At 57.5% G+C, this 57,149-nt stretch carries 51 protein-coding genes and 1 riboswitch (1 of these 52 running past the window's edge); of the genes, 31 read left to right on the plus strand and 20 right to left on the minus strand.

Translation table 11 applies throughout. From position 1 onward, the window contains the following. Positions 1-235 precede the first annotated feature (235 nt). Positions 236-691: an acetyltransferase gene (locus ABLV76_RS05835; protein ID WP_004206832.1), complete on the minus strand. Its 456-nt coding sequence runs from the start codon at positions 689-691 to the stop codon at positions 236-238. A gap of 156 nt (positions 692-847) precedes the next feature. Between ABLV76_RS05835 and metA the strand changes: the two genes are divergently transcribed. The 4 genes from metA (at position 848) to aceK (ending at position 6,910) form a co-directional block, all read left to right on the plus strand. Then, the gene (gene metA / locus ABLV76_RS05840) at positions 848-1,777 is read left to right on the plus strand and encodes a homoserine O-succinyltransferase (protein ID WP_004206830.1); all 930 of its coding nucleotides are present in this window, start codon (positions 848-850) and stop codon (positions 1,775-1,777) included. A gap of 260 nt (positions 1,778-2,037) precedes the next feature. Continuing rightward, entirely contained in the window at positions 2,038-3,639 is a 1,602-nt protein-coding gene (gene aceB / locus ABLV76_RS05845) for a malate synthase A (RefSeq protein WP_032456808.1), read from the plus strand. A 79-nt stretch (positions 3,640-3,718) separates the two neighbouring features. Then, positions 3,719-5,023, plus strand: a complete 1,305-nt coding sequence (gene aceA, locus ABLV76_RS05850; protein ID WP_004206828.1) for an isocitrate lyase — start codon at positions 3,719-3,721, stop codon at positions 5,021-5,023. 102 nt (positions 5,024-5,125) lie between these two features. Continuing rightward, on the plus strand, positions 5,126-6,910 hold the full coding sequence (gene aceK / locus ABLV76_RS05855) for a bifunctional isocitrate dehydrogenase kinase/phosphatase (protein WP_004206827.1): 1,785 nt from the start codon (positions 5,126-5,128) through the stop codon (positions 6,908-6,910). Between the two features lie 50 nt (positions 6,911-6,960). Here aceK and iclR read toward each other — a convergent pair whose 3' ends face one another. Beyond that, positions 6,961-7,791 carry a glyoxylate bypass operon transcriptional repressor IclR gene (iclR, locus tag ABLV76_RS05860; protein ID WP_004206826.1) on the minus strand — a complete coding sequence of 277 codons (831 nt, stop codon included), beginning with the start codon at positions 7,789-7,791 and terminating at the stop codon, positions 6,961-6,963. Positions 7,792-7,985: 194 nt separating this feature from the next. Here iclR and metH point away from each other — a divergent pair, with 194 nt between their 5' ends. Both metH and ABLV76_RS05870 read left to right on the plus strand, forming a co-directional pair. After that, positions 7,986-11,669, plus strand: coding sequence for a methionine synthase (gene metH, locus ABLV76_RS05865; protein ID WP_348878226.1), 3,684 nt, complete (start codon positions 7,986-7,988; stop codon positions 11,667-11,669). A 129-nt stretch (positions 11,670-11,798) separates the two neighbouring features. Continuing rightward, on the plus strand, positions 11,799-13,430 hold the full coding sequence (locus ABLV76_RS05870) for a Na/Pi cotransporter family protein (RefSeq protein ID WP_004206824.1): 1,632 nt from the start codon (positions 11,799-11,801) through the stop codon (positions 13,428-13,430). 112 nt (positions 13,431-13,542) lie between these two features. Here the strand turns inward: ABLV76_RS05870 and pepE are convergent, their stop codons facing one another. Continuing rightward, the gene (gene pepE, locus ABLV76_RS05875) at positions 13,543-14,232 is read right to left on the minus strand and encodes a dipeptidase PepE (RefSeq protein WP_064187830.1); all 690 of its coding nucleotides are present in this window, start codon (positions 14,230-14,232) and stop codon (positions 13,543-13,545) included. Between the two features lie 198 nt (positions 14,233-14,430). Here pepE and rluF point away from each other — a divergent pair, with 198 nt between their 5' ends. Further along, complete coding sequence (gene rluF, locus ABLV76_RS05880; protein WP_325926727.1) at positions 14,431-15,306, plus strand: 23S rRNA pseudouridine(2604) synthase RluF; 876 nt, start codon at positions 14,431-14,433, stop codon at positions 15,304-15,306. Here rluF and ABLV76_RS05885 read toward each other — a convergent pair. Next, entirely contained in the window at positions 15,303-15,575 is a 273-nt protein-coding gene (locus tag ABLV76_RS05885; RefSeq protein ID WP_004177859.1) for a DUF3811 domain-containing protein, read from the minus strand. The two genes, rluF and ABLV76_RS05885, sit on opposite strands and share 4 nt — an antisense overlap. Positions 15,576-15,775: 200 nt before the next feature. On the opposite strand from ABLV76_RS05885, the gene ABLV76_RS05890 reads away from it, so the two are divergent. Both ABLV76_RS05890 and ABLV76_RS05895 read left to right on the plus strand, forming a co-directional pair. Next, positions 15,776-16,132: a type II toxin-antitoxin system RelE/ParE family toxin gene (locus tag ABLV76_RS05890; protein ID WP_004206820.1), complete on the plus strand. Its 357-nt coding sequence runs from the start codon at positions 15,776-15,778 to the stop codon at positions 16,130-16,132. Next, complete coding sequence (locus ABLV76_RS05895; RefSeq protein WP_004206819.1) at positions 16,129-16,467, plus strand: XRE family transcriptional regulator; 339 nt, start codon at positions 16,129-16,131, stop codon at positions 16,465-16,467. Before ABLV76_RS05890 ends, ABLV76_RS05895 begins: the two co-directional genes overlap by 4 nt. Positions 16,468-16,503: 36 nt before the next feature. Here the strand turns inward: ABLV76_RS05895 and panS are convergent, their stop codons facing one another. After that, entirely contained in the window at positions 16,504-17,433 is a 930-nt protein-coding gene (gene panS, locus ABLV76_RS05900) for a ketopantoate/pantoate/pantothenate transporter PanS (protein ID WP_017900130.1), read from the minus strand. Positions 17,434-17,571: 138 nt separating this feature from the next. After that, a complete protein-coding gene (lysC, locus tag ABLV76_RS05905; protein WP_017900129.1) occupies positions 17,572-18,921 on the minus strand; it encodes a lysine-sensitive aspartokinase 3 in 1,350 nt (449 codons plus the stop codon). A 179-nt stretch (positions 18,922-19,100) separates the two neighbouring features. Further along, a riboswitch (Lysine riboswitch) is annotated at positions 19,101-19,336 on the minus strand. A gap of 348 nt (positions 19,337-19,684) precedes the next feature. Here lysC and pgi point away from each other — a divergent pair. Further along, complete coding sequence (gene pgi / locus ABLV76_RS05910) at positions 19,685-21,334, plus strand: glucose-6-phosphate isomerase (RefSeq protein ID WP_004206271.1); 1,650 nt, start codon at positions 19,685-19,687, stop codon at positions 21,332-21,334. A gap of 48 nt (positions 21,335-21,382) precedes the next feature. On the opposite strand, the gene ABLV76_RS05915 is transcribed toward pgi, so the two are convergent. The 6 genes from ABLV76_RS05915 to ABLV76_RS05940 all read right to left on the minus strand — a co-directional run bounded on the left by ABLV76_RS05915 (position 21,383) and on the right by ABLV76_RS05940 (position 25,258). Further along, the gene (locus ABLV76_RS05915; RefSeq protein WP_032456809.1) at positions 21,383-21,838 is read right to left on the minus strand and encodes an acyltransferase; all 456 of its coding nucleotides are present in this window, start codon (positions 21,836-21,838) and stop codon (positions 21,383-21,385) included. Between the two features lie 8 nt (positions 21,839-21,846). Then, positions 21,847-22,356 carry a GNAT family N-acetyltransferase gene (locus ABLV76_RS05920; RefSeq protein WP_043519203.1) on the minus strand — a complete coding sequence of 170 codons (510 nt, stop codon included), beginning with the start codon at positions 22,354-22,356 and terminating at the stop codon, positions 21,847-21,849. Between the two features lie 108 nt (positions 22,357-22,464). Beyond that, positions 22,465-22,845 carry a RidA family protein gene (locus tag ABLV76_RS05925; RefSeq protein WP_043519204.1) on the minus strand — a complete coding sequence of 127 codons (381 nt, stop codon included), beginning with the start codon at positions 22,843-22,845 and terminating at the stop codon, positions 22,465-22,467. 19 nt (positions 22,846-22,864) lie between these two features. Then, positions 22,865-23,185: an AzlD domain-containing protein gene (locus ABLV76_RS05930; RefSeq protein ID WP_004206276.1), complete on the minus strand. Its 321-nt coding sequence runs from the start codon at positions 23,183-23,185 to the stop codon at positions 22,865-22,867. Then, positions 23,178-23,918 (minus strand): AzlC family ABC transporter permease, encoded by a 741-nt coding sequence (locus ABLV76_RS05935; RefSeq protein WP_004206277.1) that lies wholly within the window; start codon positions 23,916-23,918, stop codon positions 23,178-23,180. Before ABLV76_RS05935 ends, ABLV76_RS05930 begins: the two co-directional genes overlap by 8 nt. A gap of 62 nt (positions 23,919-23,980) precedes the next feature. After that, complete coding sequence (locus ABLV76_RS05940) at positions 23,981-25,258, minus strand: L-serine ammonia-lyase, iron-sulfur-dependent, subunit alpha (protein WP_049093095.1); 1,278 nt, start codon at positions 25,256-25,258, stop codon at positions 23,981-23,983. 370 nt (positions 25,259-25,628) lie between these two features. Here ABLV76_RS05940 and psiE point away from each other — a divergent pair, with 370 nt between their 5' ends. After that, positions 25,629-26,039 (plus strand): phosphate-starvation-inducible protein PsiE, encoded by a 411-nt coding sequence (gene psiE, locus ABLV76_RS05945; protein WP_004206282.1) that lies wholly within the window; start codon positions 25,629-25,631, stop codon positions 26,037-26,039. Between the two features lie 191 nt (positions 26,040-26,230). Here psiE and malG read toward each other — a convergent pair whose 3' ends face one another. From malG to malE, 3 genes are all read right to left on the minus strand, one after another. Continuing rightward, positions 26,231-27,121, minus strand: coding sequence for a maltose ABC transporter permease MalG (gene malG / locus ABLV76_RS05950; protein ID WP_002884725.1), 891 nt, complete (start codon positions 27,119-27,121; stop codon positions 26,231-26,233). Positions 27,122-27,277: 156 nt separating this feature from the next. Further along, a complete protein-coding gene (malF, locus tag ABLV76_RS05955) occupies positions 27,278-28,822 on the minus strand; it encodes a maltose ABC transporter permease MalF (RefSeq protein ID WP_017900124.1) in 1,545 nt (514 codons plus the stop codon). A gap of 117 nt (positions 28,823-28,939) precedes the next feature. Continuing rightward, on the minus strand, positions 28,940-30,130 hold the full coding sequence (gene malE, locus ABLV76_RS05960; protein WP_004206285.1) for a maltose/maltodextrin ABC transporter substrate-binding protein MalE: 1,191 nt from the start codon (positions 30,128-30,130) through the stop codon (positions 28,940-28,942). 370 nt (positions 30,131-30,500) lie between these two features. Here malE and malK point away from each other — a divergent pair, with 370 nt between their 5' ends. The 5 genes from malK (at position 30,501) to ubiA (ending at position 35,593) form a co-directional block, all read left to right on the plus strand. Further along, positions 30,501-31,610 (plus strand): maltose/maltodextrin ABC transporter ATP-binding protein MalK, encoded by a 1,110-nt coding sequence (gene malK, locus ABLV76_RS05965; protein WP_002884743.1) that lies wholly within the window; start codon positions 30,501-30,503, stop codon positions 31,608-31,610. An 85-nt stretch (positions 31,611-31,695) separates the two neighbouring features. Further along, on the plus strand, positions 31,696-32,985 hold the full coding sequence (locus tag ABLV76_RS05970; protein WP_002884747.1) for a maltoporin: 1,290 nt from the start codon (positions 31,696-31,698) through the stop codon (positions 32,983-32,985). 114 nt (positions 32,986-33,099) lie between these two features. Next, positions 33,100-34,029: a maltose operon protein MalM gene (gene malM, locus ABLV76_RS05975; protein WP_008807310.1), complete on the plus strand. Its 930-nt coding sequence runs from the start codon at positions 33,100-33,102 to the stop codon at positions 34,027-34,029. 187 nt (positions 34,030-34,216) lie between these two features. After that, positions 34,217-34,714: a chorismate lyase gene (ubiC, locus tag ABLV76_RS05980; RefSeq protein WP_017900123.1), complete on the plus strand. Its 498-nt coding sequence runs from the start codon at positions 34,217-34,219 to the stop codon at positions 34,712-34,714. 12 nt (positions 34,715-34,726) lie between these two features. Next, entirely contained in the window at positions 34,727-35,593 is an 867-nt protein-coding gene (gene ubiA, locus ABLV76_RS05985; protein WP_002884808.1) for a 4-hydroxybenzoate octaprenyltransferase, read from the plus strand. A 57-nt stretch (positions 35,594-35,650) separates the two neighbouring features. On the opposite strand, the gene plsB is transcribed toward ubiA, so the two are convergent. After that, positions 35,651-38,074: a glycerol-3-phosphate 1-O-acyltransferase PlsB gene (gene plsB, locus ABLV76_RS05990; RefSeq protein WP_004206289.1), complete on the minus strand. Its 2,424-nt coding sequence runs from the start codon at positions 38,072-38,074 to the stop codon at positions 35,651-35,653. Positions 38,075-38,203: 129 nt separating this feature from the next. Here plsB and ABLV76_RS05995 point away from each other — a divergent pair, with 129 nt between their 5' ends. The 4 genes from ABLV76_RS05995 (at position 38,204) to ABLV76_RS06010 (ending at position 41,134) form a co-directional block, all read left to right on the plus strand. Beyond that, positions 38,204-38,572, plus strand: a complete 369-nt coding sequence (locus tag ABLV76_RS05995; protein WP_004206290.1) for a diacylglycerol kinase — start codon at positions 38,204-38,206, stop codon at positions 38,570-38,572. 122 nt (positions 38,573-38,694) lie between these two features. Continuing rightward, positions 38,695-39,303 (plus strand): transcriptional repressor LexA, encoded by a 609-nt coding sequence (lexA, locus tag ABLV76_RS06000; protein WP_004206291.1) that lies wholly within the window; start codon positions 38,695-38,697, stop codon positions 39,301-39,303. Positions 39,304-39,372: 69 nt separating this feature from the next. Beyond that, on the plus strand, positions 39,373-40,689 hold the full coding sequence (gene dinF, locus ABLV76_RS06005) for an MATE family efflux transporter DinF (protein WP_348878227.1): 1,317 nt from the start codon (positions 39,373-39,375) through the stop codon (positions 40,687-40,689). A 235-nt stretch (positions 40,690-40,924) separates the two neighbouring features. Next, entirely contained in the window at positions 40,925-41,134 is a 210-nt protein-coding gene (locus ABLV76_RS06010) for a CsbD family protein (RefSeq protein WP_004206293.1), read from the plus strand. 95 nt (positions 41,135-41,229) lie between these two features. Here ABLV76_RS06010 and zur read toward each other — a convergent pair whose 3' ends face one another. After that, complete coding sequence (gene zur / locus ABLV76_RS06015) at positions 41,230-41,745, minus strand: zinc uptake transcriptional repressor Zur (protein WP_004206294.1); 516 nt, start codon at positions 41,743-41,745, stop codon at positions 41,230-41,232. Positions 41,746-41,993: 248 nt separating this feature from the next. On the opposite strand from zur, the gene ABLV76_RS06020 reads away from it, so the two are divergent. From ABLV76_RS06020 to pspG, 3 genes are all read left to right on the plus strand, one after another. Then, the gene (locus ABLV76_RS06020; protein WP_004206295.1) at positions 41,994-42,482 is read left to right on the plus strand and encodes a cupin domain-containing protein; all 489 of its coding nucleotides are present in this window, start codon (positions 41,994-41,996) and stop codon (positions 42,480-42,482) included. Positions 42,483-42,582: 100 nt separating this feature from the next. Further along, positions 42,583-43,581 carry a tRNA dihydrouridine(20/20a) synthase DusA gene (gene dusA, locus ABLV76_RS06025; RefSeq protein ID WP_017900120.1) on the plus strand — a complete coding sequence of 333 codons (999 nt, stop codon included), beginning with the start codon at positions 42,583-42,585 and terminating at the stop codon, positions 43,579-43,581. Positions 43,582-43,721: 140 nt separating this feature from the next. Beyond that, positions 43,722-43,964 (plus strand): envelope stress response protein PspG, encoded by a 243-nt coding sequence (gene pspG, locus ABLV76_RS06030; protein WP_004206297.1) that lies wholly within the window; start codon positions 43,722-43,724, stop codon positions 43,962-43,964. Between the two features lie 189 nt (positions 43,965-44,153). Here pspG and ABLV76_RS06035 read toward each other — a convergent pair whose 3' ends face one another. Then, positions 44,154-45,137: a quinone oxidoreductase gene (locus tag ABLV76_RS06035; protein WP_135716161.1), complete on the minus strand. Its 984-nt coding sequence runs from the start codon at positions 45,135-45,137 to the stop codon at positions 44,154-44,156. 169 nt (positions 45,138-45,306) lie between these two features. On the opposite strand from ABLV76_RS06035, the gene dnaB reads away from it, so the two are divergent. The 6 genes from dnaB to ABLV76_RS06065 all read left to right on the plus strand — a co-directional run bounded on the left by dnaB (position 45,307) and on the right by ABLV76_RS06065 (position 51,011). Next, positions 45,307-46,722: a replicative DNA helicase gene (gene dnaB / locus ABLV76_RS06040; protein ID WP_002884942.1), complete on the plus strand. Its 1,416-nt coding sequence runs from the start codon at positions 45,307-45,309 to the stop codon at positions 46,720-46,722. A 31-nt stretch (positions 46,723-46,753) separates the two neighbouring features. Further along, positions 46,754-47,833, plus strand: coding sequence for an alanine racemase (gene alr, locus ABLV76_RS06045; RefSeq protein ID WP_048294005.1), 1,080 nt, complete (start codon positions 46,754-46,756; stop codon positions 47,831-47,833). Positions 47,834-48,010: 177 nt separating this feature from the next. Further along, on the plus strand, positions 48,011-49,198 hold the full coding sequence (gene tyrB / locus ABLV76_RS06050) for an aromatic amino acid transaminase (RefSeq protein WP_348878228.1): 1,188 nt from the start codon (positions 48,011-48,013) through the stop codon (positions 49,196-49,198). 191 nt (positions 49,199-49,389) lie between these two features. After that, positions 49,390-50,103 (plus strand): acid phosphatase AphA, encoded by a 714-nt coding sequence (gene aphA / locus ABLV76_RS06055; RefSeq protein WP_004206302.1) that lies wholly within the window; start codon positions 49,390-49,392, stop codon positions 50,101-50,103. A 131-nt stretch (positions 50,104-50,234) separates the two neighbouring features. Beyond that, positions 50,235-50,651, plus strand: a complete 417-nt coding sequence (locus tag ABLV76_RS06060; RefSeq protein ID WP_004206303.1) for a secondary thiamine-phosphate synthase enzyme YjbQ — start codon at positions 50,235-50,237, stop codon at positions 50,649-50,651. A gap of 3 nt (positions 50,652-50,654) precedes the next feature. After that, positions 50,655-51,011, plus strand: coding sequence for an MmcQ/YjbR family DNA-binding protein (locus ABLV76_RS06065; RefSeq protein ID WP_004206305.1), 357 nt, complete (start codon positions 50,655-50,657; stop codon positions 51,009-51,011). On the opposite strand, the gene uvrA is transcribed toward ABLV76_RS06065, so the two are convergent. Next, on the minus strand, positions 51,012-53,837 hold the full coding sequence (gene uvrA / locus ABLV76_RS06070; protein WP_023291635.1) for an excinuclease ABC subunit UvrA: 2,826 nt from the start codon (positions 53,835-53,837) through the stop codon (positions 51,012-51,014). It abuts the gene before it with no gap. 251 nt (positions 53,838-54,088) lie between these two features. Between uvrA and ssb1 the strand changes: the two genes are divergently transcribed. Beyond that, positions 54,089-54,613 (plus strand): single-stranded DNA-binding protein SSB1, encoded by a 525-nt coding sequence (ssb1, locus tag ABLV76_RS06075; protein WP_004151744.1) that lies wholly within the window; start codon positions 54,089-54,091, stop codon positions 54,611-54,613. A 121-nt stretch (positions 54,614-54,734) separates the two neighbouring features. On the opposite strand, the gene ABLV76_RS06080 is transcribed toward ssb1, so the two are convergent. Beyond that, positions 54,735-56,315, minus strand: coding sequence for a lytic transglycosylase F (locus ABLV76_RS06080; RefSeq protein ID WP_023319488.1), 1,581 nt, complete (start codon positions 56,313-56,315; stop codon positions 54,735-54,737). 588 nt (positions 56,316-56,903) lie between these two features. Here ABLV76_RS06080 and ABLV76_RS06085 point away from each other — a divergent pair. Continuing rightward, positions 56,904-57,149: the beginning of a TonB-dependent siderophore receptor gene (locus ABLV76_RS06085; RefSeq protein WP_135683454.1), read on the plus strand. Its footprint extends 2,013 nt past the window's final position; only the first 246 of its 2,259 coding nucleotides appear in the window; the start codon lies at positions 56,904-56,906; its stop codon lies off the right edge, out of view.

Below are 57,149 nucleotides of genomic sequence, written 5' to 3' on the forward strand. Positions count from 1 at the left end.
TGGTAGTGTGGGGTCTCCCCATGTGAGAGTAGGGAACTGCCAGGCATCAAATAAAGCAGAAAGCCCAGTCGAAAGACTGGGCTTTTTTGCGTTTGTGTCATCCGGGGAGGGTGCCGGCATGCCTCCCCGGTGGCGCTGCGCTTACCGGGGCTACACGATCCGTAGCCCGGACAAGGTGCGCAGCACCGTCTCCGGAGAGGCTCCTGTCTAAGTGTTAGCAGTTGCGACGTCAATCTTAGTCTGCTTCAGCCTGCTGCTCATGTATCAAATTCAATAACGGATACGGTTGCCCCAGATCGTCCGTTTCAGACCGCCCTGTCACCCTAAAACCCATTCTCTGATAAAACCCGACCGCTTGTTCATTCTGCTCATTTACGTTGGTCGTCAGCTTCGGCGTTAACGACAGCGCATGCTCAATCAGCAATCTCCCCACGCCGCAGCCGCGGACATCTGGATCGACGAACAGCGCATCCATATGATCTCCGGTCAGTAGCATAAAGGCGATCGGCTGGTCCTCCGTGTTAACCGCCACCCACAGCGGAGCCTCCGGTAAAAATGCGCGTACCATCTCCTCCAGCTCCTTTCGATACGCTTTTGACAGAAAGTCGTGGGTGGCGTCGACCGACCGACACCAGATCGCAATCAGTTTATCCCCTTCATCAGGCCGGGAACGGCGGATGCTAATAACCATATTTTCTCCTTTTCTTCATTCTTATATTCTAACTCAATGCGCGCCGTGAAATTTTCTCACCGTGAACATGCAGACTCGACATTCACCCGATTCCTGGTTATCTTCAGCTATCTGGATGTCTAAACGTTTATACGTATGCTATGAGGTAATAGAGTTATGCCAATTCGGGTGCAGGACGAGCTACCAGCCGTCAATTTCTTGCGCAATGAAAACGTCTTTGTAATGACGACAACGCGTGCAACAACTCAGGAAATCCGCCCCCTGAAGGTGTTAATCCTCAACCTGATGCCGAAGAAAATCGAGACGGAGAATCAGTTCCTGCGTCTGCTGTCGAACTCTCCGCTGCAGGTGGACATCCAGTTATTACGCATCGATGCACGTGAGTCACGTAATACGCCGGCGGAGCATCTGAATAACTTTTACTGCAATTTCGATGAGATCTGCGATCAGAACTTTGACGGCTTGATCGTCACCGGCGCTCCTTTAGGCCTGGTTGAATTTAATGATGTCGCTTACTGGCCGCAGATCAAACAGGTGCTGGAGTGGGCCAAGGATCACGTCACTTCGACGCTGTTCGTCTGTTGGGCGGTGCAGGCCGCGCTGAATATTCTGTACGGCATTCCCAAGCAAACCCGTGCCGAAAAGATTTCTGGCGTCTATGAACACCATATTCTACACCCACACGCCTTACTGACCCGCGGTTTCGACGACTCTTTCCTCGCCCCACACTCACGCTATGCTGACTTTCCGGCAGGGCTTATCCGTGACTATACCGATCTCGAGATCCTCGCGGAGACAGAAGAGGGCGATGCGTATCTGTTCGCCAGTAAAGATAAGCGTATCGCCTTTGTCACCGGCCACCCCGAGTACGATGCCAATACCCTGGCAAGTGAATATTTCCGCGATGTGGAAGCCGGTTTGAACCCTGAGGTTCCCCACAACTATTTTCCGCAAAACGACCCGCAGAACAAACCGCGCGCTACCTGGCGCAGCCACGGTAATCTGCTGTTCGCTAACTGGCTGAACTATTACGTCTACCAAATTACACCATACGATCTGCGGCATATGAATCCAACGCTGGAGTAATACTCCGCACGAAACGATCCTAAAGCGTTTCAGCACTTTGCCTCTGGCGCCTTCGGGTGCCTTTTTTATTTCCGAAATTCACCTCACAGCTGATGATAACTTTAATTCCATTGTTATCAATATGTTAATGTCATTTTAAAATTAAAATGGAAATTGTTTTTGATTTTGAAAATTAATTGAGTAGTCTTAATTGTGCTGAGCGAAAACTGCACAACGATCTTTCGCTCGCTTCCAGCGGATCAACCAAGAGGAGCAGCACAATGACGCAGCAGGCGACAATCACCGATGAACTGGCCTTTAGTCAGCCCTATGGCGAGCAGGAGAAGCAAATCTTAACGCCTGAGGCGGTAGAATTTCTGACGGAACTGGTGAGCCGCTTTACGCCGGCGCGCAATAAACTGCTGGCCGCGCGTCTGCAGCAGCAGCAGGCTATTGACGATGGACAGCTGCCGGATTTTATTTCGGAAACTGCTTCCATTAGAAATAGCGACTGGACCATTCGTGGTATCCCGGCGGATTTGCAGGATCGCCGCGTTGAAATTACCGGCCCCGTCGAGCGCAAGATGGTCATTAACGCGTTGAACGCTAACGTAAAAGTCTTTATGGCGGACTTTGAGGATTCGCTGGCGCCTGACTGGCGTAAAGTCATTGATGGTCAGATCAACCTACGCGATGCCGTGAACGGGACCATCAGCTACACCAATGAGGCTGGCAAAATCTATCAACTGCAGCCCAATCCCGCTGTGCTGGTATGCCGTGTGCGCGGTCTGCACCTGCCGGAAAAGCATGTGACCTGGCGTAATGAGGCCATCCCCGGCAGTCTTTTCGATTTTGCGCTCTATTTCTTTCATAACTACCAGGCGCTGCTGGCGAAAGGAAGTGGTCCCTACTTCTATCTGCCAAAAACCCAGGCCTGGCAAGAGGCGGCATGGTGGAACGATGTCTTCAGCTTTACTGAAGATCGCTTTGATTTGCCGCGCGGCACTATCAAGGCCACGCTGCTGATTGAAACACTGCCGGCGGTGTTCCAGATGGATGAGATCCTGCATGCGCTTCGCGACCATATTGTCGGCCTGAATTGCGGCCGCTGGGACTATATCTTCAGCTATATCAAGACGCTGAAAAACCATCCGGACCGCGTACTGCCGGACCGCCAGGTGGTGACGATGGATAAACCCTTCCTTAGCGCCTACTCACGGTTGTTGATTAAGACCTGCCACAAACGCGGGGCGTTTGCGATGGGCGGGATGGCGGCCTTTATCCCGAGCAAAGATGTCGAGCGTAACCGTCAGGTGCTGAATAAAGTCACCGCCGACAAAGAGCTGGAGGCGAACAACGGTCACGATGGCACCTGGATCGCCCATCCTGGGCTGGCGGATACCGCCATGGCGGTGTTTAACCGCGTGCTCGGCGACAAGCCGAATCAGCTCTCGGTGACCCGTAGCGAGGACGCGCCCATTACCGCCGAACAGCTGCTGGCCCCCTGCGAGGGCGAGCGCACGGAAGCCGGGATGCGCGCCAACATTCGCGTGGCGGTGCAGTACATCGAAGCCTGGATCTCCGGCAACGGCTGCGTACCGATTTATGGCCTGATGGAAGACGCCGCGACAGCTGAGATCTCGCGCACCTCTATCTGGCAGTGGATCCATCATCAGAAAACCCTGAACGACGGCACGCCGGTCACAAAAGCGCTGTTCCGCCAGTGGCTGGCGGAAGAGCTGATGGTGATTCAGGAAGAGCTGGGAGAGCACCGCTTCAGCCATGGCCGCTTTGACGATGCGGCGCGGCTGATGGAGCAGATCACCACCTCTGATGAACTGATTGATTTTCTGACATTACCGGGCTACCGCCTGCTGGCCTAATCGCCAGATGGTGTGGTTCGCCATTTAGTCCTTCACCAATGCGCCTGGAGAGCCAGGAAATTATATGGAGCATCTGCACATGAAAACCCGTACCCAACAAATCGAAGAATTAAACAAAGAGTGGACGAACCCGCGCTGGGAAGGGATTACCCGCCCGTACAGCGCGGAAGAGGTGGTGAAATTACGCGGCTCGGTGAACCCGGAATGCACGCTGGCGCAGCTTGGCGCGGCGAAAATGTGGCGTCTGCTGCACGGTGAAGCAAAGAAAGGGTACATCAACAGCCTTGGCGCGCTGACCGGCGGCCAGGCCTTGCAGCAGGCGAAGGCCGGCATCGAAGCCATTTATCTCTCCGGCTGGCAGGTGGCGGCGGATGCTAACCTGGCGTCCAGCATGTATCCGGATCAATCGCTGTACCCGGCCAACTCGGTACCGGCGGTGGTGGATCGGATCAACAATACCTTCCGCCGCGCCGATCAGATCCAATGGTCAGCCGGGATCGAGCCGAACGATCCGCGCTTTATCGACTATTTCCTGCCGATCGTGGCGGATGCGGAAGCCGGTTTTGGCGGCGTCCTTAATGCCTTCGAGCTGATGAAATCGATGATTGAAGCCGGTGCAGCGGCTGTTCACTTCGAAGATCAGCTGGCGTCGGTGAAGAAGTGCGGTCATATGGGCGGTAAAGTGCTGGTCCCGACCCAGGAAGCGATACAGAAACTGGTGGCGGCGCGTCTGGCGGCTGACGTGATGGGGGTCCCGACGCTGGTGATCGCCCGTACCGATGCTGACGCTGCCGATTTAATTACCTCAGACTGCGATCCGTACGATCGTGAGTTTATTACCGGGGATCGCACCAGCGAAGGGTTCTTCCGCACCCATGCCGGGATCGAGCAGGCGATCAGCCGCGGGCTGGCCTATGCGCCGTATGCGGACCTGGTGTGGTGTGAAACGTCGAAACCGGATCTTGAGCAGGCGCGTCGCTTTGCTGAAGCCATTCATGCGCGTTTCCCGGGCAAACTGCTGGCCTATAACTGCTCGCCGTCGTTTAACTGGAAGAAAAATCTCGATGATAAAACCATCGCCAGCTTCCAGCAGCAGCTGTCGGACATGGGATACAAGTACCAGTTTATTACCCTCGCCGGGATCCACAGCATGTGGTTCAACATGTTCGACCTCGCCCATGCTTACGCTCAGGGTGAGGGGATGCGCCATTATGTTGAAAAAGTGCAGCAGCCGGAATTCGCCGCCGGGCCGGAAGGCTATACCTTCGTCTCGCATCAGCAGGAGGTGGGTACCGGCTACTTCGACAAGGTCACCACCATTATCCAGGGCGGTGCCTCGTCGGTGACGGCGCTGACCGGCTCGACCGAAGAAGATCAGTTTTGAGCCATGCCCGGTGGCACGACGCTAACCGGGCCTGTGAAGGGATCCAGGCCGGATAAGCGAGCGCGCCATCCGGCCTGACGTGGTGCCGGATGGGGGAGTTCGATGACGCGTGGTCTGGAATTACTGATTGCCCAAACGATATTGCAGGGATTTGACGCTCAGTATGGGCGTTTTCTCGAAGTGACTTCCGGCGCGCAGCAGCGCTTTGAACAGGCCGACTGGCATGCGGTGCAGCAGGCGATGAAACAGCGGATCCACCTCTATGACCACCATGTGGGTCTGGTGGTGGAGCAGCTGCGCTGCATCACGGAAGGAAAGAGCACGGATGCCGACTTTTTGCTGCGGGTGAAAGCCCACTACACCCGTTTGCTGCCGGATTACCCTCGTTTTGAAATTGCCGAGAGCTTTTTCAATTCGGTCTACTGCCGCCTGTTTGACCACCGCTCGCTGACCCCCGAGCGGCTCTTTATTTTCAGCTCGCAGCCCGAGCGTCCTTTTCGCACCCTTCCGCGACCGCTGGCGAAAGATTTTTTTGCCGATCGCGGCTGGCCGCACCTGCTGGGTAAAGTGCTGTCCGATCTGCCGCTGCGGCTGCCGTGGCAAAATAAAGCGCGGGATATCGGCTATATCATTGCCAGTCTGCAGGAGGCGCTGGGGGAGGAACTGCTCGCCACCTGTCATCTGCAGGTCGCCAATGAGCTGTTCTATCGTAATAAAGCCGCCTGGCTGGTGGGCAAACTGGTGATGCCGATGACCACGCTGCCCTTTTTGCTGCCGATCCATCGCAGCGACGAGGGCGAGCTGTTTGTCGATACCTGCCTGACCACCCATGCCGAAGCGAGTATCGTGTTTGGCTTCGCGCGTTCCTATTTTATGGTTTATGCGCCACTGCCCGGCGCCCTGGTGGAATGGCTGCGCGAGATCCTGCCGGGGAAAACCACGGCCGAGCTGTATATGGCGATTGGCTGCCAGAAGCACGCCAAAACCGAAAGCTATCGTGAATATCTGCACTACATCGCTCGCTGCGATGAGCAGTTTATTGAGGCGCCGGGCATTCGCGGGATGGTGATGCTGGTGTTTACCCTGCCGGGGTTTGACCGGGTGTTTAAGGTGATCAAAGACCGCTTCGCGCCGCAGAAAGAGATGACCGCCGCCCACGTGCGCGCCTGCTATCAGCTGGTAAAGGAGCATGACCGCGTCGGGCGGATGGCGGACACGCAGGAGTTTGAAAATTTCGTGCTGGAGAAACGACAAATCGCGCCGGCGCTGCTGGCGCTGCTGCAGGCGGAGGCGGGGAACAAACTGACCGACCTCGGCGACCGGATTGTCATCAGTCATCTGTATATTGAACGGCGAATGGTGCCGCTCAACCTGTGGCTGGAGCAGGTTAACGGCCAGGCGCTACGCGATGCGGTAGAAGAGTATGGGAATGCTATCCGCCAGCTGGCCGCCGCCAACATCTTTCCCGGTGATATGCTGTTTAAAAACTTCGGCGTCACCCGCCACGGCCGGGTGGTGTTCTACGACTATGACGAAATCTGCTATATGACGGAAGTGAATTTTCGCCAGATCCCACCGCCGCGCTATCCCGAGGATGAACTGGCCAGCGAGCCGTGGTACAGCGTCTCGCCGGGGGATGTGTTCCCGGAGGAGTTCCGCCACTGGCTGTGTGCCGACCCGCGCATTGGGCCGCTGTTTGAGGAGATGCATGCCGACCTGCTGCGCGCCGACTACTGGCGCGAACTGCAGACGCGGATTAAAAACGGCCATGTGGAAGATGTCTACGCCTACCGGCGCAAGCAGCGTTTTAGCGTGCGCTATGGCGCCGACAGTAGGCCGGATAAGGCGTTTACGCCGCCATCCGGCAAGGTGCGCCGATCTGCCTGATGGCGCTACGCTTATCAGGCCTACTTAAAATGCCCCGGTGGGGCATTTTTTTATTTAACCCCGCCGTATGCCAGCGTCACTTCCTTCGCCGCTTTGATCACCAGCGCGCCCAGCTCGGTCACCCGGTCATCGGTCATGCGTGAGATGGGGCCGGAGATGGAGATTGCCGCGAACGGTTCGCGGTGTTCATCATAAATGCAGGCGGCGACGCAGCGGAGGCCGAGCGCGTGCTCCTCGTCATCGAACGAGTAGCCCCGCTTGCGGGTCTGCGCTAAATCTTCCTTCAGATGCAGCGGCGAGACCAGCGTGGCATGCGTATAGGCATGTAGCCCTTTACGGTGCAGGAGGCTGGTAACCTGCTCTTCGCTCAGCTGCGAGAGGAACGCCTTCCCGGCGCCGGAGGCGTGCATCGGCAGTTTTCCGCCGATCGGCGCCGACATCCGCATCAGCTGGGTGCACTGCACCTGGTCGATAATGATCGCCTGGTGGTCGCTCTGGTCAAGCACTGCCAGATTCACCGTTTCACCGGAATCTTCCATCAGCTGGCGCAGGATCGGGTGGACAATCGCCAGCAGATTGCGGCTTTGCAGAAAGCTGCTGCCGACCACGAAGGCATGCGCGCCGACGGCCCAGTGGCCCAGCTCGCCGACCTGGCGGACGAAACCCAGCTGCTGCATGGTGGTCAGCAGGCGGTGAGTGGTTGAGTTGGGCAGACCCGCCTGCTGCGCCAGCTCGGTCAGCGCGACGCTGCTGTGGGATTCGGCAATCCATTCGAGCAATTTCAGGCCGCGGGTCAGCGACTGAACCTGACCGCCAGCCTGCTGGGCGGTGGCAGCCGCGGGTTTTCTGCCGCGTTTCGCGGGAACGGGGGTAGTGGCCATCGCGGACTCCTTTTTCTGTATCGTGGAAATAATTTTCGTTTTATTTGGCGATAATGCAATCACAACCGGACTCATCGGAGGAGTGAAGCTGAACATGTCTCATATTGCCCGTTGTTGTCTTTTCCGCTCCGGTGGTTTATGCCAGTATGGTTTGTTGGCTATTTGGCCTGAGTTGAGCGTTGTCGGGAGCAAGTGTGAGCAGCAAAGTTGAGCAACTGCATCAGCAGTTAAAAGAACGTATTCTGGTTCTGGATGGGGGCATGGGCACCATGATCCAGGGCTATCGTCTGAGTGAGCAGGACTTTCGCGGTGAGCGCTTTGCTGACTGGCCGTGCGACCTGAAAGGCAACAACGACCTGCTGGTGCTCAGCAAGCCCGAGGTGATCCGCGAGATCCACGACGCCTACTTCGAGGCCGGCGCGGATATCATTGAGACCAACACCTTTAACTCGACAACCATCGCGATGGCGGATTACCAGATGGAATCCCTGTCGGCAGAGATCAACTATGCGGCGGCGAAGCTGGCCCGCGCCAGCGCCGACGCCTGGACGGCCCGCACGCCGGAAAAACCGCGCTACGTGGCGGGCGTGCTTGGCCCAACTAACCGCACCGCCTCCATTTCGCCTGATGTGAACGATCCGGCGTTCCGTAATATTACCTTTGACCAGCTGGTGGCCGCCTATCGCGAGTCCACCCGGGCGCTGGTGGAAGGTGGCGTGGATCTGATCCTGATTGAAACGGTATTTGATACCCTGAATGCCAAAGCGGCCATCTATGCGGTGAAAGAGGAGCTGGAGGCGCTGGGCGTTGACCTGCCGCTGATGATCTCCGGCACCATTACCGATGCCTCCGGCCGCACGCTTTCCGGGCAGACCACCGAAGCTTTCTATAACTCGCTGCGCCACGCCGAAGCCTTATCGTTTGGTCTGAACTGCGCCCTCGGGCCGGACGAACTGCGCCAGTACGTCCAGGAGCTGTCGCGCATCGCTGAATGCTACGTCACCGCGCACCCGAACGCCGGCCTGCCCAACGCCTTCGGCGAATACGATCTGGATGCCGATACCATGGCGGCGCAGATCCGCGAATGGGCGGAAGCCGGTTTCCTTAATATCGTCGGCGGCTGCTGCGGTACGACCCCGGAGCATATCGCCGCCATGAGCCGGGCAGTAGCGGGCCTGCCGCCGCGCCAGCTGCCGGAAATCGCGGTGGCCTGCCGCCTCGCCGGCCTTGAGCCGCTCAATATCGGCGATGACAGCCTGTTCGTTAACGTCGGCGAACGTACCAACGTTACCGGCTCGGCGAAATTTAAACGCTTAATCAAAGAAGAGAAGTACAGCGAAGCGCTGGACGTCGCGCGTCAGCAGGTGGAAAGCGGCGCGCAGATTATCGATATCAACATGGACGAGGGGATGCTCGACGCAGAAGCGGCGATGGTGCGCTTCCTCAACCTGATTGCCGGCGAGCCGGACATTGCCCGCGTGCCGATCATGATCGACTCCTCCAAGTGGGAAGTTATTGAGAAAGGCCTGAAATGCATTCAGGGCAAAGGCATCGTTAACTCGATTTCGATGAAAGAGGGCGTCGAACCCTTTATCCACCATGCGAAACTGGTTCGCCGCTACGGCGCTGCGGTAGTGGTGATGGCCTTTGACGAAGTGGGCCAGGCTGATACCCGCGAACGTAAAATTGAGATTTGCCGTCGCGCCTACAAAATCCTCACCGAAGAGGTCGGCTTCCCGCCAGAAGATATTATCTTTGACCCGAATATCTTTGCGGTGGCGACCGGTATCGAAGAACACAATAACTATGCCCAGGACTTTATCGGCGCCTGCGAAGACATCAAACGCGAGCTGCCGCATGCGCTGATCTCCGGCGGGGTCTCCAACGTCTCCTTCTCTTTCCGCGGCAATGACCCGGTTCGTGAGGCGATCCACGCCGTATTCCTCTACTATGCGATCCGCAACGGCATGGATATGGGGATCGTCAATGCCGGTCAGCTGGCCATCTATGATGACCTGCCGGGCGAGCTGCGCGACGCGGTGGAGGACGTGATCCTCAACCGCCGCGATGACAGCACCGAAAGATTGCTCGAACTGGCGGAAAAATATCGCGGCAGTAAAGTTGACGACGGCGCCAATGCCCAGCAGGCGGAGTGGCGCAGCTGGGAGGTGAAAAAACGCCTCGAATATTCGCTGGTGAAGGGCATTACCGAATTTATCGAACAGGACACCGAAGAAGCGCGTCAGCAGGCTGCCCGCCCGATTGAGGTGATCGAAGGGCCGCTGATGGACGGCATGAACGTGGTCGGCGATCTGTTCGGCGAAGGCAAAATGTTCCTGCCGCAGGTGGTGAAATCCGCTCGCGTCATGAAACAGGCGGTGGCCTACCTTGAGCCGTTTATCGAAGCCAGTAAAGAACAGGGCTCCAGTAACGGCAAAATGGTGATTGCCACGGTAAAAGGCGACGTTCATGACATCGGCAAAAACATCGTCGGCGTGGTGCTGCAGTGTAATAACTACGAAATCATCGATCTTGGCGTGATGGTCCCGGCGGATAAAATTCTCAAAACCGCCAAAGAGGTAAACGCGGATCTCATCGGCCTTTCCGGGCTGATTACCCCATCGCTGGATGAGATGGTTAACGTGGCGAAAGAGATGGAGCGTCAGGGCTTTACCATTCCGCTGCTGATAGGCGGCGCGACCACCTCGAAAGCGCATACGGCGGTGAAAATCGAGCAGAACTACAGCGGCCCGACCGTTTACGTACAGAACGCCTCGCGCACCGTCGGGGTGGTGGCTGCGCTGCTCTCGGATACGCAGCGCGATGAGTTTGTCGCCCGCACGCGCAAAGAGTATGAAACGGTGCGTATCCAGCATGGGCGTAAAAAACCGCGCACCCCGCCGGTGACCCTGGCGGCCGCACGGGAAAACGATCTGGCCTTTGACTGGGAGAGCTATACGCCGCCGGTGGCCCATCGCCTGGGGATTCAGGAGGTGGAAGCCAGTATCGAGACGCTACGCAATTACATCGACTGGACGCCGTTCTTTATGACCTGGTCGCTGGCGGGTAAATATCCGCGCATTCTGGAAGATGAAGTGGTAGGGGAAGAGGCGCAGCGCCTGTTCAAAGACGCTAACGAGCTGCTGGATAAACTGAACGCAGAGAAAACCCTCAACCCGCGCGGCGTGGTGGGCCTGTTCCCGGCCAACCGGGTGGGCGACGATATTGAAATCTATCGCGATGAAACCCGCACCCACGTGCTGACGGTGAGCCATCACCTGCGCCAGCAGACGGAGAAGGTCGGCTTCGCCAACTACTGCCTCGCCGACTTTGTGGCGCCGAAGCTGAGCGGCAAAGCGGACTACATTGGCGCCTTCGCCGTCACCGGCGGCCTGGAAGAGGACGCGCTGGCGGAGGCCTATGAAGCGCAGCATGACGACTATAACAAGATCATGATCAAGGCCATCGCCGATCGTCTGGCGGAAGCCTTCGCCGAGTATCTGCACGAGAAAGTGCGCAAGGTCTACTGGGGGTATGCGGCCAATGAGAACCTCAGCAATGAGGAACTTATTCGCGAGAATTACCAGGGGATCCGTCCGGCGCCGGGGTATCCGGCCTGTCCGGAGCACACTGAAAAAGGCACCATCTGGCAGTTGCTGGACGTCGAAGCCCATACCGGCATGAAGCTTACCGAATCGTTCGCCATGTGGCCGGGGGCATCGGTTTCCGGCTGGTATTTCAGCCATCCGGACAGCAAGTACTTCGCCGTGGCGCAGATCCAGCGCGACCAGGTCGAAGACTACGCGCGGCGTAAAGGGATGACCCCGGCGGAAGTCGAGCGCTGGTTAGCCCCTAATCTGGGCTATGATGCGGACTAGTCGTCATCTTTCCTTACAACTAACAAGGCGCTCTGTGAGCGCCTTGTCTCTTTATTGAGGTTAACCCCTTATACTGAGATAGGTTCCAGAACGTCGGAACACCTATAACGATAAGGAGAAGCTGATTCCGTGTTAACTCTGCTACACCTGTTGTCCGCGGTCGCTCTGCTGGTGTGGGGCACGCATATCGTGCGTACCGGGGTGATGCGCGTCTATGGCGCTCGCCTACGTACCGTTCTCAGTAGCAGCGTAGAGAAAAAGCCGCTCGCCTTCTGCGCGGGTCTTGGCGTGACTGCGCTGGTACAAAGCAGCAATGCCACCACCATGCTGGTGACCTCGTTTGTCGCCCAGGATTTAGTGGGCCTCACGCCGGCGCTGGTGATGGTGCTGGGCGCCGATGTCGGGACGGCGCTGATGGCGAGGGTACTGACCTTCGACCTGTCGTGGCTGTCGCCGTTGTTGATATTTATCGGGGTGATTTTCTTCCTCGGCCGCAAGCAGACCCGCGCCGGGCAGCTGGGGCGAGTGGGGATCGGCCTTGGGCTGATCCTGTTGGCCCTGGAGCTGATTGTGCAGGCCGTCCACCCCATTACCCAGGCCAACGGCGTGCAGGTGATTTTTGCCTCGCTGACCGGGGATATCATGCTGGATGCCTTGATTGGCGCTGTATTCGCGATCATTAGCTACTCCAGCCTGGCGGCGGTGCTGCTGACCGCGACGCTGACCGCGGCGGGAGCGATCTCTTTCCCGGTGGCGCTGTGCCTGGTGATTGGCGCCAACCTGGGATCGGGGCTGTTGGCGATGCTCAACAACAGCGCGGCGAACGCGGCGGCGCGCCGGGTGGCGCTGGGCAGCCTGCTGTTTAAGCTGGTGGGGAGCCTGATCATTCTGCCGTTCGTCCATCCGCTGGCCGCGGCGATGCACAAGCTGCCGTTGGCCGAGTCCGAGCTGGTTATCTACTTCCACGTTTTTTACAACCTGCTGCGCTGCATCGCGATGGTGCCTTTTGCCGGACCGATGGCGAAGCTGTGCCAGCGCATGATCCGCGATGAACCCGAGCTGGATAACCATCTCAAACCCAAGCATCTTGACCCGTCGGCGCTGGACACCCCGGCGCTGGCGCTAGCCAACGCCGCGCGCGAGACGCTGCGCATTGGCGACGCGATGGAGCAAATGCTGGAGAGCCTGCATAAGGTGATGCATGGCGAACCGCGTCAGGAGAAAGAACTGCGCCGCATGGCGGACGATATCAACGTCCTCTACACCGCCATTAAGCTCTATCTGGCGCGAATGCCAAAGGATGAGCTGGCGGAAGAAGAGTCCCGGCGCTGGGCGGAAATTATTGAGATGTCGTTAAACCTCGAGCAGGCCTCCGATATCGTCGAGCGGATGGGCAGCGAGATCGCCGATAAATCGCTGGCGGCGCGTCGCGCCTTCTCGGTGGAAGGGTTAAAGGAGCTGGACGCCCTGTACGATCTGCTGCTCAGCAATCTGCAGTTGGCGATGTCGGTCTTCTTCTCCAGCGATGTGCCGAGCGCCCGTCGCCTGCGGCGCAGCAAACACCGGTTCCGCATTCTTAACCGCCGCTACTCGCATGCGCACGTTGACCGCCTGCATCAGCAGAACGTGCAGAGTATCGAAACCAGTACGTTGCATCTGGCGCTGCTGGGGGATATGAAGCGCCTGAACAGCCTGTTCTGCTCGGTGGCTTACAGCGTGATGGAGCAACCGGATGAAGACGACGAACGGGATGACTACTGAGCCATTCCCCGGCGGCGCTGTGCTAACCGGGGTTTTGCGTTTGGACGTCCCGTTGAGGCAGCCCGGATAAGGCGCAATGCGCCGCTATCCGGGAAACGTTAGCCCCCCAGGCTCAGAAGCGGTGGCCCGCAGGCAGGGTTATCGCTTCTTCCCCCGCTTTGAACAACAGCGTCGGGTTCGGGCCGCCGAGCGTCGCGTGACCATCGGTGACCTGGATCCAGTTTCCTTCCGGCAAACCAATCACCGTTAATTCCGGCGCCACGACCAGCAGTTCGCGGATACGCTGTTCGCGGGTTTCGCCCTGATGCCCGGTCGGCAACGCGTTGGTGAAGTGCGGGTTAATCTGTAGCGGGAACAGCCCCAGCGCATCAAATCCCTGCGGATCGACAATCGGCATATCGTTGGTGGTGCGAATGGTCGGGCAGGCGAGGTTTGAACCTGCGCTCCAGCCGATATACAGCGCCCCGCGTTTGACGACATCGACAATCGGCGCCAACAGACCGCGACTGCGGCACGCTTTCAACAGCTGGAAGGTGTTCCCGCCGCCGACGATCACCATCTCGGTGCTTTCAATGGCGGCGATAGGGTCGTCTACGCTGTGGATACCGGTTACGCTGACCGCCATGGGCGCCATAACCGCAGCCACTTTGGCCGTGTAATCATCCCAGGATTGCGTCACGCCAGCGAAGGGGATGAATACCGCCTTACGGCGCCCTTTGACCCGACCGGCAATCAGCGGCAGGGCGTGTTCCAGCCAGGCTTTTCCCGGCAGCGTGGAGTTACTGAGTAACAGCAGTTCCATCTTTTCTTCCTGTTTTAAAAATATTATTGAAGCAGAAATTCTAGCATCGCCCCCATACCGGCGCGCTGATATGGCGCATGATGTAGGTAAGCGGAATGCTGTTCACAAGCCCGACGAAGCTTCTGGATAATGAATCATACAATCCAGGTTTTTTCTCGCCCACAAGGTAGGGTATATTTCGCTTTTACAGGAGAATCTATGCTGCCCGACTCATCAACCCGATTAAACAAATACATCAGTGAAAGCGGCATCTGCTCGCGTCGCGAAGCGGACCGCTTTATTGAACAAGGCAACGTCTTTATCAATGGCAAGCGCGCCACGATTGGCGATCAGGTGAAGCCTGGCGACCTGGTCAAAGTTAACGGACGGTTGATTGAGCCGCGCGAAGCGGATGATCTGGTGCTGATTGCGCTGAATAAGCCGGTCGGCATTGTGAGCACCACAGAAGACGGCGAGCGCGACAACATTGTCGATTTCGTCAACCACAGCAAGCGTATCTTCCCTATCGGCCGTCTGGATAAAGACTCCCAGGGGCTGATTTTCCTCACCAATCATGGCGACCTGGTGAATAAGATCCTGCGTGCCGGCAACGACCATGAAAAAGAGTATCTGGTTACGGTCGATAAGCCGGTGACCGATGAGTTCATTCGCGGCATGGGCGCGGGGGTACCGATTCTCGGGACCGTGACCAAAAAATGTAAGGTAAAGAAAGAAGCGCCGTCCGTTTTCCGCATCACCCTTGTGCAGGGGTTAAACCGCCAGATCCGTCGCATGTGCGAGCACTTTGGCTATGAAGTGACGAAGCTTGAGCGTACGCGGATTATGAACGTCAGCCTGACGGGGATCCCGTTGGGTGAGTGGCGCGATCTGACCGATGACGAGCTGATCGACCTGTTCAAGCTGATTGAAAACTCCTCTTCCGAAGCGAAGCCGAAAGCGAAGCCGAAGGCCAAAGCGGCGACCCCCGGGATCAAGCGCCCGGTGGTGAAGGTGGAAAATAGCAACGATAAAGGCCGCCCGGCTGGCAACGGCAAACGTTTCACCCAGCCGGGACGTAAAAAGAAAGGGCGCTAACGCCTGCCGCGGGTCGGCGTATTCGCCGACCAGGAAAAGGTTGCTTCCTTATCCGTCTTATAAGCCTGCTGTTTTTTCACCTGGCGGGCTTTCTTCGCTTCCGCTTCGCGCTGCGCCATCAGCTTATCGATATATTCCTTTTTCACGCTGTTTGTTTCCGCATTGCTCAGCGGGCGGCCGTGCGCAATGCGCGCGCGGTCAAGCAGCGTTTTCAATTCGCGCTGTTCGCGCTCGGTCATCTCTTTTTGTGTAATTCGGGGGAGTGCCATGGTGGTGCCCTCAGTCAGACCAGAGCACCCAGTGTACGGTAATCAGCGCAAAATAGAACGCATCCGGAAAGCGCCTCGCAGAATATTTCCCTCGTTCGTGACCCGTGAGGTGAACTGGCTTAGGGTAACGGCACGATCAACCTGTTATCGACGATAAATATCGGGCGAGTGGTGTATAAAATTTTATACAAGGATGTGGTATGCTCAATCAGCAACCAAGATTAAGGCGTATCGTCTGGATGGGCTCTTCCTTTGACGATCTGCGCCAGTTTCCTGAGGACGTCCGCAGAGATGCCGGATTTCAGCTTTATCGTTTACAGTCGGGTTTAGAGGCTGCGGACTGGAAAGCAATGCCTCAACTGGGGCGGGGGGTTGAAGAAATCCGCCTGCGCCACTTTTCCGGTGCATATCGGGTAATTTATCTGGCCCGTTTTGCAGAGGCGATATATGTCCTGCACTGTTTTAACAAAAAGACGCGACGGACCGCCGAACACGAAAAACAGATTGTCAGAAGCCGTTTGCGGGTTATACAGCAGGAACACAGGAGTCATAAATGAATCGTAAGAGTGTGGATGGTATCCGTCATGTGACCTCTGAAGAGAGCAATATATTCAGTGAACTGGGCTTTGATGATGCTGACGCAGAGCAGCTTCGCGGACAAGCGGAAAAAGAAGTTGAGCAGTTGATGGCGCTTAAACGACAGTTAATGCAGGAAATCGCTGAGTGGATAGATGAACATCAATTGAAGCAGGCCGATGCTGCCGCGAAGTTGAGCATTTCGCGCCCACGCATTTCAGATGTGGTCAATCAGAAAACCAGTAAGTTTACCCTGGATGCGTTAGTCATGATGTTAATGAAGTTAGGTAAACCAGTACGTTTGCAGATTGGATAACGCACACGCCCGGGCCTGCGCCCGGACGTGTCACGCTCAGCGCTTGCTGGCTTTTTTGGCGATGGGCTTCCCTGACCAGTATCCGGCCAGCAGCGAACCGGACAGGTTATGCCAGACGGAGAACAGGGCTCCCGGCAGCGCCGCCAGCGGGCCGAAGTAAATTTTACCCAGCGCGGCCGCCAGGCCGGAGTTCTGCATCCCTACCTCGATCGCCAGCGTACGGCAGGTGGATTCATCAAAACCAAACAGACGTCCGCCCCAGTAGCCGCCGAGCAGGCCAATGGTGTTATGCAGGATCACCGCGATAATCACCACCAGGCCAACGGACGCGATATGGGCCGCGGAACCTGCCACCACCGCGCTGATGATCGCCAGAATGCACACCATCGAGAAAGCGGGGAGGAACGGTTCCACCGCTTTCACCACCTTCGGCAGCAGATGATGGACAATCAGCCCCAGGGCGATGGGAATGACCACAATCTGCAGAATGCTCAGCAACATCCCCATGACGTCGACCTGAATGTGCGCGTCGACGTACAGACGGGTCAGCAGCGGCGTCGCGATGACGCCGACCAGGGTGGAGACCGAGGAGATAGTCACCGACAGCGCCACGTCCCCTTTGGCCAGAAAGATCATCACGTTGGAGGCCGTCCCGCTGGCGACGCTGCCCACCAGCACCATCCCGGCGGAGAGCTCCGGCGGCATATGAAACAGCAGCGCCAGCAGCCAGGCGGCGAGCGGCATCACCAGATAGTGCAGAAATATCCCTGCAGCGACCGGCGCCGGACGCGACAGGACGCGTTTGAAATCCGCCAGCTTTAGATGTACCCCCATACCGAACATAATCAGCATCAGCAGGGTGGTAACCCACGGGCCGATCGGGGTGAAAGTGGTGGGGGTGTAATAGGCCAGAACGGAGAGCAGCAGTGCCCATAACGGGAACAGCCGCGTCAGAGTTGCGAGCATGTTGTGTTCCTTGCGATACGCAAACCGGCCGCGCCGAACCGGTAGGGCGGCGAGCTGGTCAGCTGGTTGTGTTGATGTTGTTATAAAAAAGCCGGGTTCGAGCCCGGCTATAGGTATTGTTTATCGTGCTAAGGAATTTTATTCAAACAAATTATGATGCAACGTCTGCACCACCTTCTCCGCATCGGCGCCAGGGACCAGGAAGCAGAGGTTGTGGCTGGATGCGCCATAGCAGATCATGCGGATGTTAAACGGATCAAGGACGCCAAACACCTCTTTGCCGACGCCGCAGGCTTTCGACAGCTCGTTGCCGATCAGGGCAACCAGCGCCAGGTCTTCTTCCACTTCCACGCGACACAGCGAGGAGAGCTCGGTCAGCAGCGCCTGGGTCAGCAGGGTATCGCCCGCAGAGGTTGAGCCAGTGGTGTCCATGGTCAGGGCCACGCTCACTTCGGAGGTGGTGATCAAATCGACGGAGATGTTATGGCGCGCCAGAATACCGAACACTTCGGCGAGGAAGCCGCGGGAGTGCAGCATATTCAGGCTGTGCAGCGTCAGCAGCGTCTGGCGGCGGCGCAGCGCCAGCGCGCGGAACAGCGGCGGGTTCTCGGTGGTTTTACACACCAGCGTACCGCCCGCTTTCGGTTCTTTACTGGAGCCGACAAATACCGGGATATCGCTGCGCACGGCAGGCAGCAGGGTCGCCGGGTGCAGCACTTTGGCGCCAAAGGTGGCCATTTCCGCCGCCTCTTCAAAGGCGATGACGTCGATGCGTTTCGCCGCTGGCGCGACGCGCGGGTCGGTCGTATAGATCCCGGGCACATCGGTCCAGATATCGACGCGGGTGGCATTCAGCGCTTCGCCGAGCAGAGCGGCGGTATAATCGCTGCCGCCGCGGCCGAGGGTGGTGGTGCGGCCCTTCGCTTCGCTGCCGATAAAGCCCTGCGTCACCACCAGGCCTTCCGCGAGACGCGGCGTCAGCTGCTGCTGGGTCAGTTCGGCGACAGCGGCGATATCCGGTTCGGCGCGGCCAAAGCGATCGTTAGTGCGCAGCACTTTACGGGCGTCAAACCACTGCGCCTGAATTCCGCGTTCACGCAGAATCTCCACAAACAGCAGGGTGGACATCAGTTCGCCATGGCTGACCAGTTCGTCAGTCAGCGCGCTAGAGGAGGCGAGCGCGGCGGCTTCCGCCAGCGTGGTGATATTTTCCAGCAGGCGCTCAATCTCTTCGCGGATCACGTTGGGATAGCGCAAACGCTCCAGAATATTGAACTGGATCTGGCGCAGAGCGTCCAACTGGGAAAAACGTTCGGTGGGTTCCAGCCCTTCCGCTAAGGCCACCAGAATGTTGGTCACGCCGGCAGAGGCGGAGAGCACAACAATACGGGTATTGGCATCAAGCAGCGCCACATCAATGCTGCGGTTCATCGCGTCAAAATCAGCAACGCTGGTGCCGCCAAATTTGGCGACGACTAAATCTGTCATAACAACCTCGTGTCAGGGGGCCTGACTTATTAAAACGATTCCTGAACACCGATCCTGGCAGGGGCTGGATGCCGCCGGATCGCAACAAAATGTCTTAATAAGCCAGGCCAAATTATTCAGCCATGGCACAAGGGAAGAGCGATAAACAGGGTGGCGCAGAATGATAAACAACTACGATGTCACCCAGAAGTGCTCCACCTTGTAGACCCGACTCACCGCTCTGGGCGCTGAAGTGTTCGGGTATGAAACGCCCGACTGCGAACGTTTCTGGTGACAACCCAGGGGATTCAGCCCCTGTGGCCGGTGAGGAGCGTAACCAGACGCTCTTTCACCTCGGCGTTGCTCCCCCTCACGTATTTTCGCCGGACTGGTTCCTCCAATACGGTTACCTGGGCAACGCACCTCTTCTGGCAATTACCGACGTCTTTCACCTGGCCGGGAGAATAAGGACATTATATCCCCCGCGAATACCCTTTCGCTGTAGCGTGAAATGCGCGAGCAATAGATACTTACAATACGTAAGCACTGCGGATATATAAAGGCTTAACGCCAGCTATGTCAACGCTGCGGTTATGCGGATTTTTCATGCCCCTGCGGCTAACAGAAAAAAGCCTTATGATAGCTATACTAATGGGGCTTTTTACTCCGTTTTGACCCGATTCCTGACCGGCGTCAGGGACAAGTCACAAAAATCATCACAATTTTCCGTCACCGGCGCTACAATCGACCGAAGTCACAATCTCAAATCAGAAGAGTATTGCTAATGAAAAACATCAACCCAACGCAGACCTCTGCCTGGCAGGCATTACAGAAACACTTCGACGAAATGAAAGATGTCACTATCAGCGAGCTGTTCGCCAAAGATAGCGACCGTTTTTCTAAGTTTTCCGCGACGTTTGACGATCTGATGCTGGTGGACTTCTCCAAAAACCGCATCACCGAAGAGACGCTGGCTAAACTGCAGGATCTGGCGAAAGAGACCGACCTGGCGGGCGCCATCAAGTCGATGTTCTCCGGTGAAAAGATCAACCGCACCGAAGATCGCGCGGTACTCCACGTCGCGCTGCGCAACCGCAGCAACACGCCGATTGTGGTTGATGGCAAAGATGTGATGCCGGAAGTGAACGCTGTGCTGGAGAAGATGAAAACCTTCTCTGAAGCGATTATCTCCGGTAGCTGGAAAGGCTACACCGGCAAACCGATCACCGACGTGGTCAACATTGGTATCGGCGGCTCCGACCTCGGTCCGTTCATGGTCACCGAAGCGCTGCGTCCGTATAAAAACCACCTCAACATGCACTTTGTCTCCAACGTCGATGGCACCCACATTGCCGAAGTGCTGAAGAGCGTCAATCCGGAAACCACCCTGTTCCTGGTCGCGTCCAAAACCTTCACCACCCAGGAGACCATGACCAACGCCCACAGCGCGCGCGACTGGTTCCTGGCGACCGCGGGCGACGACAAGCACGTGGCTAAACACTTCGCGGCGCTCTCCACCAACGCGAAAGCGGTTGGCGAGTTCGGCATCGACACCGCCAACATGTTCGAATTCTGGGACTGGGTTGGCGGCCGTTACTCCCTGTGGTCGGCGATTGGCCTGTCCATCATTCTCTCCGTGGGCTTCGACAACTTCGTTGAGCTGCTGTCCGGCGCGCATGCGATGGATAAACACTTCTCCACCACCCCGGCGGAGAAAAACCTGCCGGTACTGCTGGCGCTGATCGGTATCTGGTACAACAACTTCTTCGGGGCAGAAACCGAAGCGATTCTGCCGTACGACCAGTACATGCACCGTTTTGCCGCCTACTTCCAGCAGGGCAACATGGAGTCCAATGGTAAGTATGTTGACCGTAATGGCCACGCCGTGGACTACCAGACGGGTCCGATCATCTGGGGCGAGCCGGGCACCAACGGTCAGCACGCGTTCTACCAGCTGATCCATCAGGGCACCAAAATGGTACCGTGCGATTTCATCGCCCCGGCTATCACCCACAACCCGCTCTCCGATCATCATCCGAAGCTGCTGTCCAACTTCTTCGCCCAGACCGAAGCCCTGGCCTTCGGTAAATCCCGTGAGGTGGTGGAGCAGGAATATCGCGATCAGGGTAAAGATCCGGCGACCCTGGAGCACGTGGTGCCGTTCAAAGTGTTCGAAGGCAACCGCCCGACTAACTCCATCCTGCTGCGTGAGATCACCCCGTTCAGCCTCGGGGCGCTGATTGCTCTGTACGAGCACAAAATCTTCACCCAGGGCGCGATCCTCAACATCTTCACTTTCGACCAGTGGGGCGTTGAGCTGGGCAAACAGCTGGCTAACCGCATCCTGCCGGAGCTGAAAGACGGCAGCGAAGTCAGCAGCCACGACAGCTCCACTAACGGTCTGATTAACCGTTATAAAGCCTGGCGCGCATAACGCTTGCGCAGCTAAGACGGAATGCCGACCTTATGGTCGGCATTTTTTTTACAGCCGTCGCAGCAGGCGGGCTGGATTCCCCGCCCACACGCCTTTCTCGGTGATGGACTTCGTCACCACGCTGCCCGCGCCAATCACCACGCCGTCGCAGATACTGACGGCCAGAATCGTGGCGCCGCTACCGATCGACACGTCGTCGCCAATCTCAATCCGCCCCCAACTGGCGCGGTCGGCGTTTGGTTTGCCGTCGCGAAACAGATCGTTGGCGAACATCACCCCGTGACCGATAAAACAGCGCCGACCAATGGTGACGTACTCGCAGATAAAGGTATGAGACTGGATTTTACTCTCCGCGCCGATGCGGGTATTCCCCTGGATCTCAACGAACGGCCCTACGAAGACGTTATCACCCAGCGTGCAGTCGTACAGGTTGGCGGGCTGGTAAATAACGACATTTTCACCACAAACGACGTTACGTACGCCGGTGTCACGAAGCTCAGGCATAGTTCCTCTCATAGCGGTTTGGCCAGAATATGTAAGGTGCTTTGCTGGCTGGCGGAATGAAAAGTTGCGTCTCTGATGTGCTGCATCCCCTGGCGTTCGTAAAAACGGCGCGCGGCGGGATTCGCGGCGAGTACTTCCAGCCACAGCCAGCGTTCACCGGCCGTTTTTGCTCGCGTCTCGACGGCGTGAAAAATCTGCTCGCCGTAGCGGTGGCCAGTCTCCCCCGGCATCAGGTAGAGCTTATGCAGCAGCGTACCAGTCGTGCCGTCGTCAGCCATTCGCTGTTGATAGCTATATTTAGCGAAACCAACGGGGGAAGCGGCTTCGGCGATGAGCCAATGATGGTTGGCATCGGTCAGACTCCGATGTAGCGCATCTTCGGCATATTCTTGCTTAAGAAATAACGCCAGTTCATCGGCATTGCGCCAGAGATGGGCGAAGTGGTGCTGGTAACTGGCATAACCCATCGCGCTCAGTTGTGGCGCGTCCTCGGGTAATGCCTTTCGGATAGTCAACATGCTGCTTTCCTCGGGTCGTTCAGTGGCTATAGTGCCTGTAATATGAACAACGTGGAACGACAAAAATCGGTGGGGAAGGGGCTGGAGGTTCTTCCTCCAGCCGGGGGGTTAACGGGCGAAAGCGATCGCTTCGATTTCGACGCCAGCGTCTTTCGGTAACCTGGCCACTTCCACGCAGGAGCGCGCCGGAAAGGCCGCCTGATGTTCGGTAAAGAAGGCCTCGTAGGCGGCATTGATGGCGGCAAAATCCGCCAGGTCTTTCACAAACACCGTGGTTTTGACGATCTGACCAACGCTGAGGCCGGCGGCTTCGACGATGGCTTTCACGTTCTCCAGCGACTGGCGCGCCTGTTCGGCAATGTCGTCGGGCATGGTGCCGTCCTGCGGATTAATGGGCAGCTGGCCGGAGGTGATGGTCATCGCGCCGAGATTGACACCCTGAACGTACGGACCGATCGCGGCGGGCGCGTCAGCGGTAGTAATAATCATGGGGTTACCCTTCAAACAGTTACAGAAAATAATTCAACAGCACCAGTGAGCCGACGCCGCTGACCACCACCCACACCAGACCCAAACGGAAGCTGGCGAGCGTACAGATAATAGCGGCGATCACCTTCGGGTTTTTTAAGTCGAACTCCATGCTGGAATTCACGCTCAGGATCTGAATGGTGATGATGGCCGGCAGGACGGTGACCGGCACGAAGCGCAATGTTTTGGTCACCCGCTCAGACATCTGGATCTTGCCGGCCAGGCCGATAAACGAGAAACGAATAAGAAAAGTGACCGCGGCCATGCCCAGCGTCAGGGCGATAAAGTAGCTATTACTCATTTTCCAGCGCCTCCACTAACGGCATATCGGATTCGGTTGTTGCCCTCTGCTTGCGCTCTTCCGCCAGGTCGACGCACAGGCCGGCGAGGACGCCGAGCACGGAGGCGACGACGATACCCAGCGAGTAGGGCAGGACCACTAACAGCACGCCGGAAACGGCGGCCACTACCGCGGCGACGGTGCAGGCCTGGCTTTTAATTTGCGGCACCACGATGGCGATAAAGGCGGCGACCATGGCGAAATCGAGACCGTATTTTTCAATGTGGGGAAACGAGGCGCCGACCAGCGCGCCAAGAAAATCGGCCAGCACCCAAATCGCCCAGAAGGTGATCATCGCCGAGCCATAAAACAGATATTTTTCCTTTTTATTTCCTTCCATCTCTTTGACGGTGGTGGCATACACCTCGTCGGTGAGCGCATAGGACATAAAGCATTTTTTAAAGAATGAGGCTTCGCGCACGGTACCGGAAATAGAGGCGCTATACAGCACGTGGCGAAGATTAATAATTAATGTGGTGAAAATAATCACGCCGAGCGTGGCGCCGGTTTTTAACATATTCAGTGCCAGCATCTGCGCCGAGCCGGCAATCACAATCGCCGACCACGCGGTACTTTGCCAGACGCTCATTCCGGCGCTGACGCTTAACGCGCCAACAATGAACGAGAAAGGAAAGTCCCCGATGCACAGGGGCATAATGGCGCTGGCGCCGCGTAATATGACTTTTTTATTCATCGTAAAATACCTGTTGGTGCAGGCAATAAATCATTATTGCGTGGGGTACAAAAGGGCTGGTCTTATTTGCTGACCATAATGCGAATGATCTCTTTATCAGTTTGCGCCATAGGCTTAATCACGAGGCGGCACAGGTTATTAATCGACTGTTCGACGTCGGCGCAGACAATGCCGTCGTTGGCGCTGGCGCAGCGGTTTTGCATCGCCATCAATACAGATTTAAAGGCGCTGGAAACCACCGAGGACACTTTCATCGCGCAGCTGTTGGAGGCGCCATCACAAATCATGCCGGTAACATCGCTAATCATATTGATGATGGCGGTGTTGATGGTTTCGATATTGCGGGTAAACAGCCATGCCATACCGGCGGCGGCGCCCATGGCGGCGGTGGAGGCCGCGCACAGTGCGGACAGGCGGGTATAGCGCGAATGGATGGAAATGGCCGTCAGATGTGAGAGCGCCAGCGCGCGAGCGAGCGTCTCTTCATCGGCATTCAGATGCTCGGCGACGGTTACCACCGGCATGGTCGCCGCGATCCCCTGGTTGCCAGAGCCGAAGTTCGACATAGCCACCACCGGGGCGCCTCCCATACGCGCATCGGAAGCCGCGACGGTGTTGATAATGACCTCACTCATTAAGTCATTGCTTAACAAACCATTTTTAACGGCTTCAGAGAATGTTCCGTTAATATTCAACCCATACTTTTTCGATTTTCCTTCTGCAGCCAGTGCGCTATTGAGGCGGGCGGCTTCCAGAATAAACGTAATATTCTCAACCGGGGTGGAGATAATAAAGTCATACGCTTCCTGGAGAGAGAAAGTTGGCAGTTCGGCCTGCGCTGTGGCGCTATTTTCCCCGGCGTGTAATGGCTGCTGTTCGCCATTAATATATAACTCGACCACATTGGTATGCGTGCCTTTTACCACGACGCGACAGGTCTGGTCACCGGCGCTGAGGGTGAGATCGAGATGAATAAAGTCAGGCGTGTCCTGGACGTCAATATTAACGTGGCCGGCGTCCACCAGCGCTTGTGCCTGTTCCACATGCTGTGAAGTAATGCCTGCCAGGGTCTGTAATCCCTTATCGGCATCGCCGCCAAAGGCGCCGATGGCGGCGGCCAGCGCGACGCCATTCACTGTCGTGCCGGGAATCGTGACACCCGTGGCGTTTTTATACAGGTTGGCAGAAATAAAACCGCGAATTTTTTCGCAGGGTATCGCTAAATGTTTCGCGGCGTAAGCGGTGGTAAATGAAATAGCAACGGGTTCAGTACAACCTAATGCTGGTACGACTTCTCGCTGTAGCCAGCGAATAAAAAGAGAGGATGTTTGGTCAGACATTATTATGATTCCTGGACGTAAGATGATGAGGAAATATGCTAAGGGAATCGGCAGAAAAAAACTTTCTCAAATAACCCTTTATTTATTAAGGTCTGGAGAAAAATTTTATTTTTAGCCATATCTAAACATGCAGGCTTGTATGTAAATTAAGCTATTGATTAACAATGGTTGTATAAGCAAATTTTTATGCAAATCATGGGAATCAGTTATGTCGATCACACGCCGTTAAGGAGAGCATTTTTCTCTTTTGCCGAAATCCTGCCCTGAGGGCGCAAAAATTTAAAGCCCACGCGGTGAGGGGTAACTGTAGATCTGGATCACACTTTTGCGCTATACCGGACGCAACACGGACTGATTATGAGGTGTGAATATGTCGTCGGTTTATCGCCCACTGGTGAATTTTATCGCCACTGCGATGCAAACGGTTTTGAATCTTGGGCTGCTGTGCCTGGGGATTATCCTGATCGTCTTCCTCGGTAAAGAGACGCTGCATCTGGCCGATGTCCTCTTTACCCCGGAGCCGACCAGTAAGTACCGGCTGGTGGAAGGTCTGGTGGTCTACTTTCTCTACTTCGAGTTTATCGCGCTGATCGTCAAGTATTTTCAGTCGGGGTTCCATTTCCCGCTGCGCTATTTTGTCTATATCGGCATCACCGCGATTGTGCGTCTGATCATCATCGACCATGAGTCGCCGATGGCGGTACTTATTTATTCCGCCGCAATCCTGATCCTGGTGATTACGCTCTGGCTGTGTAACTCTAATCGCCTGAAACGCGAATAAAAAAAAGCGGCCTCAAGGGCCGCTGACCAACAGTCACAAATAGAATTTATGTAGGGTCCAGTTGAGGATAGCAGTGGCATTGGCCTTACTTTTTCAGCTGAGGGCGACGGCGACAATACCCGGTTGGGGTCGTGTATTGCGGCTAGACCGTCGGCCCTCCTCTGAAATTTGGGGCCGGTGTTACAAAAAACTTAACCTTTCACCCCGCCCGCCGTCAGGCCGTTCACCAGCCAGCGCTGCGCCAGCAGGAACACGACCGTAATCGGGATGGCGGAGAGTACCGCCGCGGCGGCAAAGTCGCCCCACAGATAGTTCTGCGGGTTGAGATACTGTTGCATACCTACCGCCAGGGTATAGCTGTTCACATCGCGCAGCAGCAGCGAGGCGACCGGCACTTCGGTGATAGCCGCGATGAACGACAGAATAAAGACCACCGCCAGAATCGGCACCGACAGCGGCAGCAGTACGAGGCGGAACGCCTGCCATGGGGTCGCGCCATCCAGCGCCGCCGCTTCTTCCAGCGAGCCATCGATGGTTTCGAAGTAGCCTTTGATGGTCCAGACGTGCAGGGCGATACCGCCCATGTAGGCAAAGATCACGCCGCCGTGGGTGTTGAGGCCGACGAACGGGATGTACTGGCCCAGGCGGTCAAACAACGCGTACAGCGCCACCAGCGACAGCACCGCCGGGAACATCTGGAAAATCAACATCCCTTTCAGCAGGGTCGCTTTCCCCGGGAAGCGCATACGGGCAAAAGCGTAGGCGCAGGTGGTGGAGAGGGCGACGATACCGATCGCGGTGATCCCGGCGACCTTAATCGAGTTCCACAGCCACAGCAGGACCGGGAACGGCGGCGGCGTGACGCGGCCATCCGCGTGTTCGACGCTGAAGCCTAACGCCAGACGCCAGTGCTCCCAGGAGATGGTATCCGGGATCAGGCTGCCGGTGGCGAAGTTACCCTCGCGCAGCGAGATGGCGATAACCATCAGCAGCGGAAACATAATCGCCGCGATAAAAATCAGTAGCAGGAGATGCGTGGTAAATAAACGTAGCTTCTGCGATTTGGGTTGGACCATAGCCATTGTAATTTTACTCCCCTTGACTTCGCACCAGGCTATTTTGCTTGCCATTTTGAACTCGGGCAGTGCTCAGAATCCTCACGTACTACGTGTACGCTCCGGTTCTTCCGCGCTGGCCGAGTCCAAACTGCCCGCGCCAATAACGCCTGGTTATTCCAATTAATCAAACTTCATGCGTGTGGCTTTCAGGTTCACAATCGCTAACGCGCCAACCAGCAGGAAGATAAGCGTGGCGATAGCCGCCGCCAGGCCGAAGTCCTGACCGCCGCCGCCTTCAAAGGCGATACGGTAGGTGTAGCTCACCAGCAGGTCGGTATAACCGGCCGGGGTGGTGGTGCCGAGACGGTCCGGACCGCCGTTGGTCAACAGTTGAATCAGGACGAAGTTGTTAAAGTTAAAGGCGAAGCTGGCGATCATCAGCGGCGTCAGCGGCTTAATCAGCAGCGGGAAGGTAATTTTAAAGAAGTTCTGGAACGGGCCGGCGCCATCCATTGCCGACGCTTCGTACAGATCGTCCGGAATCGCCTTCAGCAGCCCCATGCACAGGATCATCATGTACGGGTAGCCCAGCCAGGTGTTGACGATGATGATCATGGTGCGCGCGGTGGTCGGGTCGCTAAACCACGCCGGCTTAATGCCGAACAGCGTGCTGAGCATCATGTTGATTTCACCAAAGCTCTGGTTGAACAGACCTTTGAAAATCAGAATCGAAATAAATGACGGTACGGCATACGGCAGAATCAGCAGGACGCGGTAAATCGCTTTGCCTTTCAGTGCTTCCCACTGCACCAGGCAGGCGAGGATCATCCCCACCGCGACGGTCAGCACCACGGTCAGCACCGAGAACACCACCGTCCAGACGAAGATCGCGAAGAACGGTTTCTGGATGCCTTCATCGTGGAAGACGCGGGTAAAGTTGTCCCAGCCGATAGTCACGGTGTAGCCCGGGCTCAGCTTTTCTGTGCCCCAGCTACCGTCGGCGTTGATGGCCTGGTAGAAACCAACGTCGTTGTTCGGGCGGTATTTGACGTGGGTTTGATTGTTGGTCAGCACGCCGTTTTCGCCAAGCGTATACAGCGGTTGGGTGCCGGAGAACTGGCGCAGCGAGCTCATGATCACTTTGCTGTCGTCAGGCAGCACGGCGGTCAGCTGGTTCAGCGCGGTGCGGTTCTGGGTAATGACGCGCAGGTTGGCGCGCTCGCCTTCCGGCAGGGCGTCGGTTTCTTTTAACGCCAGCTTCTGCTCGCCGCCGAATTTAAAGGCGTCGGAAAGGTAGTTTTTACCGCTCTCACCGTCGGTCAGGGCCAGCTTCCACTCGTCGCCTGCCGGGATCAGCGTGAAGTTATAGGCTTTGCCGGCCTGGAAGGAGCGATCCATCAGCACCTGCTGCGCGCGCTCAAAGGTCAGCTGGTTGGTGCTGCTGTAGTTGGTGAACGCGATAGCGATAGTACAGATCAGCGGAAACAGGACAAACAGGCCCATGCCGGCGAGGCCGGGATAGACATAGCGCCAGGCATAAGCCTTGCGGTTAGCGAAAATATACAGGCCAACTGAGCTTAAAATCAGCGTCATGATGGCGAACAGGTACTCCCCCTGGGCGTACATCAAAACAACAAGGTAACCCACCAGCAGGCACAGTAAGCCAATCACAGACCATGTGAGTTGCGGACTTTGCCACCAGTGTTTCTTTTTAACGGCATCCATGGGGATCATCCTCTACAGCGGTGAAAGCTTATTTGTCAGGTGGCGCTTCGCTTACCTGACCTACGGTCCGAGCCGTAGTGGTAGGGCGGGTAAGCGCAAGCGCCACCCGCCGTTTTCTTACTTGGTGATACGGCTCTGGGCATCCTTCAGCGCAGCATCGACAGTCTGACGACCGCTGGCGGCGTTGATAACCGCGGTACGAACGGCATACCAGAAGGCAGACATCTGTGGGATGTTAGGCATGATTTCGCCTTTCTGGGCGTTCGCCATGGTGGCGGCGATGCGCGGATCTTTTTCCAGTTTTTCCTGGAAGGATTTCAGCGCCACGGCACCCAGCGGTTTGTCGTTGTTAACCGATTCCAGACCCTGATCGGTCATCAGGTAGTTTTCGAGGAACTCTTTCGCCAGCTCTTTATTCGGGCTGGCGGCGTTGATCCCCGCGCTCAGCACGCCAACGAACGGTTTCGATGGTTTGCCTTTAAAGGTCGGCAGCAGGGTCACGCCGTAGTTAACCTTGCTCTTATCGATGTTAGACCACGCCCACGGACCGTTGATGGTCATCGCGGTTTCACCTTTGTTGAAGGCCGCTTCCGCGATGGAGTAATCGGTATCGGCATTCATGTGCTTGTTCTTGATCAGGTCAACCAGGAAGGTCAGGCCCGCTTTCGCGCCTGCGCTGTCCACGCCGACGTCTTTCACATCGTACTTGCCGTTTTCAAACTTGAACGCGTATCCGCCGTCGGCAGCGATCAGCGGCCAGGTGAAGTACGGTTCCTGCAGGTTGAACATCAGCGCGCTCTTACCTTTCGCTTTCAGTTCTTTATCCAGCGCCGGGATCTCTTCCCAGGTCTTCGGCGGGTTCGGCACCAGGTCTTTGTTGTAAATCAGGGACAGCGCTTCCACCGCGATCGGGTAGGCGATCAGTTTGCCGTTATAGCGAACGGCATCCCAGGTGAACGGATAGAGTTTGTCCTGGAACGCTTTGTCCGGGGTGATTTCCGCCAGCAGGCCGGACTGCGCGTAGCCGCCGAAACGGTCATGCGCCCAGAAGATGATGTCCGGGCCGTCGCCGGTCGCCGCAACCTGCGGGAATTTCTCTTCCAGCTTGTCCGGGTGTTCTACGGAAACTTTAATGCCGGTGTCTTTTTCAAACTTTTTACCCACTTCAGCGAGGCCGTTGTAGCCTTTGTCGCCGTTAATCCAGATAACCAGCTTACCTTCTTCAATTTTCGCGAGGGCAGAGGCGGAAAACATCATCGTGGTCAGTGCCGACAGCGCGAGGATGCGAGCGCCAGTTTTGATTTTCATATACCCGTCCTTTTTGGTGTTGTACTCGTGGATACACTTCGGTGGCTTAACGATGATGAGTTTCCTTTTTTAACAACCCCTTTCCATCCTCCCCAGGTCTACGCCCCACCCGCTGGTTGTGTGATCTCCATTGCAAAAACGGCCGTATTGCGTCCTGGAGCACAGAAAAAAGCGCCCAATTTTGTCGCCTCCATCACGAAATCACGCGCCGCCCGCCATCCCCCGCGGCGAGAGCCAATCTCTCATCCTCCCATCTCCTCCCCCATAAAAAAGCCGGGGGGTGGAGGATTTGCCCGGCTAATGAATGCCGCATAGTCGACCCATCTTGAATGTGACTGTTAGTGACAGGTTGTAACGAAGGGAGAAGGGCATGGCGAGCGTACAGCTGCGAAATGTAACGAAAGCCTGGGGTGACGTGGTGGTATCGAAAGATATCAATCTCGATATCCACGAAGGGGAATTCGTCGTGTTTGTCGGGCCATCGGGCTGCGGCAAATCTACCCTGCTGCGTATGATTGCCGGGTTAGAAACTATTACCAGCGGGGACCTGTTTATCGGGGACACCCGCATGAACGAGATCCCACCGGCAGAACGCGGCGTTGGGATGGTATTCCAGTCTTATGCGCTCTATCCCCACCTTTCCGTTGCGGAAAATATGTCGTTTGGCCTGAAGCTGGCCGGCGCGAAAAAAGATCTGATTAACCAGCGGGTGACCCAGGTTGCGGAAGTGCTGCAGCTGGCCCATCTGCTGGAGCGTAAACCGAAAGCCCTCTCCGGCGGTCAGCGTCAGCGCGTGGCGATTGGTCGTACCCTGGTGGCTGAGCCGAGCGTCTTCCTGCTGGATGAGCCGCTTTCCAACCTCGATGCCGCCCTGCGCGTCCAGATGCGTATCGAAATCTCCCGTCTGCATAAGCGACTGGGCCGCACCATGATCTATGTCACCCACGATCAGGTGGAAGCGATGACCCTCGCGGACAAGATCGTGGTCCTCGACGCTGGCCGGGTGGCGCAGGTCGGGAAACCGCTGGAACTCTATCACTATCCGGCTGACCGCTTCGTCGCCGGCTTTATCGGTTCACCGAAGATGAACTTCCTGCCGGTTAAAGTCACCGCGACGGCTATCGATCAGGTGCAGGTTGAACTGCCGAACCGCCAGCAAATCTGGCTGCCGGTGGACAGCGCCAACGTTCAGGCGGGCGCCAACATGTCCTTAGGTATCCGCCCGGAGCATTTACTGCCCAGCGATATCGCCGATGTGACCCTCGAAGGCGAGGTTCAGGTCGTCGAGCAGTTAGGTCACGAAACGCAAATTCATATCCAGATCCCCGCCATCCGTCAGAACCTGGTTTACCGCCAGAACGACGTGGTGTTGGTAGAAGAGGGAGCCACATTCGCCATCGGTTTGCCGCCAGAACGTTGCCATTTATTCCGTGAGGATGGCACCGCTTGTCGTCGGCTGCATAAAGAGCCGGGCGTGTAAGGCTTCCCATTAAAAAAAGGCGCGAACCCGGCTGGCGGTACACCGGCGAAGCGTGCAAAGAAAAGCAATGATCTCAGGAGATAGAATGATGATTACTCTGCGCAAACTTCCACTGGCGGTCGCCGTCGCGGCAGGCGTTATGTCTGCTCAGGCGCTGGCTGTCGATTTCCATGGCTACGCGCGTTCCGGCATTGGCTGGACCGGCAGCGGCGGCGAGCAACAGTGCTTCAAAGCGACCGGCGCTCAAAGTAAATACCGTCTTGGTAACGAATGTGAAACCTATGCGGAACTGAAGCTGGGCCAGGAGCTGTGGAAGGAAGGGGATAAGAGTTTTTATTTCGATACTAACGTTGCCTATTCCGTGAATCAGGAAGATGACTGGGAAAGCACCTCTCCGGCGTTCCGTGAAGCCAACATCCAGGGTAAAAACCTGATCGACTGGCTGCCGGGCTCCACGCTGTGGGCGGGTAAACGCTTCTATCAGCGTCATGACGTTCACATGATCGACTTCTACTACTGGGATATCTCCGGCCCGGGTGCAGGTCTGGAAAACGTTGACCTTGGCTTCGGTAAGCTCTCTCTGGCCGCTACTCGTAACTCAGAAAGCGGCGGCTCTTATACTTTCTCCAGCGATGACACCAAAAAATATGCTGCGAAAACTGCCAACGACGTCTTTGACATCCGTCTGGCGGGCCTGGAAACCAACCCAGGCGGCGTGCTGGAGTTAGGCGTCGATTACGGCCGTGCTAACCCGCAGGATGACTACCGTCTGGAAGACGGCGCGTCGAAAGACGGCTGGATGTGGACCGGTGAACATACTCAGTCCATCTGGGGCGGCTTCAACAAGTTTGTCGTTCAGTACGCCACTGACGCAATGACCTCCTGGAACAGCGGCCACTCTCAAGGGACCAGCATCGATAACAACGGCAGCATGATCCGCGTTCTGGATCACGGCGCGATGGACTTCAACGATGACTGGGGCCTGATGTACGTTGCGATGTACCAGGACGTGGATCTGGACAGCAAAAACGGCTCCACCTGGTACACCGTGGGTGTTCGTCCGATGTACAAATGGACGCCGATCATGAGCACCCAGCTGGAAATCGGTTACGACAACGTGAAATCCCAGCGTACCAGCGAAAACAACAACCAGTACAAAATTACTCTGGCTCAGCAATGGCAGGCAGGGAACAGCGTCTGGTCTCGTCCGGCTATCCGTATCTTCGCAACCTACGCGAAGTGGGATGAAAACTGGGGCTACAGCAACACCTCCGGTCTGCAGACAAAAGACAGCAGCGGAAGCGGCGCTTTCACCTCCAGCCGCGGTGACGACAGCGAAGTTACCTTCGGTGCCCAGATGGAAGTGTGGTGGTAATACCGTCCGCAGGACGGGTGTAACCTGGGAGGGGCATCGGCCCCTCCTGACTATTCAGGGTTAGCGCGCTATTGCCTGGCTACCGCTAAACCGATGCTATCCAAGGTGAGAAGAATGAAAATGAAGAAAACTCTCGTCGCTCTGTGTTTATCCGCAGGGATGTTGGCATGCGTGCCGGGGATGAGCCTTGCCGATGTTAACTTTGTACCGCAGAACACCAGCGCCGCGCCGTCTATTCCAGCCAGTGCGCTGCAGCAGCTGATCTGGACGCCTGCCGATCAATCGAAGACGCAGAGCGTAGATTTAACCACCGGCGGTCAACGCCTGGATGTACCGGGGATCGTCGGACCGGTCGCCGCCTGGAGCGTGCCGGCCAATATCGGTGAGCTGACCCTGACCCTCGACAGCGAGCTGAACAAACATAAGCAGATTTTTGCGCCGAACGTGCTGATTCTCGACCAGAACATGACGCCAGCGGCGTTCTTCCCCAGCAACTACTTCACCTATCAGCAGCCGGGCGTGATGACTGCCGATCGCCTGGGCGGCGTGATGCGCCTGACCCCGGCGCTGGGCCAGCAGAAGCTCTATGTGCTGGTATTTACCACTGAAAAAGATCTCCAGCAGACCACCACCCTGTTGGATCCGGCGAAAGCCTATGCCAAAGGCGCAGGTAATGCGGCGCCGGACATCCCGGATCCCATCGCCAAACATACCACCGATGGCGTGCTGAAGCTGAAAGTGAAAACCAACAGCACCTCCAGCGTGCTGGTGGGGCCGCTGTTCGGCTCCTCCGGCCCGGGCCCGGTCACCGTCGGTAACACCGCGGCGCCGGTAGCCGCGCCAGCCGCCGCAGCCGCTGCGGCGCCGGCCGCTAAAAGCGAACCGATGCTCAGCGATACCGAAACCTACTTCAACAACGGTATTAAGCAGGCGGTGAAACAAGGTGACATCGACAAAGCCCTGAAATTGATGAACGAAGCTGAGCGCCTCGGCTCGAAATCCGCTCGTTCCACCTTTATCAGCAGTGTAAAAGGCAAGGGGTAATCGTCTCCCCACAATGCTGATGTTTAGGCACAGCCTTTAGGTGCATCCTCCGGGATGCACCTTTTTTTGCACGCGCGGCGGTCTGTTGCATGGCTGTTGCGTGAATGATCGTATATTGACGTTTGCCCGCCACCAACCGCCTATTCTGCGATACAATGCTCTCACGTTATGTACCGGAGAATCAGGCATGTCCCATCCTGCGCTTACGCGACTGCGTGCGCTGCGCTATTTTGCCGTTATGCCGCCCCTGGCGCCGCCTCTGAGTGACTGGCTGCTGCTGGAGGACTCAATGACCCAGCGTTTTGAGCAACAAGGAAAGCAGGTCACCGTCACCCTGGTTAACGAAGGGTATATCGGGCGTGAGGCGCTGGCTGACGAAGCGGCGCTGTTGCCCGACGAGCCGCGCTATTGGCTGCGGGAGATTATACTCAATGCCGACGGTGAGCCCTGGCTGGCCGGGCGCACGGTGGTGCCGGAGTCGACGTTGTGTGGGCCGGAGCTGGCGCTACAGCAGCTCGGGCAGACCCCGCTGGGGCGATACCTGTTCACGTCGTCGACATTAACCCGCGATTTTATTGAAATTGGTCGCGATGCAGCGCTGTGGGGACGTCGTTCCCGCCTGCGGCTGAGCGGCAAACCCCTGCTGCTGACCGAGCTGTTTTTGCCTGCGTCGCCGTTGTACTAAGAGGAAGAAAAAATGGAGTGGAGTCTGTCGCAGAATAAGCTGTTGGCGTTTCATCGCCTGATGCGCACTGACAAACCGATCGGCGCCTTGCTGCTGCTGTGGCCGACGCTGTGGGCGCTATGGGTGGCCTCGCCGGGCGTCCCGCCGCTGTGGATCCTGGCGGTCTTTGTCGCCGGCGTCTGGCTGATGCGTGCCGCCGGCTGCGTGGTGAATGACTATGCCGATCGAAAATTTGATGGTCACGTAAAGCGTACCGCCCGCCGTCCGCTGCCGAGCGGCGACGTCACCGAGAAAGAGGCGCGAACGCTGTTTATCGTTCTGGTGCTGCTCTCCTTCCTGCTGGTGCTTACCCTCAACACCATGACGATTTTGCTGTCGGTGGCGGCGCTGGCGCTGGCGTGGGTCTATCCGTTTATGAAGCGCTACACCCATCTGCCGCAGGTGGTGCTGGGGGCGGCCTTTGGCTGGTCGATCCCGATGGCCTTCTCGGCCGTCAGTGAATCGCTGCCGCTGAGCTGCTGGCTGATGTTCCTCGCCAACATTCTGTGGGCGGTGGCCTACGATACCCAGTATGCGATGGTGGATCGCGATGACGACGTCAAGATCGGCATTAAATCGACGGCGATCCTGTTCGGCGAAAACGATCGTCTGATTATCGGTATCCTGCAGGTGGCCGTGCTGGCGCTGATGGGCGCGGTGGGCTGGCTGAATGGGCTGGGCTGGGAATACTACTGGTCGCTGTTCGTGGCGGCGGGTCTGTTTGGCTGGCAGCAGAAGCTTATCTTCAATCGCGACCGCGATAACTGCTTTAAAGCGTTTATGAACAATAACTACGTCGGGCTGGTGCTGTTCCTCGGCCTGGCGATGAGCTACCTGTAAAACCCTGTCCCCATCCCCCCGGTTTACCGGGGGGCGGTGAGGACGGCAAACGCCGCGTTACGCGTCGTCCTGCGTGACGCTTTCGATCGTCAGACGTACATCCGACGTAATCAAATCCGCCAGCATCCGGTAGACCTTCAGGGTCTCTTCCGGCTCGGCATCGCCCGTATCGCTGATATAGCCTTCATCGCGCAGGGTCAACACCAGGGTACTGAACACTGCTTTGTCGAAGAACTCCGGCGCGTTGATGCCATGCAGCACCGACAGGCGCTGCGCCACGGTACGGCTCTCTTTCTCCAGCGAGCTGCGGTTGATCGACGGGTTAGCGCTCAGCAGCCAGAAGGTGATGGCGTAACGCTGCAGCGTCTCGCGAGCGCCTGCGGCCAACAGCTGCAGGGAGCGAGAGTGCGACGGGTTAAGGCTCATCACATCGCCATCGATGACGATCAGCTCCTGACGCAGCATCTCGGCAATCAGCGCATCCATTACTCCGGCCAGCTCCGCTTTCTCCCAGCGCAGGAACAGCTCGGCTTTGAGGAACGGGTAGAGCGTTTCCACATGGCGCAGCACTTCGGCGCGGCTGAGATGACGATGCTGAGTCACCAGGGCGGCTAACAGCGACGGCATCACCAGCATATGGGCAATGTTGTTGCGATAGTAGGTCATCAGCACCGCCTGCTCGCGCGGCAGAATGATGATGTCGCCAATGGTGTCCTTTTCAACTTCGAACTTATTCATCTGCAGCGCATGGTCGATAAGCTCGCTGGCCGAAGCGGATGGGGCGGTGGCATCCGGCGAATAGGGCACATTGCGCAGCAGCGCGAGGTAACACTCCAGCTGCTGGGTGAGCTGCTCACGGGTCAGCGAACGCTGGCGGGAGGCCAGCAGCGCCGTACAGCACAGGTTCATGGCGTTGGCCGCGCCGGCGTTGTTGATGCGCACCATCAGGTCAGCGGCGATGTTATTCACCGTCGGCGTCAGCCAGGAGGGGCGGACCGCTTCGATCGGGTCAATCGCTTCCCGCCACTCCGGCACATGGTGGTTCAGGTAGGTCATCAGCGGCAGCGGTTCGCCGAAGTTAACGTAGCCCTGGCCAAGGTTGCGCAGCTTGCTTAAGCCGCGCAGCATCTGCGGCAGACTCTCTTTCTCTTTGGTGGCGCCGCGCAGCTCTTTGGCATAGGTCCCCACCTCCATCACGTGCTCGTAGCCGATATAGATCGGCACCAGAGTGATCGGCCGGGTGCCGCCGCGCAGCATCGCCTGGATGGTCATCGACAGCGTACCGGTCTTCGGATCGAGCAGACGGCCGGTACGGGAGCGGCCGCCTTCGACGAAATACTCCACGGAATAGCCGCGGCTGAACAGTTCACCAAGGTACTCGCGGAACACCGTGGAGTAGAGCTTGTTGCCCTTAAAGGTGCGGCGAATAAAGAACGCGCCGAGGCGGCGGAAGATTGGCCCGGCCGGCCAGAAGTTAAGGTTGATACCCGCCGCGATGTGCGGTGGCACCAGCCCCTGGTGATACAGGACGTAAGAGAGCAGCAGATAGTCCATGTGGCTGCGGTGGCAGGGGACATAGACAATCTCATGGCCGTCGTGCGCCAGTTGGCGTACGCGCTCGGCGTTATGCACGTTGATGCCCTGATACAGGCGGTTCCAGGTGAAGCCGAGAATGCGGTCGGTCAGGCGGATCATCTCGTAAGAGAAGTTCGCGGCAATCTCTTCCATCAGCGCAATCGCGTTCTGCTGGGCCTTCTCGTGGGAAATTTTCTTGCTGCGTGCTTCGTCTTCCACCGCACGGGCAATGGCCTTCGACGCCAGCAGCTTGTTAAACAGATCCTGGCGGGCCGGCAGACGCGGGCCGACGGCGGCCAGGCGCTGGCGGGCAAAATGCATCCGCGCGACGCGAGCCAGTTTCTGGGCGATGATCTTATCAGTACCGTGCTCATCGGCCATGCGACGCAGCGATACGGAAGGAGAGAAGCGCACGAAGCTGTCGCGGCCGAGCCAGGAGACGGCGAAAAATTTCTGAATGCCGTTAAGCATCCGCAGCGGCGGATTGACTTCCCCTTTCTCACGACCCGGCGAGCGGCCGAACATCACCGACACCGGCACCATTTGCACATCGAGATCCGGATGGTTGCGGTGCAGATCGAGGTAGTCGTGGAACAGCTTGATGGACTCTTCTTTTGGCGTGTAATAGGTGAATACGCGCGGCCCGCCGTGGATGAATACGTAGCGCGGCAGCAGGGCGCCGTCGATTTCCAGCGGTTCTAGCGGGTCAGGTAAATCATGCGCCAGGCATTGGGCGCGCAGCGTCAGCAGGTCCGCCTTGGAGTTATAGGGCAGGACGTACATGACCGGACGCGAGGTATCGAGTCCTAATTCCTGAGCAGGCTCTGCCGGAATAGACTTGCTTTTTACCAGCACCCGTAATGGTAAATTCAGTAATTTATAGTAAATTCGTTGCCAGCCGGACATAAACGATGTGAAGCCTCTGGTTAATCATGCAAATGCGCGGCAAGAATAACAGAAAGCGGGCAAAATTTCCGTTACCGCGCGGCAAACGCGTACACTCATCGACGTCATTTACATAAAAAAGGTTTTGTGATGGCCAATAATACCACCGGGTTAACCCGAATCATTAAGGCGGCAGGTTACTCCTGGAAAGGATTTCGCGCGGCGTGGATCAACGAGGCCGCGTTTCGTCAGGAAGGCGTCGCCGCCATTGTGGCCGTCGCGATAGCCTGCTGGCTGGACGTCGACGCCATCACCCGCGTATTGCTGATTGGCTCGGTCCTGCTAGTGATGATAGTCGAAATTCTCAACAGCGCGATTGAGGCGGTCGTGGACCGTATTGGCTCGGATTATCATGAGCTTTCAGGGCGCGCCAAAGACATGGGGTCGGCGGCTGTCCTGCTGGCGATTATCATCGCGCTGATCACCTGGGGAACGCTGCTGTGGAGCCATTATCACTAACGTTCTTCGCTAACCCTCGCAAAATATAAACAATCTGCCGATTTTTGTGTGCCATGTGGTTCCAAAATCACCGTTAGCTGTATATACTCACAGCATAACTGTATATACACCCAGGGGGCGGAATGAAAGCGTTAACGACCAGGCAGCAAGAGGTGTTTGATCTCATTCGGGATCATATCAGCCAGACGGGCATGCCGCCGACGCGTGCGGAGATTGCTCAGCGCTTGGGGTTCCGTTCCCCAAACGCGGCGGAAGAACACCTGAAAGCGCTGGCGCGTAAAGGCGCGATCGAGATCGTCTCCGGCGCCTCGCGCGGTATCCGCCTGCTGACGGAAGAAGAGCACGGCCTGCCGCTGATCGGCCGCGTCGCCGCCGGTGAGCCGCTGCTGGCGCAGCAGCATATTGAAGGCCACTATCAGGTCGACCCGTCGATGTTCAAGCCCAACGCCGATTTTCTGCTGCGCGTCAGCGGGATGTCGATGAAAGACATCGGTATTCTGGATGGCGATCTGCTGGCGGTCCACAAAACCCAGGATGTGCGCAATGGCCAGGTGGTGGTAGCGCGCATTGACGATGAAGTGACGGTCAAGCGCCTGAAAAAGCAGGGCAACGTCGTCGAACTGCTGCCGGAAAACAGCGAGTTTACCCCTATCGTTGTCGATCTGCGTCAGCAGAGTTTTACCATTGAGGGTCTGGCCGTTGGCGTGATCCGTAATGGAGAATGGCTGTAACGCCTGCCCCTGCGCAGCGTCATCTGATGCATGGCGCTGCGACGTTTGTCCTCAATCAGGTCCCTGAACATGCTGCTCAACGCTGCCGATAAAGCGCTGTGGCGCCTTGCACTCCCCATGATTTTCTCCAATATCACCGTCCCGCTGCTGGGGCTGGTGGATACCGCAGTGATCGGCCACCTTGACAGCCCGGTATACCTCGGCGGCGTCGCGGTCGGAGCAACGGCCACCAGTTTCCTGTTTATGCTGCTGCTGTTTCTGCGCATGAGCACCACCGGGCTGACCGCTCAGGCCTGGGGGGCCAAAGATCCGCTGCGACTGGCGCGGGCGCTGGTGCAGCCGCTGGTCCTGGCGCTGGGCGCCGGGGTGGTGATTATCCTGTTTCGCCTGCCGCTGATTAACCTCGCCCTGCATATCGTCGGCGGCAGCGAGGCGGTTCTCGAGCAGGCGAGACGGTTTCTCGAAATCCGCTGGCTCAGCGCGCCCGCCTCGCTGGCCAACCTGGTGCTGCTCGGCTGGCTGCTGGGGGTCCAGTACGCCCGGGCGCCGGTGATTTTGCTGGTGGTCGGTAATCTGTTGAATATTGTGCTCGACCTGTGGCTGGTGATGGGCCTGCGGATGAACGTCCAGGGGGCGGCGCTGGCCACGGTCACCGCGGAGTACGCGACCCTGATTATCGGCCTGATGATGGCGAAGCGGGTGCTAACGCTGCGCGGCGTGTCGCTGGCGATGCTGAAAAACGCCTGGAGCGGAGACATGCGCCGTCTGCTGGCGTTGAATCGCGACATCATGCTGCGCTCCCTGCTGCTGCAGCTGTGCTTTGGCGCGCTGACCGTCTTCGGCGCCCGGCTGGGCAGCGATATCGTGGCGGTCAACGCCGTACTGATGACCATGCTGACTTTTACCGCCTACGCGCTGGATGGCTTTGCCTATGCCGTGGAGGCCCACTCCGGCCAGGCCTACGGCGCGCGCGACGGCAGCCAGCTGCTGGAGGTGTGGCGGGCGGCCTGCCGGCAGTCCGGTATGGTGGCGCTGGCGTTTGCCCTGGTTTACAGCCTGGCGGGGGGGCACATCATCGCGCTGTTAACCTCGCTGCCTTCCCTGCAGCAGCTGGCCGATCGCTATCTGATCTGGCAGACGATCCTGCCGGTGGTCGGGGTCTGGTGCTATCTGCTGGACGGCATGTTTATCGGCGCGACGCGCGGCGCGGAGATGCGGAACAGCATGGCGGTCGCCGCGGCCGGCTTCGCCGTGACGCTGCTTACGGTCCCGGTGCTCGGCAATCACGGCCTGTGGCTGGCGCTGGCCGTGTTTCTCGCCCTGCGCGGCCTGTCGCTGGCGCTGATCTGGCGCCGCTACTGGCGACGCGGAACCTGGTTTAGCTAGTTATTGCCGTTCATAACGGCTATCCATGAATTCCCGTGGTTGCGCACCGCTTACCGGGGCAACTCAGTAGCCCGGCTCAGCGTAGCGCAAGCCGGGGAAATCTCCTCAGTCTTATCCATCGGTATGGTGGTTAAAAATTCCGAATAACGAATCGGCGCCAGCATTCTCATCTATAGTTAATACCATGTCCGGCACAAAACGGGCTGTAAACCCACCGAATGATGAGGACGTTATCATGAATAAAGACGAAATCGGCGGTAACTGGAAACAGTTGAAAGGTAAAGCCAAGGAACAGTGGGGCAAACTTACCGATGATGATATGACCGTAATCGAAGGGAAGCGCGACCAGCTGGTCGGCAAAATTCAGGAGCGTTACGGCTATGCGAAAGATCAGGCTGAGAAAGAAGTCTCAGACTGGGAGCATAAGAACGACTATCGCTGGTAGCGTTCCTTGATCCGAAGAAAGAAGCATTTGTGTTAGTGCCTGTCTGAATGGCGCAGGGACGCGCCGTTAACCCTTTTTCCCGCTGCGGCTGCCGCTCAGCGGGCTTTCTTTTTGAGCTGAATAGTATGATCGTGGTGGCAGTGTCCCGGCGTGCTGCAGGCTTCTACTTCCACGCAGCTCGCGCAGAGGCCGTGAGCTTCAATCACATTGTGGCGCAGGGCGAAGCCCATTCTGGCCGCCAGCGTATGCATGATATCTTCCACCCCTTCAGCCGCCTCTTCCTTCACCACGCCGCAGCGGTCGCAGATAAACATGGCCGAGCTGTGGGTCGGCTGGTCAAAGAGATGACACAGCACATAGCTGTTGGTCGATTCCACCTTGTGGACAAAACCCTGCTCGAGTAAGAACTCCAGCGCGCGGTAGACCGTCGGCGGCTTCGCCTGCGGCTCTTTCTCGCGCAGCAGATCCAGCAGGTCGTAGGCGCTGATTGCCCCTTGCTGCAGGCTCATCAGGCGCAACACTTCCAGACGCTGTGGGGTCAGGCGTACGCCGCGTTGCGCACACAGCTTTTCAGCATGCGCTAACATCTCTTGCGAAGGGGTCTTATCCATGAGCATCCTCAGGTTGCGTGAAATTGAATCTGTTACTTTATCACGTTCCGCGGAAAACGCCGAGACCCGACGGGTGATGCGGGTCATACTTCAGGTTGTCGGTGCCTGCGCCAGTTCCGGGTGCTGGCCGCTGACGCTCGTGGAGGCTGCGCCTTAGCCGGCCGCTAAAACCGTCATGCCCGATTTAATCGCAACACGCCTGACCCAGGTATGCTATATCTGAAGTGTCTCATTTTCGGGAGAAAACGATGAAACGACCTGATTGCATTCGCCACTGGCGCGAACTGGAAGGGCCCGACGATGCCACTTATCCCGACAGCCCGGAGCGTTTTTCCATTGGCGCGCCGCTGGGGCGCGGTTTACGCCTCAACCGGCTGGGGATCCACCACGAGAGACTGCCGCCCGGGCGGCGCACCTCTTACCCGCACGCGGAGAGCGATGAGGAAGAGTTCATCTATGTGCTGGAGGGCTATCCGGAAGTGTGGATAAACGGCTATCTCTGGAAACTGGAGCCGGGGGACAGCGTGGGTTTTCCCGCTGGTACCGGCATCTGCCACACTTTTCTCAATAACACCGAGCAGGAGGTTCGTCTGTTGGTGGTGGGTGAGGCCAACAAAAAGTACAACCGAATTTACTACCCGCTCAATCCTGGCTATGCCGCGACGCGCCAGGATCGCTGGGTTGACCATCCGCCGCAGTTCTTTGGCCCACATGACGGCAAACCGCGGATAAAGTAATCGACACCGGGAAGGGGCGAAGCGCGGCGCACTACGCGCCTGTGGTTTATCTTTATGCTATAGTAGCGCCCCTTTTTACCCGGATGCTTATTTATTCGCCATGATGCCTGAATCAACGTCACCTGTTTTCCCTGCTCATCGCTTCTCCATCGCGCCGATGCTCGACTGGACTGACCGACATTGCCGCTACTTCCTGCGGCTGCTGTCGCGGCATACGCTGCTGTATACCGAAATGGTGACCACCGGGGCGATTATTCATGGCAAAGGCGACTACCTGGCGTATAGCGAAGAAGAGCACCCGGTCGCACTGCAGCTCGGCGGCAGCGACCCGCAGGCCCTGGCGCAGTGCGCGAAGCTGGCCGAGGCGCGCGGCTATGACGAGATCAATCTCAACGTCGGCTGCCCCTCCGATCGCGTGCAGAACGGGATGTTTGGCGCCTGCCTGATGGGTAACGCGCCGCTGGTGGCCGACTGTATCAAAGCGATGCGCGATGTGGTGTCGATCCCGGTCACGGTGAAGACCCGTATCGGCATCGACGACCAGGATAGCTATGAATTCCTCTGTGATTTCATTGAGACGGTCTCCGGCAAGGGCGAATGTGAGATGTTTATTATTCACGCCCGCAAAGCCTGGCTCTCCGGTCTGAGCCCGAAAGAGAACCGCGAGATCCCGCCGCTGGATTACCCCCGCGTCTGGCAGCTGAAGCGTGACTTCCCCCACCTGACGATGGCGATTAACGGCGGTATCAAATCGCTGGATGAAGCCAGAATGCAGCTTGAGCATATGGATGGGGTGATGGTCGGGCGTGAGGCCTATCAGAATCCGGGTATTCTGGCTTCGGTCGACCGGGAGATTTTCGGCGTCGCCGGCGCGGATGCCGATCCGGTGGCCGTCGTGCGGGCCATGTACCCGTATATTGAGCGCGAGCTCAGCAAGGGCACCTATCTGGGCCATATCACCCGTCATATGCTGGGACTGTTTCAGGGTATCCCAGGCGCCCGCCAGTGGCGTCGCTACCTGAGCGAAAATGCGCATAAACCCGGCGCCGACATTGCGGTGCTGGAGCAGGCCCTAAAGCTGGTGGCCGATAAGCGTTAGTTTCTCACCAAAACCTGGTGAAATTGACCACGCCTCGCACACTATTGCGGGGCGTTTTCTTTTAAATTCAGTTTGTTATTGTTGGCATATTTTTTGTAATACCTGCAGAGCGACATATTAATGACTGTGGGGAGAGAGCCATGCTGGAACTGTTATTTGTCATCGGATTTTTTGTCATGCTGCTGGTCACCGGCGTATCGCTGTTGGGGATTATCGCCGCCATCGTGGTGGCTACGGCGCTGATGTTCGTCGGCGGTTTGTTTGCTTTAATGATCAAATTGCTGCCGTGGCTGCTGTTGGCGGTGGTGGTGGTGTGGGTTATTCGGGCGCTGAAAACCCCGGACGGAAACGCTTTTCGCGACAATAACCGTTGGCGTTACTAAGGTATTGAGGGGTGTGTCACAACCTGAACAATTTTGCACAGAACCGCGTAGGCATCGCTACGCAAATCTGTCACTATTAGCGCGTTAACGAATTCATCGCGCTGTACCCTACATACAGCCGAACTAAAAAAAAGTAAGGGCTTCCCAGGTGGAAGCCCTAAACTTTTGTCCTTTTGTCCTTTTGACCGCTTACGGCAGCAGCAGACTCGACCCCTGTGTCACCCGGCTCTCCAGAACTTCATGCGCCCGTCGCGCTTCGGTCAGCGGATAGGTCTGACTCTCCGGCACGTCCACTTTGATTACTCCACTGGCGATCAGCGAAAACAGCTCACTGCAGGCTTCAGCCAGCTCTTCCCGGTTGGTGATATAGCCCTGCAGCGATGGGCGGGTGACGTACAGAGAACCTTTCTGATTCAGGATCCCCAGATTAACGCCGGTCACCGGGCCGGAGGAGTTGCCAAAGCTGACCATCAGGCCGCGGCGCTGCAGACAGTCCAGAGAGGCTTCCCAGGTATCTTTCCCTACCGAGTCATAGACTACGGAGACTTTCTTACCGTCGGTGAGCGCTTTGAGCCGCTCCGCGATAGGTTCTTCGCGATAGTTAATCACCTGCCAGGCGCCCGCCGCTTTGGCGCGCTGCGCCTTCTGCGCGCTGCCGACGGTGCCGATAAGTTTCGCCCCCAGCGCTTTCGCCCACTGACAGGCAATCAGCCCCACGCCGCCGGCGGCGGCATGAAACAGGAACATCTCATCAGGCTTAATTTCGTAAGTTTTACGCAACAGATACCAGACCGTTAATCCTTTGAGGAACGACGCGGCGGCCTGTTCGAAAGAGATGGCGTCCGGCAAGACCGCCGCTTTATCGGCCAGCACATTGTGCACCGTGCTGTAGGCGCCGAGCGCCGACTGGGCGTACACCACCCGATCGCCTGCCTTAATGTGCGTCACCCCATGGCCGACTTTACTGACGATGCCGGCCGCCTCGGTGCCCAGACCGCTCGGCAGCGACGGCGGCGGATAGAGGCCGCTGCGAACATAGGTGTCGATATAATTGATGCCGATAGCTTTGTTTTCGACCTGAATTTCATGCTCCGCAGGATCGCGAGGGGTAAACTCAACCGCCTGAAGCACCTCCGGCCCCCCGTGTTTTGAAAATTCGATGCGTGTTGCCATGTTCGCTCCTGTGTTGTTCTGAGATTATCCAGTAAGCTTAACAGCCTGCGGCGGCAGCGACGGATTTTCTTACCCGCCTCAGGCCAGCCACGCTTAATGGGTTCTTTAGCGGCAATGGCTTTCTCGCTATACTGTCACGCTCTTTTCCGTATCGGTGAAATGTTAGGCTATGGCAGGAAATAAACCCTTCAACAAACCACAGACAGAAACCCGCGAACGCGATCCGCAGCTCGCCGGGCTGAAAGTCCCGCCGCACTCGATTGAAGCGGAGCAGTCGGTGTTGGGCGGTTTAATGCTGGATAACGAGCGCTGGGACGACGTCGCCGAACGCGTCGTTGCCGACGACTTTTATACCCGTCCGCATCGTCATATTTTTACCGAGATGGCGCGCCTGCAGGAGTCGGGCAGCCCGATTGACCTGATCACCCTTGCGGAGTCGCTGGAGCGTCAGGGACAGCTGGACAGCGTCGGCGGCTTTGCCTATCTGGCGGAACTGTCCAAAAATACCCCCAGCGCGGCGAACATCAGCGCCTATGCCGACATCGTGCGCGAACGCGCGGTCGTGCGCGAGATGATCTCGGTGGCCAATGAGATCGCCGAGGCCGGCTTCGACCCGCAGGGGCGAACCAGCGAAGATCTGCTCGATCTCGCCGAGTCCCGCGTCTTTAAAATCGCTGAAAGCCGGGCCAATAAAGACGAAGGGCCGAAAAACATCGCCGATGTCCTCGACGCCACCGTCGCCCGTATCGAACAGCTGTTCCAGCAGCCGCATGACGGCGTTACCGGGGTCAACACCGGCTACGACGACCTCAACAAAAAGACCGCCGGCCTGCAGCCGTCGGATCTGATTATCGTCGCCGCCCGTCCGTCGATGGGTAAAACGACCTTCGCGATGAACCTCGTGGAAAACGCAGCGATGCTGCAGGACAAACCGGTACTCATCTTCAGTCTCGAGATGCCCTCCGAGCAGATCATGATGCGTTCTCTGGCCTCGCTGTCGCGCGTCGATCAGACCCGCATTCGTACCGGTCAGCTGGACGATGAAGACTGGGCGCGGATCTCCGGCACCATGGGCATCCTGCTGGAAAAACGTAACATCTATATCGATGATTCCTCCGGCCTGACGCCGACGGAAGTGCGTTCCCGCGCGCGGCGTATCGCTCGCGAGCATGGCGGCATCGGGCTGATTATGATCGACTACCTGCAGCTGATGCGCGTGCCGTCGCTCTCTGACAACCGTACCCTGGAGATCGCCGAAATCTCCCGCTCGCTGAAGGCGCTGGCCAAAGAGCTACAGGTGCCGGTGGTGGCGCTGTCGCAGCTGAACCGCTCACTGGAACAACGTGCCGATAAACGTCCGGTCAACTCCGACCTGCGTGAGTCCGGCTCTATCGAACAGGATGCCGACTTAATCATGTTCATTTACCGTGATGAGGTCTATCACGAGAACAGCGATCTTAAGGGCATCGCGGAAATTATCATTGGTAAACAACGTAACGGCCCGATCGGCACCGTGCGACTGACCTTCAACGGTCAGTGGTCGCGTTTCGATAATTATGCCGGTCCTCAGTATGATGATGAGTAACCCTCCCTCCTTCTTTTATTAAGGAATTCAAATGCAAGCGGCAACTGTAGTTATCAACCGCCGCGCTCTGCGACACAACCTGCAACGTCTGCGTGAACTGGCGCCTGCCAGCAAACTGGTTGCGGTGGTGAAAGCGAACGCCTACGGACACGGTCTTCTTGAGACCGCGCGAACGCTGACCGACGCCGACGCTTTTGGCGTCGCCCGCCTGGAAGAGGCGCTGCGCCTGCGAGCGGGGGGGATCGCGCAGCCGATCCTCCTGCTGGAAGGCTTTTTTGCGGCGGAAGACCTGGCGGTGATCGCCGCTCAGCGTCTGCATACGGCGGTGCATAGCCCCGAACAGCTGGCGGCGCTGGAGCAAGCCGACCTCCCCGAGCCGGTGACCGTGTGGATGAAACTGGATACCGGCATGCATCGCTTAGGGGTGCGTCCGGAGGAAGCCGAGGCGTTTTATCAGCGTCTGAGCCAGTGCAAAAACGTCCGCCAGCCGGTTAACGTGGTGAGCCACTTCGCCCGCGCCGATGAGCCGACCTGCGGCGCCACCGAACGCCAGCTGGATATCTTCACCACCTTTACCGAAGGCAAGCCGGGATTGCGCTCTATTGCCGCCTCGGGCGGTATCCTGCTGTGGCCGCAGTCGCATTATGACTGGGTGCGTCCGGGCATTATCCTGTATGGCGTGTCGCCGCTGGACGATCGCTCCACCGGGAAAGATTTTGGCTGTCAGCCAGTGATGACCCTGACGTCCAGCCTGATTGCCGTGCGCGAACATAAAGCAGGGGAGCCCGTCGGCTACGGCGGCACCTGGGTCAGCGAACGCGACACGCGTCTCGGCGTGGTCGCGATGGGCTATGGCGACGGTTATCCGCGCGCTGCGCCGTCGGGCACCCCGGTGCTGGTTAATGGCCGCGAAGTGCCGATTGTCGGCCGGGTGGCGATGGATATGATCTGCGTTGACCTCGGCCCGCAGGCCCAGGATAAAGCCGGCGACGCGGTGGTGCTGTGGGGAGAGGGACTCCCGGTAGAGCGCATCGCCGAGATAACGAAAGTGAGTGCTTACGAACTTATTACGCGACTGACCTCCCGCGTCGCCATGAAATACCTCGACTAAGCCTTGTTCGTACCGGATAGCTCAGACGCTTATCCGGTACGCTATCGGTATAGCCGCGGACAAAAAAGCGGTTTATACCGCTGCGCGGTCACTTTCCCCTCAACATCCTCTCGACCTGCCGTCATATCCGGTTTATTGTGTAAGAACCTGCCCCATGTAAACCTGGAGATACATCGCGTGTTTCAAAAAGTTGACGCCTACGCCGGCGACCCTATTCTTTCTCTGATGGAACGCTTCAAAGAAGACCCGCGAAGCGACAAAGTCAACCTGAGTATCGGGCTGTATTACAACGATGACGGCATTATCCCGCAGCTGCAGGCGGTGGCGGAAGCGGAAGCGCGCTTGAACGCCGAGCCGCACGGCGCCTCGCTGTATCTGCCGATGGAAGGGCTGAGCGGCTACCGCCAGGCAATTGCGCCGCTGCTGTTTGGCGCGGAGCATAGCGCGCTTAAGCAAAACCGCATCGCCTCCATTCAGACGGTCGGCGGTTCGGGCGCGCTGAAGGTCGGGGCCGACTTCCTCAAACGCTACTTTCCTGAGTCTCATGTCTGGGTCAGCGACCCGACCTGGGAAAACCACATTGCCATATTTGAAGGGGCTGGCTTCGAAGTAAGTACTTACCCCTGGTTTGATAAAGCCACCAACGGCGTGCGCTTTGAAGCGCTGCTGGCGACGCTGCAAACGCTGCCGGCGCGCGACATTGTGCTGCTGCACCCCTGCTGCCACAACCCGACCGGCGCCGACCTGACGCCGGAACAGTGGGATCGTGTGGTGGAGATCCTGAAAGCGCGTCAGCTGATCCCGTTCCTCGACATCGCCTACCAGGGCTTTGGCGCAGGGCTGGAAGAGGATGCCTACGCCATTCGCGCCAGCGCCGGGATGCCGATGCTGGTCAGCAACTCGTTCTCCAAAATTTTCTCCCTGTACGGGGAGCGCGTCGGCGGCCTGTCGGTGGTCTGTGAAGACAGTGAAACCGCAGGCCGCGTGCTTGGCCAACTGAAGGCCACCGTGCGCCGCAACTACTCCAGCCCGCCGAGCTTTGGCGCGCAGGTGGTGGCGACGGTGCTGAACGATGCCGGGCTGAAATCCACCTGGCAGGCGGAAGTGGACGCCATGCGCGCGCATATCCTGACTATGCGTCAGGCGCTGGTCGACGCGCTGCAGCAGGTTGCCCCGGGCAGCAATGTGGATTACCTGCTCAAGCAGCGCGGGATGTTCAGCTACACCGGCTTCAGTGCGGCGCAGGTGGATCGCCTGCGCGACGAGTTTGGCGTCTACCTGATTGCCAGCGGACGCATGTGCGTGGCGGGGTTAAACTCACGTAATGTTCAGCAGGTCGCGAAAGCCTTTGCCGCGGTAATGTAAGCCGCCCTCCAGCAGGTTGTCTCTGCCGGTCAACGGGCAGGGGCAACCCCCTCTGATTGTGATCATCCTCTTTTTCTATGACATCTACGCGAAAAAGGCTTTTCATCCCTGTCGCCTGCGGGTAAGGTCGGGGCGTTACTAAGCATGCACATTATTGAAAACAATAATGATTGATAGATTTAGGGATAAATATGCGCAAACTTACTCTCGCCCTTGCGGCGGCTTCTCTCCTGTTCACGCTGAACAGCGCCGTAGTCGCGCGCGCCTCCACGCCACAGCCGCTGTGGGTCGGCACCAACGTGGCCCAGTTGGCCGAGCAGGCGCCGATCCACTGGGTTTCGGTGGCGCAAATTGAGAACAGCCTGCTGGGGCGTCCGCCGATGGCCGTCGGCTTTGATATCGATGACACCGTTCTCTTCTCCAGTCCTGGTTTCTGGCGCGGGCAAAAAACCTTCTCTCCCGGCAGTGAGGATTACCTGAAAAACCCGCAGTTCTGGGAAAAAATGAACAACGGCTGGGACGAATTCAGCATGCCAAAAGAGGTGGCGCGCCAGCTGATTGCCATGCATGTGAAGCGTGGCGACAGCATCTGGTTCGTCACCGGCCGCAGCCAGACCAAAACAGAAACCGTTTCTAAAACCCTGCAGGATGATTTTCTTATCCCCGCCGCCAATATGAACCCAGTGATTTTCGCTGGCGATAAGCCGGGTCAGAATACCAAGACCCAGTGGCTGCAGACGAAGCAGATAAAGGTTTTCTATGGCGACTCGGATAACGATATTACCGCCGCCCGCGAGGCGGGCGCCCGCGGGATCCGCGTGCTGCGTGCCGCCAACTCCTCCTATAAGCCGCTGCCGATGGCCGGCGCGCTGGGCGAAGAAGTGATCGTCAATTCCGAATACTGACAGGCGTCAGAACGTGATAAACGGCAGCGGTGACGCTGCCGTTTTTTTATGCAAAATCCGGGGTGGAAGGTTTTACCTTTTCACGTATTGCTGCACACTTAGAGGGATTCATTCGCAAAAAGGAGTCGATGATGTGGTATCAGCAAACCCTGACGCTTGGGCCTAAATCCCGTGGTTTTCATCTGGTCACCGACGAAATCCTCGGCCAGATCCGCGGGCTGTCCGGGGTGAAGGTCGGCCTGCTACACCTCCTGCTCCAGCATACTTCCGCTTCCCTGACGCTCAACGAAAACTGCGATCCCACCGTCCGGTATGACATGGAGCAGTATTTTCTCAACGCCGTGCCGGACAATGCGCCGTACGAACATGATTATGAAGGCCCTGACGATATGCCGTCGCACATCAAATCATCGATGCTTGGCGTGTCGCTGATGCTGCCGGTCGAGGACGGACGCGTCAGGCTGGGGACCTGGCAGGGCATCTGGCTGGGGGAGCATCGGATACACGGCGGTTCGCGGCACATCGTTGCGACGCTCATGGGGGAATAAAAGATGACAATTTCGGAGTTATTGCAGTACTGCATGGCGAAGCCGGGAGCAGAGCAGAGCGTCCACAGCGACTGGAAAGCCACGCAGATTAAGGTCTCGGACGTCCTGTTTGCCATGGTGAAGGAGGTCGAAGACCAGCGGCCGGCGGTTGCGCTGAAGGCGAGCCCGGAGCTGGCGGAGCTGCTACGGCAGCAGCATCGCGACGTCCGGCCCAGCCAGCATCTCAATAAAGCGCACTGGAGCACCGTCTTTCTGGATGGCTCGCTGCCGGATTCGCAAATCTACTACCTGGTCGATGCGTCTTATCAGCAGGCGGTGAAAATGCTGCCGGAGCCGGTCCGGCAGCAGCTTTCTCGCTAATTATTTTAGCATCGGCTTCAGGAAGCGCGCGGTGTGCGAGGCTTCGCACTCGGCGACGGTTTCCGGGGTACCGGAAACCAGAATTTCGCCGCCGCCGCTGCCGCCTTCCGGGCCGAGATCGACAATCCAGTCGGCCGTTTTTATCACGTCGAGATTGTGCTCAATCACCACGATGGTATTGCCCTGATCGCGCAGCTGGTGCAGCACTTCCAGCAGCTGCTGGATATCGGCGAAGTGCAGACCGGTGGTCGGCTCATCGAGGATATACAGCGTCTGGCCGGTACCGCGCTTGGACAGCTCGCGCGCCAGCTTGACGCGCTGCGCCTCGCCGCCGGACAGGGTCGTCGCCGACTGGCCGAGACGGATATAGGTCAGACCCACGTCCATCAGGGTTTGCAGTTTACGCGCCAGCGCCGGTACGGCATCAAAGAACTCGCGCGCTTCTTCGATAGTCATATCCAGCACTTCGTGGATGGTTTTGCCTTTGTACTTAATCTCCAGCGTTTCGCGGTTATAGCGCTTACCTTTGCACTGGTCGCACGGTACGTAGATATCCGGCAGGAAGTGCATTTCGACCTTGATCACCCCGTCGCCCTGGCAGGCTTCGCAGCGACCGCCGCGGACGTTAAAACTGAAACGGCCCGGCGTATAGCCGCGGGAACGTGATTCCGGCACCCCGGCGAACAGCTCGCGCACCGGCGTAAACACCCCGGTATAGGTCGCGGGGTTGGAGCGCGGCGTCCGGCCGATCGGGCTCTGGTCGATATCGATCACTTTATCGAAATGTTCCAGCCCCTGGATATCGCGATACGGCGCTGGTTCGGCGATGGTCGCGCCGTTGAGCTGGCGCTGGGCAATCGGGAACAGGGTATCGTTGATCAGCGTGGATTTACCCGAGCCGGAGACGCCGGTGATGCAGGTAAACAGGCCCACTGGCAGGGTCAGCGTTACATCCTTCAGGTTGTTGCCGCGCGCGCCGGTTAGCTTGAGGACTTTCTCCGGATCGGCGGGCACGCGCTGCTTCGGCACTTCAATTTTGCGCTTACCGCTCATGAACTGGCCGGTCAGGGATTCCGGTACCGCCATAATGGCCTCCAGCGGCCCTTCCGCCACCACCTGGCCGCCGTGGACCCCGGCCCCGGGGCCGATATCGATCACATGGTCGGCGGCGCGAATGGCGTCTTCGTCATGCTCAACGACGATCACCGTGTTGCCTAAATTACGCAGGTGGATCAGGGTCCCGAGCAGGCGCTCGTTATCGCGCTGGTGCAGGCCGATGGAGGGCTCATCCAGGACGTACATCACGCCAACCAGTCCGGCGCCAATCTGGCTCGCCAGACGGATACGCTGGGCCTCGCCGCCGGAGAGCGTTTCCGCCGAGCGGGAGAGCGTCAGGTAGTTGAGGCCGACGTTGACGAGGAACTTCAGGCGATCGCCAATCTCTTTCAGCACTTTTTCGGCGATTTTCGCCCGCTGGCCGGAGAGCTTCAGATTGTTAAAGAAGTCCATCGCGTGGCCGATGCTCATATCGGAAATGGTCGGCAGCGGGGTGTTTTCCACAAACACGTGGCGCGCCTCACGGCGCAGACGCGTACCGTCGCAGCTGGCGCACGGGCGATTGCTGATGAACTTCGCCAGCTCTTCGCGCACCGCGCTGGATTCCGTCTCTTTGTAGCGGCGCTCCATGTTATGCAGCACGCCTTCGAACGGATGGCGGCGCACCGAGGTGTCGCCGCGGTCGTTCATGTATTTGAATTCAATATTCTCTTTACCGGAACCGTACAGGACCACTTTCTGCACGCTGGCGCTGAGGGTGCCCCACGGCGCTTCAACGTCAAACTTATAGTGCTCCGCCAGCGACTTCAGCATCTGGAAGTAGTAGAAGTTACGCCGATCCCAGCCGCGGATGGCGCCGCCCGCCAGCGACAGCTCCGGATTTTGCACCACGCGATCGGGGTCGAAATATTGCTGCACGCCGAGACCGTCGCAGGTCGGGCAGGCGCCCGCCGGGTTGTTAAAGGAGAAGAGACGCGGCTCCAGCTCGCGCATGCTGTAGCCGCAGATCGGGCAGGCGAAGTTGGCGGAAAACAGCAGTTCTTCCGCTTTCTCATCATCCATATTGGCCACGATGGCGGTCCCGCCGGAGAGCTCCAGCGCGGTTTCAAACGACTCGGCCAGGCGCTGCGCCAGATCGTCGCGGACCTTGAAGCGGTCGATGACTACCTCAATGGTGTGCTTCTTCTGCAGCTCCAGCTTCGGCGGATCCGACAGATCGCAGACCTCGCCGTCGATCCGCGCGCGGATGTAGCCCTGACTGGCGAGGTTTTCCAGGGTTTTAGTGTGCTCGCCTTTGCGCTCTTTAATAATGGGCGCCAGCAGCATCAGGCGCAGGCCTTCCGGCTGGGCGAGGACATTATCGACCATCTGACTGACGGTTTGCGCCGCCAGCGGCACGTCGTGATCCGGACAGCGCGGTTCGCCGACGCGGGCGTACAGCAGACGCAGATAGTCGTGAATTTCGGTAATCGTACCCACCGTCGAGCGGGGGTTGTGAGAGGTTGATTTCTGTTCGATGGAAATCGCCGGCGACAGCCCTTCGATATGGTCGACGTCCGGCTTCTCCATCAGCGACAGGAACTGTCGCGCATAGGCGGAGAGCGATTCGACGTAGCGACGCTGGCCTTCGGCATACAGGGTGTCGAAAGCGAGTGAAGATTTGCCAGACCCGGAAAGCCCGGTGACGACAATGAGTTTGTCGCGCGGGATAACGAGGTTGATGTTTTTGAGATTATGGGTGCGGGCGCCCCGAACTTCGATCTTATCCATTCACCTTTCCCGGTAGGTAGATACACGGATTGCCTGGTTTGCTTGAAGGACAAACGGCAGAAACGGCTAATTATGACACAATTTAACCTGAATGAATATACAGTATCGGAATGCAAATTCAGGTCGAGTGTGCAACAATGTCGTAGCCGGGTACTATCTCTGGAATCAGCCTCGCAGCTATTAAAATGCTACGTGGAAATGGTACACTCGCGCGTTTACACTATTAAGAAACGTATTCAGGAGACACGAACATGGCCAGCAGAGGCGTAAACAAGGTGATTCTCGTCGGTAATCTGGGGCAGGACCCGGAAGTACGCTACATGCCAAGTGGCGGCGCAGTCGCCAACTTCACGCTGGCAACTTCCGAATCCTGGCGTGACAAGCAGACCGGCGAAATGAAAGAGCAGACTGAATGGCACCGCGTTGTGCTGTTCGGCAAACTGGCTGAAGTCGCTGGTGAGTATCTGCGTAAAGGCTCTCAGGTGTACATTGAAGGCCAACTGCGTACCCGCAAGTGGACCGATCAATCCGGTCAGGACAAATACACCACTGAAGTGGTGGTAAACGTTGGCGGCACCATGCAGATGCTGGGCGGCCGTCAGGGCGGCGGCGCACCGGCAGGCGGCGGACAGCAGCAGGGCGGTTGGGGTCAGCCTCAGCAGCCGCAGGGCGGCAACCAGTTCAGCGGCGGCGCGCAGTCCCGTCCGCAGCAGCAGGCTCCGGCAGCGCCTTCCAACGAACCGCCGATGGACTTCGACGACGATATCCCGTTCTAAGGCCTGCCTTAAACGCGATATCCGCGTAGTTAACACAGAAAGCCCCGGTTTCGCCGGGGCTTTTTTTATGATTATTTCACCACCGCCTCAGAAGTGGTTTTGACCGCTGGCCGCAAGCGCTTCAGGCCGCGGGCACCTGAGCGGTCGCGGGCATCGCCACGCTGGGCTGCGGTTTGGCTGGCGGCGCCACCGGCTCCTGCCGCGGCGCCGCCGTCGCTTTCTGTTTGCGGGCCATGTCATCGACGATCAGCCGATAGGCGATGTAATACTTATAGATATTGCTGACGTAGGTCACCGTTTCCGCGCCGATTTTTTCTGCCGCCAGATTTTCGACGTTACCGAACCAGACGTTTGGATCAAACCCGCGCTGTTTGGTCATGGTGCGCAGGCGGGCGATACGCGCCGGACCGGCGTTGTAGGAGGCAAAGGCAAATAGCGCTTTATCCAGCCGGGTCATGGGCTCATCAGCATAGTAACGATCTATCATCCAGCGCATATATTTCACGCCAGCATGAATATTGGGATCCAGCTGTTTAATATCGCCCACCTTCAGCTCTTTTCCGGTGCGGGGCATCACCTGCATCACTCCGACGGCGCCAACGTGGCTTCGAACCGACTGGTTCAGCCGCGACTCCTGGTATCCCTGGGCCGCCATCAGCAGCCAGTCGACATCATAGCGATCGCCATATTTACGGAAGACGTCCACCATGGCGAGGAACTTGCGCCGTTCCTTACTCGCTGCGGCATTTTTAACATATTGGGCATTTTTCAGGTAACGCAGCAGCAGGGTATTACCCAGCGTGGTGCCCTGACGATTCTTTTTCACGAAGTTGTTCAGCAGCGCCAGCAGCTGCGGGCTGTCCTGGCGTACCGCCCACGCAATGTTGCCGCCGTCGCGCAGCACCACGTTGTCATGGACCTGGATTTTCGGAAATACCTGTTTCCAGAAAACCGCTTTATGCTGATCGACGACGATCAACGGCACCAGCCCGGCGTTGAGCATTTCCAGCAGATCTTCATCCTCCAGCGCTTCCGGCGCCGCTTCCAGGGTAACCGGCGGTCGTGACTCGCTGGCAAATCGGGCGTTCAGCGCTTGCAGACTTTCGTAATAGCTGGAGGAGCGGCGAACAAAGACCGTTTGACCGGAGAGCTGCTCCAGACTGTCGACCTTCGGCGATGCCGGGCCGGAGATCAGTAATTCTTTCACGTTGCTGTAGAGCGGTTGGGCGAAATCGACCTGGGCTTCCCGCGAGGGCGTGATAGTCAGGTTGGCGGCGGCGATATCCCCTTTACCTTCATTAAGCGCGGTAAAGAGATTATCCCGACTGACCGGCACAAAAACGATATGCAGCTTCAGGTGGCGCTGTTTTAGCTTTTTATCTTTCGCCAGCTGTTTATTCAGATCGTTTTCCAGCGCGATAAAGATGTCGTGCGTTGCCCCGCGTTGGGTGCCTTTATCAATAAAAAAGAAGGTCTTGCTGTAGGTGGTTAATACCCGGATGGTGCGCCGATCGAGCATGCCAGGCAGATCGCCTTTCCACGGCTGCAGCATGTCGTCGATATGGATCGACAGCGTGTTGTCTTCGGTTGCCACCGGCGGCGCGATTTCCGCCTCCGCCGCCGGCAGAAAAGGGGCGAATAACAGCGTCGCGAGGCAGGTAAGCCAGGCGATAAACAGGCGTGATAGCGAATTGGCGTTCATGGAGGAGCACTCCGCAGGGGGATGTGTTTATTTTAGCAGAACGGCCGCCGTTAGCTGGGTAGGACATGGGGGAAAAGGTGTAACGATACCGACAAAGAGTCTTTCGCAAATAGTATTACTTACTATTAATGTGCTTTTGTCTTTAATTTAACTATGGAGATAATATGATAAAAATATGTTTTTTTAATGATGAATAGAAAGTGATGATTTTATTTTTACTTTATTCTCTTTCGTTTGTTTTTTGGTAACCAGCTGATTGGTAAATGTTATTTTATTTTTCTCTGATATTGATTATTATCATCTTGATAATGAATCTCATTTTTATTACCGTAACACGGCACATTACTCTAATGACACGCTGTCTGGATTACGCTATCAAAGAATAGCGCGCAGCGCTTTTTCTCTAATGATGAAACAGGGCACTTAATTTTATTATGCCTCACGCTGTCTTCTTATTCCCATTAATGCCGGGAAGGCGCTGACCTGCGCCAAAATCTGGCGAGGCGCTGAGGCAAATATTTTATCCCATTGTTTTTTCAATTGGGGAAGGCGTTATGCCCGACAGCAACAGAAAACAGGGCATATTCTATGAAATACACGTCTCTCTTCCCGCTGGGGATCGCCATTCCTCTGTTTGCCTGTAGCGTGCCGCTGCAGGCGACAGAGAGCGTTATCGAACCATCGACGTCTGACGAGAGCACCCCCACTGCTGAACATAACGAGGAAACGATGGTGGTGACTGCCGCCAGGCAGAACCTGCAGGCGCCGGGCGTGTCGACCATTACTGCGGACGAGATTCGCAAACATCCCCCCGCCCGCGATGTGTCGGAGTTA

The sequence above is a fragment of the Klebsiella sp. GB_Kp047 genome (assembly GCF_040065235.1).
Lineage (GTDB): Bacteria > Pseudomonadota > Gammaproteobacteria > Enterobacterales > Enterobacteriaceae > Klebsiella > Klebsiella quasipneumoniae.

What these genes read in the sequence shown, in the direction of transcription:
- dusA (WP_017900120.1), top strand. Translation starts at nt 42,583, where the DNA reads ATGATGCCTGAATCAACGTCACCTGTTTTCCCTGCTCATCGCTTCTCC.
- aceB (WP_032456808.1), top strand. Translation starts at nt 2,038, where the DNA reads ATGACGCAGCAGGCGACAATCACCGATGAACTGGCCTTTAGTCAGCCC.
- dnaB (WP_002884942.1), top strand. Translation starts at nt 45,307, where the DNA reads ATGGCAGGAAATAAACCCTTCAACAAACCACAGACAGAAACCCGCGAA.
- ABLV76_RS05835 (WP_004206832.1), bottom strand. Translation starts at nt 691, where the DNA reads ATGGTTATTAGCATCCGCCGTTCCCGGCCTGATGAAGGGGATAAACTG.
- ABLV76_RS06020 (WP_004206295.1), top strand. Translation starts at nt 41,994, where the DNA reads ATGAAACGACCTGATTGCATTCGCCACTGGCGCGAACTGGAAGGGCCC.
- ABLV76_RS05915 (WP_032456809.1), bottom strand. Translation starts at nt 21,838, where the DNA reads ATGCCTGAGCTTCGTGACACCGGCGTACGTAACGTCGTTTGTGGTGAA.
- ABLV76_RS06035 (WP_135716161.1), bottom strand. Translation starts at nt 45,137, where the DNA reads ATGGCAACACGCATCGAATTTTCAAAACACGGGGGGCCGGAGGTGCTT.
- ubiA (WP_002884808.1), top strand. Translation starts at nt 34,727, where the DNA reads ATGGAGTGGAGTCTGTCGCAGAATAAGCTGTTGGCGTTTCATCGCCTG.
- ssb1 (WP_004151744.1), top strand. Translation starts at nt 54,089, where the DNA reads ATGGCCAGCAGAGGCGTAAACAAGGTGATTCTCGTCGGTAATCTGGGG.
- ABLV76_RS05920 (WP_043519203.1), bottom strand. Translation starts at nt 22,356, where the DNA reads ATGTTGACTATCCGAAAGGCATTACCCGAGGACGCGCCACAACTGAGC.
- uvrA (WP_023291635.1), bottom strand. Translation starts at nt 53,837, where the DNA reads ATGGATAAGATCGAAGTTCGGGGCGCCCGCACCCATAATCTCAAAAAC.
- ubiC (WP_017900123.1), top strand. Translation starts at nt 34,217, where the DNA reads ATGTCCCATCCTGCGCTTACGCGACTGCGTGCGCTGCGCTATTTTGCC.
- lexA (WP_004206291.1), top strand. Translation starts at nt 38,695, where the DNA reads ATGAAAGCGTTAACGACCAGGCAGCAAGAGGTGTTTGATCTCATTCGG.
- ABLV76_RS05940 (WP_049093095.1), bottom strand. Translation starts at nt 25,258, where the DNA reads ATGTCTGACCAAACATCCTCTCTTTTTATTCGCTGGCTACAGCGAGAA.
- ABLV76_RS05930 (WP_004206276.1), bottom strand. Translation starts at nt 23,185, where the DNA reads ATGAGTAATAGCTACTTTATCGCCCTGACGCTGGGCATGGCCGCGGTC.
- zur (WP_004206294.1), bottom strand. Translation starts at nt 41,745, where the DNA reads ATGGATAAGACCCCTTCGCAAGAGATGTTAGCGCATGCTGAAAAGCTG.
- panS (WP_017900130.1), bottom strand. Translation starts at nt 17,433, where the DNA reads ATGCTCGCAACTCTGACGCGGCTGTTCCCGTTATGGGCACTGCTGCTC.
- ABLV76_RS05935 (WP_004206277.1), bottom strand. Translation starts at nt 23,918, where the DNA reads ATGAATAAAAAAGTCATATTACGCGGCGCCAGCGCCATTATGCCCCTG.
- plsB (WP_004206289.1), bottom strand. Translation starts at nt 38,074, where the DNA reads ATGTCCGGCTGGCAACGAATTTACTATAAATTACTGAATTTACCATTA.
- ABLV76_RS05890 (WP_004206820.1), top strand. Translation starts at nt 15,776, where the DNA reads ATGCTCAATCAGCAACCAAGATTAAGGCGTATCGTCTGGATGGGCTCT.
- ABLV76_RS06010 (WP_004206293.1), top strand. Translation starts at nt 40,925, where the DNA reads ATGAATAAAGACGAAATCGGCGGTAACTGGAAACAGTTGAAAGGTAAA.
- ABLV76_RS05885 (WP_004177859.1), bottom strand. Translation starts at nt 15,575, where the DNA reads ATGGCACTCCCCCGAATTACACAAAAAGAGATGACCGAGCGCGAACAG.
- aceK (WP_004206827.1), top strand. Translation starts at nt 5,126, where the DNA reads ATGACGCGTGGTCTGGAATTACTGATTGCCCAAACGATATTGCAGGGA.
- ABLV76_RS06060 (WP_004206303.1), top strand. Translation starts at nt 50,235, where the DNA reads ATGTGGTATCAGCAAACCCTGACGCTTGGGCCTAAATCCCGTGGTTTT.
- alr (WP_048294005.1), top strand. Translation starts at nt 46,754, where the DNA reads ATGCAAGCGGCAACTGTAGTTATCAACCGCCGCGCTCTGCGACACAAC.
- malG (WP_002884725.1), bottom strand. Translation starts at nt 27,121, where the DNA reads ATGGCTATGGTCCAACCCAAATCGCAGAAGCTACGTTTATTTACCACG.
- metA (WP_004206830.1), top strand. Translation starts at nt 848, where the DNA reads ATGCCAATTCGGGTGCAGGACGAGCTACCAGCCGTCAATTTCTTGCGC.
- malK (WP_002884743.1), top strand. Translation starts at nt 30,501, where the DNA reads ATGGCGAGCGTACAGCTGCGAAATGTAACGAAAGCCTGGGGTGACGTG.
- iclR (WP_004206826.1), bottom strand. Translation starts at nt 7,791, where the DNA reads ATGGCCACTACCCCCGTTCCCGCGAAACGCGGCAGAAAACCCGCGGCT.
- ABLV76_RS05895 (WP_004206819.1), top strand. Translation starts at nt 16,129, where the DNA reads ATGAATCGTAAGAGTGTGGATGGTATCCGTCATGTGACCTCTGAAGAG.
- ABLV76_RS06065 (WP_004206305.1), top strand. Translation starts at nt 50,655, where the DNA reads ATGACAATTTCGGAGTTATTGCAGTACTGCATGGCGAAGCCGGGAGCA.
- malE (WP_004206285.1), bottom strand. Translation starts at nt 30,130, where the DNA reads ATGAAAATCAAAACTGGCGCTCGCATCCTCGCGCTGTCGGCACTGACC.
- lysC (WP_017900129.1), bottom strand. Translation starts at nt 18,921, where the DNA reads ATGACAGATTTAGTCGTCGCCAAATTTGGCGGCACCAGCGTTGCTGAT.
- aceA (WP_004206828.1), top strand. Translation starts at nt 3,719, where the DNA reads ATGAAAACCCGTACCCAACAAATCGAAGAATTAAACAAAGAGTGGACG.
- pgi (WP_004206271.1), top strand. Translation starts at nt 19,685, where the DNA reads ATGAAAAACATCAACCCAACGCAGACCTCTGCCTGGCAGGCATTACAG.
- pspG (WP_004206297.1), top strand. Translation starts at nt 43,722, where the DNA reads ATGCTGGAACTGTTATTTGTCATCGGATTTTTTGTCATGCTGCTGGTC.
- psiE (WP_004206282.1), top strand. Translation starts at nt 25,629, where the DNA reads ATGTCGTCGGTTTATCGCCCACTGGTGAATTTTATCGCCACTGCGATG.
- ABLV76_RS05970 (WP_002884747.1), top strand. Translation starts at nt 31,696, where the DNA reads ATGATGATTACTCTGCGCAAACTTCCACTGGCGGTCGCCGTCGCGGCA.
- aphA (WP_004206302.1), top strand. Translation starts at nt 49,390, where the DNA reads ATGCGCAAACTTACTCTCGCCCTTGCGGCGGCTTCTCTCCTGTTCACG.
- dinF (WP_348878227.1), top strand. Translation starts at nt 39,373, where the DNA reads ATGCTGCTCAACGCTGCCGATAAAGCGCTGTGGCGCCTTGCACTCCCC.
- pepE (WP_064187830.1), bottom strand. Translation starts at nt 14,232, where the DNA reads ATGGAACTGCTGTTACTCAGTAACTCCACGCTGCCGGGAAAAGCCTGG.
- malM (WP_008807310.1), top strand. Translation starts at nt 33,100, where the DNA reads ATGAAAATGAAGAAAACTCTCGTCGCTCTGTGTTTATCCGCAGGGATG.
- malF (WP_017900124.1), bottom strand. Translation starts at nt 28,822, where the DNA reads ATGGATGCCGTTAAAAAGAAACACTGGTGGCAAAGTCCGCAACTCACA.
- ABLV76_RS06080 (WP_023319488.1), bottom strand. Translation starts at nt 56,315, where the DNA reads ATGAACGCCAATTCGCTATCACGCCTGTTTATCGCCTGGCTTACCTGC.
- rluF (WP_325926727.1), top strand. Translation starts at nt 14,431, where the DNA reads ATGCTGCCCGACTCATCAACCCGATTAAACAAATACATCAGTGAAAGC.
- ABLV76_RS05995 (WP_004206290.1), top strand. Translation starts at nt 38,204, where the DNA reads ATGGCCAATAATACCACCGGGTTAACCCGAATCATTAAGGCGGCAGGT.
- ABLV76_RS05925 (WP_043519204.1), bottom strand. Translation starts at nt 22,845, where the DNA reads ATGATTATTACTACCGCTGACGCGCCCGCCGCGATCGGTCCGTACGTT.